Raw genomic sequence first — 57,671 nt, 5'->3', positions numbered from 1 at the left:
GAGCTAAAACCCTCGCGATAGCTGGGAATACAAAATACATCTGCGGCCGCCATATAACCCTCTGGATCGTAAGTGAAACCAACCCGGTGATATCGATCGGTGAAGTCGCTCATGATGACGGTCAGTTCGCTCTCGATCCCCTCTTCATCTTCAGGGCCGATGACAAGCAAATGAGCATCGGGCATCTCGGCAGCTACCCGACAAAAAGCACGGGTCACATCGAGCGCGCCCTTGACTCGGGTTAGTCGAGCCATGAAGAGGAAAACCACCGCGTGATCACTGATACCCAACTCCTTACGGTACTTCTCGCGCACCACGGGATTCGGTCTGAAACGCTGGACATCAACACCACTGATGGATCCCTTGCCGAAAACCGTTATCTTTCCAGGGGTGACGACACCTTCTTCGATTAGAAACTGACGTTGAGAAGGGCTATCAGCCATCACGTGAGTGGCACAGAGTGCAAGGACATTATCAAGTTTTTTTAGTCCCCAGCGTACAAGGCCGCCATTAGTGAACCACACCTGCCCCGTGAACATATGAAACCGGTGGGGAACACGCGCCATAAACCCAGCGACCATCGCCAGCAAGCCCGCTTTGGGCATAATGGAAAATACGCAGTCAAACTTTTCCCTGGCGAAGATTCGATAGAGTAGCCACAAGGTCCTCACATCGCTGAATACTGAAGGTTTTCGCTCGATGGGCAAGCGTATGAAACGAACATACTCATTGAAGAGTCCATCCATCTGATGGTTTTCAGCATTCGCCATCAATGTCACATCATGATCTCGGGAGAGCTCACGAATATGCTCCAGCATGAAGACTCGGAGCGCGTAAGGCACTGTTGCTACAATACAAATCTTCTTCTTGATCGCCATGAAAACTCACCACTAATCGCTTGAGCCTGGGAGAACGTTACCCCTCAGTACATCTGGGACACTCTCGGGAATCGGATACTCAAAACGGAAGCCAAGCACTTCGCGAATATGCCGGTTTGCGTACCCACCCTTCTTCACTAACGCATCAACACGCTGGGGAGTCAGCGGCAACCGTACCGAGGACGGAATAATACGCATGAGGAGTCGCAGCACGGACTCCGGAATCTGCAGCGAGGGCTTTTTTCGACCCGTAAACCGCGCAAAGGCATCGATCACGTCCTTCTGAGCACAATCATTAGCGATGATGAACGTATGACCTGCTGCCCGTGAATCATTACCACAGGCTACCAGGGCGCTGACTACATCGTTGACGTGCACATAGGTCGAAACATTGGACGCAGCCTTGCCAATATAGAAGAACCAACCTTTCCCGACCATCCTCGCCAACTGGAAGAAGGACTGATTGGGCATACTCTGCCCGATTACCACAGTGGGACGAACGATAGTGAAGGTGAAAAGCGGTTCGATAGCGGCCAAGGCAACCACCAACTCATCGGCAATTGTCTTGGTCACTTCATATTCCCCCACCGGCGCAGGATCAAAGGACTCATCAATCTGCGCAAGATCTGCCTGACGGCCATACGCGCCTGTACTGCTCAATTGCACCCAATGAACAGGCTTGCCTGTACGCTTGATGCGTCGGTGCACAGCAGCGAGCAGGCTAGTAGTGCCCTTGACATGCAAGCGATGCATAAGGGCCGTATTAGCGATCTCGCCTGCACAGTGATAGAGCACATCGCAGTTCGCGACGAAACTGTCGAGACTTACTGAAGCCTTAGTCAAATCCCCGACCACGACCGCGACGTCTTGCTCAACCCGCCCTTTCGCGAGAGCAATGTGACGACATCACCCCTGGAGACCAACGCCTTGCAGAGCAGCTTGCCGATAAAACCGCTACCGCCTGTCATAGATACGTTCATTACATCAGTCCATTTTCACTGGATATTTTTCGCCCTGGCGACACATTCCAAAATAGCCATGAGCGCCATCAGCCTGATAGCGCTCTGTCCTGAGCCCAGACACACTCCGCGTATTTTTTTCTCTGGTAGACAATAGCGAAGGCAATCAAGACCCCCAAATAGTTGTACATTCGCAAGCGCGCCGCCGTGCCCAGATTGTCATTACCCAGCAGCCAGATGATCGAATAAACGATAAAGAATACGAAAATGAAGTCGACAAAGCGGTTAGAGAACCGCCTATTTCTGACCAAATAAACCAGCGCAGCAAAGAAAGGAAAGCTTTCGACTAGAAAAATCAATATCGCTGTCAAATTCGGATAAAACAGCCCGAGCATCTGACCAGCAAAACTATGAATAAATTCAGGAACGAATGTGTATATTGATTCGAAGCGAATCCCCAAGTCACTTCCACCTTGAAGCGCATTGAACAACTCGCGGTACTTCATCAGGGGCTGAAGATATCCAAGCGCGAACAGTACGTTCAACGCAACCAGTATCGGCAGGACATAAACGAGCAAAGGTAACTTTCTGAAGCGCACGAATCTGAATGTTATAAATGAAACTGCAAATGCAAACCCAAGGTACCCGCGCAAAAGGAACATCACGTAGCTGAGCATCAGAATCGCGAGGGCAGACATCCAGCGATTGATCTGCTGCGGAGACTCCAATGAGCTTCGGACCAGCGCCAGGCCAACTAGAAACACGAATAGCATAAGGACATCTCTGTAGATATCCATGGTGCAATAAAAAAGAGTAGGATAACAACTGACACCAAGCACCAACAACAAACAGACCTTACGATCAGCGGCAGCACCACGAACCAGTGCAAGTCGCCCCACCAGCAGAGGGATGGCGATAACACCGAGCAACATCATGAAAAAGCTGACTCCTTCCCTGGAATACAGCCCGATACTATTCAGCGAACGAAGCACGTCCGGCCAGATACTGGAAGTAACCAAATCTGCTCCTCGCGCATACGCATCATAGTAATCGCCATCATTCCCACCCGAGAATAATTTTTGCGGACTCACTATAAATATCGTAAACACAATGATCTTAACGAAGACCATAATCGCAAAGAGCAGAACGTAGATCAAGCCAACGTCCTCCAGTAGTTCACATACTGCTGTGCGACAGCGAGAGGCGAGTGGTACTTCACCACAAATTCCCGCGACGCCACTGATCGCTCAGGAATGGTGTGACGCTCTTCAAGAATACGCTCGAGCACAGCCGTTAGCCCCAGCTGTTCAGCTGGCAAGTTATAAATAGGCGGTAAAACTCCCCCATACAGGATGGCCGACTCAGGCTCCGCACCCCCCGCTACAACCTTGCCTTGGGCCATGGAATACAAGGCGTTCATCGCCAAGCTATGAGAGAAAACCTGATCAACTGAAACGTGGGTTTTTGCGAGGACTTCCATATACTTATCGAATGGCAGGTGCCCCTCGATCAAGCACTCCACATCATTCGGGTACTTTCGTTTGAGCTCATCGAAGCTCTTCTCCACCAGAAATGTCCCTTTGAAGCCCCGGCGATTCAACCCATGGAAGAAACACAGCTTGCTTTGGCTGGCGTCATTCTCAACGAATTTGATCTTGCTGGCATCAATCGGAATCGGGATAGGTTGCGAAACCTTATCTGCATAACCGGCGGCACAAAACGTAGAGTAATATTCATACATGATAGGTATCACGCCATCGATACATTTCATGTAGGCGTGCATTGCCGAAAGGTGATTCTTTTCACGCATGTAATACGGACCACCACGATCGTACTTTTCATGCCACGGGATAGGGCTATATCGCATAGCCTCTTCCGAATACCTGACAAAGAACGGATCATCCCCAGAGCCGGACAAAGTTACTATTTTATTGTGTTGCTTCAGGTAACGAACAAAAAACAAATTCAACGCAGGAAAGCGGGGAACAATATAGAAATTTACAATATGAACGACATCATAGCCCTTGAAGGCCGGTAGCTTTAACAGCGGCAGCAATAACTGTCGAGCCTTGTAGCTGTAGATGTTGGAGCCGTAACCAAGATTGATGTCTGACTCGAATTTTTTCCAGAAATCACTCGCCGCTGCCAGCGTCACGTCGTGGCCCAGCCTTACCAATGCGTTCTTCAGCTCCTTGTGCAGTCCGCTGTACTCACCAATGAGCAATATCTTCACGCTTTAATACTCCCTGAAGCAATGGATGAAAGGAAACCGCCTGTCACGTCATTGCTGGACTAAGATTTTTCACCAGCGAATCGATTATCGTCATCCGCCTTCAAAGAAAACACCTTGTGTCGCTTCAGCACTACGAAAACAAAAATAAAGTACAATAGGTAGTTCATTGCATGGGCCATGGTCGCCCCCACCGCACCGTATTGATCAAACACCACGACCCAGCCATAGAACGATGCACCAAACAAGAGTTCACCGATAATATAGGGTTTCCAGAGTGCTCGCGCGGTCATGACGTAGGCTAGTACCCAGCTCAAGACCTTTAGCGTGTCACCTATGATCTGCCAGAAAAAAAGATCTCGCATATCATAGAACTCGGAACTGAACAGGATGACCACCACCCAGTCTCTCAGCGCATACAGGACGACGCCTATCACGATTGTTGCAGGAACAATAAACTTGTAGCCCAGCAGTACTTCCGACGTCAGTTCGCGAGCAGACTTGATCTCTGAAAATCGCGGCAGGAAATACACACTCAACGTCGTAGTCAGCACCATCAGGTAAGCGGTACTCAGACGCCAACTGGCCTCCCAGTATCCTGCCGCCACCCAACCATGATGCTCTCCAAGGTGGTTACGCACGAGAATCTGCGAGAGCGGCACTACAATCGCCGAGACCAGCGCCATCAAAGTGAACTTGCCCAGATTCAGCGCAGTCGTCTTGTCGATCCGGCCAAATAGAGAAGCGATACGGAACCACGGCGCTTTGATGCAGAGGAGCAGGGTCACAAAAAACGCCAGGGACTGATAGATGGCCAACGCTACCAATGCGCCATAAAGTCCGAACATCACGGTCATGACCGCAGTCACGAGCAAGGCGAAAACACTGCCTGAAATGTTCGCCAGCACGTAACGGGGAATGTCCTTCTTGCCGTTCAGAATCGCCAGAAGCATGGCGTTCAGGGTAAACAGCAGCAGCGACGCAGCGAACCAGAGAAACACGCCGCCGTAAGCCTCATCCTTGAGGAACCAACCTGCCAGATTCCGGTTGAACAGCGCGATCAAAAGCCCGACGACGACAGAGCTGGAAAATACGATGGTGCCCGCCGTAGACCAGACCCGATGCTGCTTTTCTTCATCACCATCGTATTCAGCCGTGTACTTCGTCACGCCAGTATTGATCGCCCCGGAACCAAATGTGGTGATCATCTGTACGGCATTCTGAAACTGACCCAATGCCGCGTAACCGGCCGGCCCCACGTAGACCGCCAGGATCTTGTTGATACCCAGCAAGGTGAGCAGTTTGAAAAGAACGGCTATGCCGTTTAACAAACTAGTCTTCAGAAATGTCATTTAACACTGGCCACGCTGAAGCTGTTGCAGGCAGCCACGACCTGCTCGGCCTCCTCGCCGGACAGCGTTGGCCCCATGGGCAAGCTGAGCACTTCTTCATGCAGACGCTCGGTCAACGGGAAAGACAGCGTGTTCCACTCCGCATACGCCTGTTGTTTGTGTGGCGGAATCGGATAATGGATCAGCGTCTGTACACCGTTGTCCGACAGATGCTTCTGCAGCGCCTCACGATGCTCGCTGCGAATCACGAACAAGTGCCAAGCGTGCTGATGGAAATCAAGCACGCTGCCGGCATCGACCACAGGCAGCTTAATCAGAGGATTATCGATGCCTTGCAGATATTGCTGTGCGATCTCCCGGCGACGCTGGGTTTGTTCGTCCAATGACTTCAGCTTGACACTCAACACGGCAGCCTGGAGTTCGTCGAGCCGACTGTTGACACCCTTGAAAAGATTCTTGTATTTCTCATGGGAGCCGTAATTACGCAGTGCCCGCAATGTTTCTGCCAGCTTGGCATCATTGGTGGTGATCGCCCCGCCATCACCCAAGGCACCCAGGTTCTTACCCGGATAGAAACTGAAGCCTGAGGCATCACCCCAGTTGCCCGCGCGACGACCGTCGATGGCGGCGCCGTGGGATTGTGCGGAGTCCTCCAGCAACAGTAGATTTTTGCGCTTTGCCAGACTGCTCAATGCAGGCATGTCTGCCAATTGACCATAGAGATGCACCGCGAGGATAACCCGGGTCCTGTCGGTGATGGCCGCCTCGGCAGCTATTGGGCACAGGTTGAAGCTTCCCTCGTTCGGCTCGACCAGAACCGGCACCAACTGGTTCTGGCTGATTGCCAGAATGCTGGCAATATAGGTATTGGCTGGAACGATCACCTCATCACCTTCAACCAGCAAGCCAAGCTGCTTCCATGCTTGCAGGGTAAGGATCAGTGCGTCGAGCCCGTTGGCGACGCCAATGCAGAACTGCGTACCGCAAAACTCCGCGAATTCGCGCTCAAAGCTTGCGAGTTCCTTGCCGGAGATATACCAGCCTGAATCAATTACACGTGTGCAGGCTTCAATCATGGCCTCGCGATCGAGTTTGTTAATTGATTTCAAATCAAGGAATTCAACCATGGGATACCATCCTGATAACTTTTCCGGTTTTCCTGGGCAAGAATCAATAGCCAGGGAATGCGTCATCAAGTGCCCACATTGGGCACTTGATGAGCGCATGTAGAGTGGACAACGCCAGTCCCTCAGGCACTGGCAACGGCCTGCAGGAACTGCTCGTAATTGCGAATGTAATCGCTCTCATCGTAGTAGTCGTTGGCCAGGACCAGCAGAACGCAGTCCTCAGTAAAATCATGCATCTCGTGCCAGACCATTTTGCCGACATGCAGCACTTTGGCCGGTGAGTCCAGTATGACCTCCTCCGAACGAAGGCCGTCATCCATGATCATGCGGCAGCTCCCGGCGACGCAGACTGCCATTTGCTCCAGTTCCTTGTGGGCATGGAAACCGCGTGCTACGCCTGGCTGGGTGCCAGTGAGGTAGTAGACACGTCGGATATCGAACGGAATGTTTTTATTTGCCTCAAGAACGCTCAGGTGACCACGGTCATCGCCGAGAACCTGAACTTCAACAAGATTAATCAGATTCATTTTTCAGCCCCAGCTTCCATCCTGGCAACCCCTGCTTGATAATAATTTAAATTCCGCAAATTCTTCTTCCCTACTCCTTGGGAGCTAATCCGTCCTGGATGCTTGCTGCGTCCAACGGGATGGCGGGCGCGCCCGAGATACAAGTACAGGCTTCATGGAAGTCGTACCGCAGTGCTTCTGAAATACGGCAAGCCGATAGACATTGATGTCATATGGCCACTTCAGCATATTTGGGCCGGCCAGAAACCAGGCCGCCAACTATACACCGATCGATTTATAGCCGCAGGGATTATACGTATCTAACCCACCGAGCGCATTGTAAAAACACAGCCCACGAGTACTCACTCGATCCTTACCGTTTCCGCAGGACGCAAGAGCGGATCCTGAGCCTCCAACACACGAGGAAGAGCAGACCTGAGGGAGCGGGTTCGCATGCACTGGACCTGATAACGAGCAAACGCGACCAGAAGCCCCAGCCCCAAGCCACTAATAAGACCTGCGAGCACGATTAAAGCACGGCGCGGCTTGACTGGGCTCTCCGATGGCAACGCGCGCTGATCGATCGAAACCAGTTGTACGTGACTAAAATCGGTACTCAAGCTCTGAAGGCGAGCAGCCTCAGCGCGCAGAGGTTGAACGTTGTCGAGGAACAGATCCTCATTAAGGCGCGCCTTCAACCCCTCAACCTCACGGTTGACCTGCAACATCTGCAGTTCCTTAGCAATTTCCGAGGTTCGTGCTGTCACAAAGTCATCGGATTTGCGCGCGCGAAGTGTTGCCAGCTCTGCCTCCAGCGCATCGCTACCCATGAAATAGAGAGGCGCCTGCTGGCTGTTGACCTCAGTCTTGATAACACTACCGGAACCGTTCATCGTCTCCTCCGCCAAGGACGACTGTGTAGCAGGTTTCCTGATACCCAAGCTGCGAGCAATCGAGATGGCTTCATTCAAAACAGCGATGCGATCAGCGCGCAGTAACTTTAGTTGTACTCTTAACGCGCTCAATTCGTCCTGAAGGCGAGCCCTCCTCACGTTATCAGCTTCGATCAGGGCGGCGATCTTGGCTTCTTTGTCCATCTGATAGTTTGCACGGGCTACATCGATCTTGCCCTGGATTTCAGCCAGTCGGTTCTTGATCAACGCACTGACGTCAGCCGAGATATGCTGACGCTCAGCCTCAATAACATAGTCGACGAACTTGTTGAGGATGAAGGCACCATCCACCCCTTTTGGATAATCAAGGGTCAGATTGACAGCCCGGGCGAAGTCGGCAGCGTCCTTGCCCACATCAAGCGCATCCAAAGCAATGACGCTTCTGTTGAACGCATCAAAGCTCTGCTCGATCGATTGATTCGGAATAATATAAGGGGCAAACAGTTGCTGGTTCTCACGGAAGAAGCTCAAACGCATCTCATACGAACCTAGCGAGGAGGCAATCCGCGCCAACGCAGCAGCGGGTGGGAGGGTGTAGACCTCCGATCGATTGAGGGCATCGAGTTCGTTGATCGGTGCGGGCTTCAGGATGCTGTGGGCCTGAAAGATGGGTGTGCTGAGCATGGCATAACCGACGGAGCAAGCTCCGGCCACTAGCACAAACCCTCCAACGATGAGTTTCTGCCTCCAGAGCGACTGGAATAGCGCCCAGAAGTCTAGGTCGTCCCCGGAAGGTCTGTCGGGTACCTCAAAATAGCCGCTCAATGTAATGCCCGCCTTCGAAAAATTGATTATTCAGACGCACGCTCCCAAGCAGTAATTTTTCGAAGAAGATCAGGGCCGTCAGAATTCGTCCTTGAACTGTAATCCATGCTTGGGATCCCGTCGCATCCGAGTTCCTGCGGCAGTGTGACATCAATCCCTTGCATTTCAAGACTTGACAAATCTAGCCAACTATCTATTTCCGGTTCATCTCATACAACCACCGACCCAGCGCAACTATCACGCCCAACACACACCCCAACAACAATCCGATCGCTAGAATCAAACCGACCTTTACCCGCACTGGGGTATCGGGAATTTCGATCGGCCCATCCTGGCGGTAGACAGATACATTCTCCGGCGCAACCTCAAAGCTGTTGAACAGACTGTATTTGACCTGCAGGGCGCGCAAACCAGGAATGAATGGATCATCTGACTGACGCCGCTGCAGATTCTCGATTTCGGCTCGCAGAGCACGGGAGCCGCGCATGTAGGTCAATTGCCCGCCCATATCCGCCGACACCTCTCCACCCAGACCACCCGACAGGATCGGTGGATTCTCGAGACCAATGCTTTGCGCGATCTTCAAAGCCTCTTGCAACTGGATAACGAGATCCTCGCGAGATCTTTGCCCCCGCTCACGTAATGCCACAATTTGCTGATTCAAATTGCGAGCACGCACTTCTGCTTCACGTGAAGCGTTCTTGATAACTTCCTTCCTGGCGGTATCTTCTGCACTCTGGATATAAAGGCGAACCCACTCGGAAATGACGGCAGGATCTTCGCCGCGGAGGGTCAACGAATATCCGTCGGGAGAGGCTTTTGCGTCCCCTGACACGACCAGGCTTTGTGAAAACTCAGAATACAGGCTGTCGAGCGGAGCTTTTCTTTTGGAATCGCTCAATGACGGCAGGTAGTAGCGGGTAAAAAAATCACGCCTGAGGGACTCTGCCTGCAAATTGCGCAGGAAAACGTCATACACATCTTTCACGCTAAAAGGTGTCAACTCGCTCTCGCGCGTCCGCCCATAGTTCAAGTCGGCAATGCCATTCTGCGTGGGGGAAGCACAAATACTCTCGCTTCGTAGAGCGTGCGCTCTGAGAAAATATAACCTGCAGCCGCCAGCACCCCAGGAAGGAACACACCAAAATACTGAGTTTTGAGCGCCACAACACCAAAACAACATCATAAATATTGGGTTCCTGATCTGAAAAAACCTTGCTGACGTCATTTTGCATCTATCAATTGATCCCCATCTCGATTGGCATTTATTTATTATTAGCTAGAAGTTATTTGAAACCAAATACTGATCACAGCCCCTAAAACAACCAACCCCTAGAACAAGTATTAACCGACTGCGACCGATCACGAAATCAGTCAGACCGCTTCCTGCCCTTGCGAAGGCGCAGTCCTTCTAGAAAAACAGCACCACCCAACGCCCCCAAAACAAACGCAAAAAGCACTAATACTGATACAGGCAAGATAGGGGAAGACCAACCTATAATCGCAAGGCTAACCGGCTGCTGGTTTTCCATGGCGAAGATAAAAGCAATAAGACCAACCATCAAAGTCAATATGACAAAGACAAAACGGCTAAAGTTCCGCACAGCTTACACCTCCTGTCGCAACATTAGTCATGACCCTCCTCCTCATTCACCCGATCCCGCAACTCCTTCCCTGGCTTGAAATGCGGAACGAACTTGCCATCGAGCTCGACGGACTGCCCGGTCTTCGGGTTACGCCCCACGCGGGGAGCACGATAATGCAGCGAGAAACTACCAAAACCCCGGATCTCGATGCGATCCCCGGTAGCCAGGCATTGGGACATCTGCTCAAGCATGGTCTTGATTGCCAGCTCCACGTCCTTGGACGAGAGCAACCCCTGGTGGGTGACAATACGTTCGATCAGCTCCGACTTCGTCATGTTTTTCCCTTCTGTATCAAGCAGCTAGGTCATTGCCTCCATTGGTTGTAGCACGGCTTGATGAATTTGAACAGTACGCTTCTTGACTTGTACGAAAATCCAAGGAGCGAGAAATACCGACACACCCCGCAAAGCCAACGCCCATGGGGCTCGCGCTTAACTGACTGAAATTTCAGGCATAAAAAAAGGCGACCGAAGTCGCCTTTTTTTGATCAAGCAGAACTTAGTTCTGTTTGGCCATTTGCTCGCGAATCAGGTCACCCAGGGTCGCCGCAGGAGCCTCGGTGGAGGACTTGGCGATGCTCTGCATGACTTCCTTCTCGTCCTCAACGTCTTTCGACTTGATGGAGAGGCTGATATTGCGGGACTTGCGGTCAACGCTGATGATCTTGGCTTCGATCTCGTCGCCTTCCTTCAGGACGTTGCGCGCGTCTTCAACGCGGTCACGGCTGATTTCGGAAGCTTTCAGAGTGGCTTCGATATCGTCAGCCAAGGTGATGACGGCGCCCTTGGCGTCGACTTCCTTGACGGTACCCTTGACGATGGCGCCTTTGTCATTCACGGAAACGTAGTTGGAGAACGGATCGTCTTCCAGCTGCTTGATACCGAGGGAGATGCGCTCACGCTCAGGGTCAACGGACAGGATGACGGTTTCCAGCTCGTCGCCTTTCTTGAAGCGACGTACGGCTTCTTCGCCCACTTCGTTCCAGGAGATGTCGGACAGGTGAACCAGACCGTCGATGCCGCCGTCCAGACCAATGAAGATACCGAAATCGGTGATCGACTTGATGGTGCCGGAGATCTTGTCGCCCTTGTTGAACTGGCCAGAGAAGTCTTCCCATGGGTTCGACTTGCACTGCTTGATGCCCAGGGAGATGCGACGACGCTCTTCGTCGATGTCCAGAACCATGACTTCCACTTCGTCGCCAACCTGAACGACTTTCGACGGGTGGATGTTCTTGTTGGTCCAGTCCATTTCGGAAACGTGCACCAGACCTTCGACGCCTTCTTCCAGCTCAGCGAAGCAGCCGTAGTCGGTCAGGTTGGTGACGCGCGCCATGACGCGGGTGCCTTCTGGGTAACGAGCCTTGATAGCAACCCATGGGTCTTCGCCCAGTTGCTTCAGGCCCAGCGAAACGCGGTTGCGCTCGCGATCGTACTTCAGGACCTTGACATCGATCTCGTCGCCAACGTTGACGATTTCCGATGGGTGCTTGATACGCTTCCAGGCCATGTCGGTGATGTGCAGCAGGCCGTCTACGCCGCCCAGGTCCACGAATGCGCCGTAGTCGGTGAGGTTCTTGACGATACCCTTGACTTGCTGGCCTTCCTGCAGCGATTCCAGCAGAGCTTCGCGCTCGGCGCTGTTTTCGGCTTCCAGGACGCTGCGACGGGAAACGACAACGTTGTTGCGCTTCTGGTCCAGCTTGATGACCTTGAATTCCAGCTCTTTGCCTTCCAGGTGAGTGGTGTCGCGCACTGGGCGGACATCAACCAGGGAGCCCGGCAGGAACGCACGGATACCGTTAACGTCGACAGTGAAGCCGCCCTTAACCTTACCGTTGATAACGCCCTTGACCACTTCTTCGGCGGCGAAAGCTGCTTCCAGAACAATCCAGCACTCGGCGCGCTTGGCTTTTTCACGGGACAGCTTGGTTTCGCCAAAGCCGTCTTCCACCGCGTCCAGCGCAACGTGAACTTCGTCACCGACCTTGATGGTCAGCTCGCCAGCTTCGTTGTAGAACTGCTCGAGCGGGATGACGCCCTCGGACTTCAGACCAGCGTGGACAGTAACCCAGTCACCATCGATATCGACAACGATACCGGTGATGATCGCACTTGGTTGAAGGTTGAGGGTTTTCAGGCTTTCTTCAAAGAGTTCTGCAAAGCTTTCGCTCATTTTAATTCCTGTAGATTCGGGCGATAAATCCGCCCAACAGCCACACTCCAGACAATGTGGGTTTCGTTCATAGTAAGGGCCGGCTGCAGGACGTTGACTGGTAATCCTGCAGCCTTCCCGGGTCATCCGGTGATATCGCGCAGGGCGACCTCACTCAGAATGCGTTCCAGCACCTGCTCGATGGACAGCTCGGTAGAATCCAGCTGTATCGCGTCGGCTGCCGGCTTGAGCGGGGCTACCGAGCGCTGGGTATCGCGCTCATCGCGCGCACGAATCTCATCCAGCAGACTCGACAGACTAACATCATCGCCCTTGGCCTTCAACTGGAGGTAACGGCGCCGCGCCCGCTCCTCGGCGCTGGCCGTCAGGAAAATCTTCAACGGCGCATCGGGGAATACCACCGTGCCCATGTCCCGGCCATCGGCGATCAGGCCCGGCGCCTCGCGGAACGCGCGCTGACGCTGCAGCAGCGCCTCGCGTACCGCCGGCAGGGCAGCCACCTGGGAAGCACCAGCACCGACATGCTCGTTGCGGATGTCATTGCTGACGTCGTCGCCTTCCAGAATGATGCGCTGCAACTGGCCTTCCTCGGCCGCAAGGAACTGTACGTCCAGATGGGCGGCGAGGGCCTTGAGCAGCTCTTCGTTGGTCAGGTCGACGCCATGGTTGCCCGCAGCGAACGCGAGTAGACGATACAGGGCGCCGGAGTCCAGCAGGTTCCAGCCCAGGCGCCGGGCCAGCAGGCCCGCTACAGTACCCTTGCCCGAACCGCTAGGCCCGTCGATGGTGATGACCGGCGCTTGCAGGTTCACGATTTACCCTCTTCAGCGACGCGAATCCCGACCTCTGCGCACAAGGCCAGGAAGTTCGGGAAGGAAGTAGCGACGTTGGCGCAGTCATGGATGCGGATCGGCGCAGTTGCTCGCAGGGAAGCCACGCTGAAGGCCATGGCGATCCGGTGGTCACCGTGGCCATGGACCTCACCACCACCGATCTCGCCACCATCGATGATGATGCCATCGGCGGTGGGCTCGCACTTGACTCCCAAGGCCTGGAGGCCGTCGGCCATGACCTGGATGCGATCGGACTCCTTGACCCGCAGCTCCTCGGCACCACGCAGGACGGTACGGCCTTCGGCACAGGCCGCAGCAACGAACAGTACCGGGAACTCGTCGATGGCCAGTGGAACCAGATGCTCGGGAATCTCGATCCCCTTGAGCCTGGCACCACGCACACGCAGGTCGGCAACCGGCTCGCCACCGACTTCACGCTGGTTTTCCAGGGTGATGTCACCGCCCATCAAGCGCAGGATGTCGATCACACCAGTACGGGTCGGGTTGATGCCGACGTGCTCCAGGAGCAATTCGGAGCCTTCGGCGATCGACGCGGCCACCAGGAAGAAGGCCGCCGAGGAAATATCCGCAGGTACTTCGATATGGGTCGCCTTCAGCTTGCCGCCGGATACCAGCGAGGCGGTCGGCCCCTCGACGCTCACTTCATAGCCGAAACCACGCAGCATGCGCTCGGTATGGTCGCGGGTCGGTGCTGGCTCGGTGACCGTGGTCTTGCCCTCGGCGTACAAACCGGCAAGCAGCAGGCAGGACTTGACCTGGGCGCTGGCCATCGGCAACGTGTAGGTGAGCGCCTTGAGCTTGTGCCCGCCACGAATGGTGACCGGTGGACGGCCCTGCTCGGCGGTTTCAATGACCGCCCCCATTTCGCGCAGCGGATTGGCGACACGGTTCATCGGACGCTTGGACAGCGAGGCATCGCCGGTCAGCACGGTGTCGAAGGCCTGCGCAGCCAGGAGGCCGGACAGCAGGCGCATCGAAGTACCGGAGTTGCCCAGGTAGATAGGGCCAGGTGGCGGTTTCAGGCCATTGAGGCCGACGCCGTGAATTGTCACGCGACCGTGATGCGGACCTTCGATCACCACACCCATGTCACGAAACGCCTGCAGGGTCGCCAGAGCGTCCTCGCCTTCGAGGAAGCCTTCGACTTCCGTGGTGCCCTCGGCCAGCGAGCCGAGCATGATCGAGCGATGGGAGATCGACTTGTCGCCGGGAACGCGAATGCGCCCGGACAGACGGCCACCAGGTTGTGCCAGGAAAATCAGGTCGTTGGAGTTCATAGCGTCCACATAGGCCCGTCGGGCCAGGATTTTACTGAAATGCTCGCGGGCAACCCGAGCGCGCGTGAACACGCCCAGCAACTGATGCCCGTCCCCTGCATCGACCGCATCGCGCAAGGCGTCGAGGTCGCTGCGAAAAGTGTCCAGTATGCGCAAGACAGCCTCGCGATTGGCGAGAAAAATGTCATGCCACATTACAGGGTCACTGCCCGCGATCCGCGTGAAATCACGGAAGCCGCCGGCAGCGTAACGGAAGATATCGAGGTTTTCATTGCGCTTGGCCAGGGAATCGACCAGGCCGAACGCCAGCAGATGCGGCAGATGACTGGTGGCAGCCAGCACTTCGTCGTGACGCTCCACCTGCATGTGCTCGACATCCGCATCCAGCGCACGCCATAGCCGGTCAACCAGGGCCAAGGCCTCGGCATCGGTCTCGGCCAGCGGGGTCAGGATCACCTTGTGCCGACGAAACAGCCCGGCATTGGAAGCCTCCACCCCGCTCTGCTCGGAACCGGCGATCGGATGCCCGGGCACGAAGCGCCCCAGTCGCTCCGGCATGACCGCACGAGCCGTGCGAACGACATTGCCCTTGGCACTGCCAACATCGGTCAACACCGCCTGCCCCAGGTCCATTCCGGCCAGCCTGGCCAGCACCTTCTCCATCGCCAGGATCGGTACTGCCAGTTGGATCACGTCGGCACCGACGCAGGCCGCTGCAAGGTCTTCCTCACAGCGGTCGACCACACCCAGCTCGACTGCCAGCTTGCGCGATTGCGGGTCCAGATCGACACCGACCACTTCGCGGCACAGGCCGCTTTCACGCACGCCCTTGGCGAAGGAACCACCGATCAGGCCGAGGCCTACTACAACAAGCCGGCCAAGCACGGTTTCGCTCTTTTGCGTTTCGATTTCAATCACTGAGCCAGGACCCTGTTCAAAACATCCCCCATCGTCACGCCTCAAAGCACCGCTTTCGGGTAGGAACCCAGCACTTTCAGGGCAACCGCCTCCTGACTGATCTTCTCCAGCACGGCCTTGATCAGCGGATCCCGGTGATGGCCGACGAAATCGATGAAGAATACGTAGGTCCATTTACCGCTGCGCGAAGGGCGGGTCTCGATGCGCGTGAGGTCGATTCCGTTCTCATGGAACGGCACCAGCAATTCGTGCAAAGCGCCCGGCTTGTTGCTCATGGACACGATGATCGAAGTCTTGTCGTCGCCCGTCGGCGGGACTTCCTGGTTGCCGATCATCAGGAACCGGGTGGAGTTGTCCGGACGGTCCTCGATCTTCTCGGCCAGTCGGGTCAAGCCATACAGGCCGGCAGCCATGTCGCCGGCAATGGCGGCCGAGTTCCACTCGCCCTTGACCCGCTTGGCCGCCTCGGCATTGCTCGCCACCGCGACGCGCTCCACATTCGGGTAGTGGGCATCCAGCCACTTGCGGCACTGGGCCAGGGATTGGGCATGGGAATAGATGCGGGTGATGCTGTCGGTCTTGGTGTTCTCGCCCACCAGCAGATGATGGTGGATACGCAGCTCGACCTCGCCACAGATGACCATGTCGTGCTCGAGGAAGCTGTCGAGGGTGTGGTTGACCGCGCCCTCGGTGGAGTTTTCCACAGGCACAACACCGAAGTTGACCGCACCGGCTGCCACCTCGCGGAATACTTCGTCAATCGCCGCCATCGGCTTGCTGATCACGGCATGGCCGAAGTGCTTCATCGCCGCAGCCTGGGTGAAGGTACCCTCGGGGCCGAGGTAAGCCACTTTCAGCGGCTGCTCCAGCGCCAGGCAGGAGGACATGATTTCGCGGAACAGCCGGGCCATTTCCTCGTTGCCGAGCGGCCCCTGGTTACGCTCCATGACCCGCTTGAGCACCTGCGCCTCGCGCTCGGGCCGGTAGAAAACCGGAACCTCGCCCTCGGCCAGGGAGCCCATCTTGACCCGCGCGACTTCCTGGGCACAGCGGGCGCGATCACTGATCAGTTCGAGGATCTTCTCGTCGAGACTGTCGATGCGTACCCGCAGCGCCTTGAGTTCCTGTTCGGACATCAGGCGTGTTCCTTCTCGAATTCGGCCATGTAGGCCACCAGGGCTTCGACGGCTTCCAGGCCCAGCGCGTTGTAGATCGAGGCACGCATGCCTCCGACCGAACGGTGCCCCTTGAGGTTGAGCAGGCCACGGGCGTCGGCACCGGCGAGGAACGCCTTGTCCAGACGCTCGTCGGCCAGGCGGAACGGCACGTTCATCCACGAACGGGAATTGACGCTGATCGGGTTGGTGTAGAAATCGCTCTTGTCGATGAAGCCGTACAGGCGGTCTTTCTTGGCCCGGTTGCGCTGCTCCATCGCAGCCACGCCGCCCTGCTCCTTCAGCCACTGGAAGACCAGGCCGGAGAGGTACCAGGAATAGGTAGCCGGAGTGTTGTACATCGAGCCGTTATCGGCCGCGATCTTGTAGTCGAGCATGGTCGGGCAGGCGCTGCGGGCGCGACCCAGCAGGTCTTCGCGGACGATCACCACCACCAGGCCGCTCGGGCCGATGTTCTTCTGCGCTCCGGCGTAGATCAGGCCGAACTGCGAGACATCGATCGGACGGGAAAGGATGTCGGAAGACATGTCCACCACCAGCGGAACGTCACCGGCCTGCGGCACCCAGTCGAACTGCAGGCCGCCGATGGTTTCGTTGGAGGCGTAGTGCAGGTAGGCGGCGCCCGGGGTCAGCTTCCACTCGTTCTGGCCGGGAATGGCCAGGAAGTCGTAGGGCTTGGCCGAGGCGGCGACATTGACGTTGCCGAAGCGGCGCGCTTCCTCGATGGCCTTCTTCGACCAGATGCCGGTCTCGATATAGTCGGCGGTAGCGTTCTCGGGCAGCAGGTTCAGCGGGATCTCGGCGAACTGCTGGCTGGCGCCACCCTGGAGGAACAGCACCTTGTAGTTGGAGGGGATGGACAACAGGTCGCGCAGGTCCTGCTCGGCTTGCTGGGCAATGGCCACGTAGTCGTCGCTACGGTGACTCATTTCCATGACGGACAGGCCTTTGCCGTTCCAGTCCAGCATTTCGGCCTGGGCGCGCTGCAGAACAGCGTCCGGAAGCGCAGCAGGGCCTGCGCAGAAGTTAAAGGCTCGTTTGCTCACATCCACTCTCGCTCTGCTCAAGATAACGGCAGAAGCGGGGACGAGCCCCGCTTCCGTATTCCACACATCTACCACTCAATCCTGTACGACGTCTTCCTCGCCGGCAGCATCCGCCTGCGGCGCCTCGATGTTGTCGTCGCCTGCCTCGGCATCCGGCAGTTCGTCGTCCTCGTCGTCCTCGGAAGGCTCCTGGACCCGCTCCAGGCCGACCAGGGTTTCGTCGCTGGCCAGCTTGATCAGGGTAACACCCTGGGTATTGCGACCCAGGCTGGAGACCTCGCCGACACGGGTGCGAACCAGGGTGCCCTGGTCGGAAATCAGCATGATCTCCTCACCTTCCTGCACCTGGACAGCGCCGACCAGACGACCGTTACGCTCGTTGCTGACCATGGCGATAACGCCCTGGCCGCCACGCTTGTACTCGGGGAACTCGCTGATCGCGGTGCGCTTGCCGTAGCCGCGCTCGGAAGCGGTGAGGATCTGGCTGCCCTCCTCCGGAATGATCATCGAGATCAGCTTCTGCCCTTCGGCCAGGCGCATGCCGCGCACGCCACGAGCGGTACGGCCCATGGCGCGGACATCGGATTCCTTGAAGCGTGTCACCTTGCCAGCATCGGAGAACAGCATGACCTCACGCTCGCCATCGGTGATGGCAGCGGAAATCAGGATGTCGCCTTCGTCCAGCTCCAGGGCGATCAGGCCGACGCTGCGCTGACGACTGAACTGCTCCAGCGGGGTCTTCTTCACGGTGCCGTTGGCAGTGGCCATGAAGATGTAGTGACCCTCGGTGTATTCCTCGACCGGCAGCATGGTGGTGATGTGCTCGCCATCGTCCAGCGGCAGCAGGTTGACCAGCGGGCGACCACGGGCCGCACGGGACGCTTCGGGAATCTCGTAGGTCTTCAGCCAGTACACCTTGCCCTTGCTGGAGAACAGCAGCAGGGTGGTATGGCTGTTCGCTACCAGCAGGTGGGAAATGTAGTCTTCGTCTTTTACACCCGTCGCCGACTTGCCTTTGCCACCGCGACGCTGGGCCTGGTAGGCCGCCAGCGGCTGGGTCTTGGCGTAGCCACCATGGGAAATGGTTACCACGCGATCTTCTTCCGGAATCATGTCGCCCAGGGTCAGGTCGAGGCGCGCGTCGATGATCTCGGTGCGGCGCGCATCGCCGTATTCGGCGCGGATCAGTTCCAGCTCTTCGCGGATCACTTCCATCAGGCGCTCGGCACTGCTGAGGATACGGATCAGCTCGCCGATCTGGTTGAGGATCTCCTGGTATTCGGCCAGCAGCTTCTCGTGCTCCAGGCCGGTCAGGCGGTGCAGGCGCAGGTCAAGAATGGCCTGGGCCTGTTCCGGCGACAGGTAGTACTTGCCATCACGCAGGCCGTATTGCTCGTCGAGGTTTTCCGGACGGCAGGAGTCGGCACCGGCACGCTCGACCATCACCTGCACGGCGCTGGATTCCCATGGCGTGCCGATCAGCGCTTCCTTGGCCTCCGAAGGCGTCGGCGAAGCCTTGATCAGGGCAATGACCGGGTCGATGTTGGACAGCGCAACCGCCTGGCCTTCGAGGATATGCCCACGCTCGCGAGCCTTGCGCAGCTCGAACACGGTACGCCGGGTCACCACTTCGCGGCGGTGGCGGACGAAGGCTTCGAGCAGGTCCTTGAGGTTGAGCAGACGCGGACGACCGTCGATCAGGGCGACGATGTTTATGCCGAACACGCTTTGCAGCTGGGTCTGGGCGTAGAGGTTGTTGAGCACTACCTCCGGCACTTCACCACGGCGCAGCTCGATGACCACGCGCATGCCGTCCTTGTCGGACTCGTCGCGCAGCTCGGTGATGCCTTCAAGCTTCTTCTCTTTCACCAGCTCGGCGATCTTTTCGATCAGACGGGCCTTGTTCAACTGGTACGGCAGTTCGGTGATGACGATCTGCTGGCGGCCACCGACCTTGTCGATGTCCTCGACGGTGGAGCGGGCGCGCATATAGATGCGTCCGCGACCGGTGCGATAGGCCTCGATGATGCCCTGACGACCGTTGATCAGGCCGGCGGTGGGGAAGTCCGGGCCCGGGATGAACTGCATCAGTTCATCGACCGTGATCTCGGAGTTGTCGATCAGCGCCAGGCAACCGTCGATGACTTCGCCGAGGTTGTGCGGCGGGATGTTGGTCGCCATGCCCACGGCGATACCGCTGGAGCCGTTGACCAGCAGGTTGGGGATACGGGTCGGCATGACCGCAGGGATCTGTTCGGTGCCGTCGTAGTTGGGCACCCAGTCCACGGTTTCCTTGTGCAGGTCGGCCAGCAGCTCGTGGGCCAGCTTGGCCATGCGCACTTCGGTGTATCGCATCGCCGCAGCATTGTCGCCGTCGACCGAACCGAAGTTGCCCTGGCCGTCGACCAGCAGGTAGCGCAGGGAGAAAGGCTGGGCCATGCGCACGATGGTGTCGTAGACAGCGGTATCACCGTGAGGGTGGTACTTACCGATCACGTCACCGACCACACGGGCGGATTTCTTGTACGGTTTGTTCCAGTCGTTACCCAGTTCGCTCATCGCATACAGAACGCGGCGATGCACGGGCTTCAAGCCATCACGCGCATCGGGCAGTGCACGCCCGACAATGACGCTCATCGCGTAGTCGAGGTAGGACTGTCTCAGTTCGTCTTCGATATTGACCGGGAGGATTTCTTTGGCCAGTTCGCCCATGAGAAGCCTGATTCCTTTTTCTGGTGAAACTTCGTCGCATCCATATGGGACGAACGAAGCTCGCCGCCGCGAAGGGCCTCCTGCGCGACGACTTACGACAAATCAACGAGTTATGCCATGGATCTGCGTAGTGAAGAGCACCCCGCTGGGCGCCCTTGGAAACCGCCGGATGTTATCACAGTCGGCGGGGGCATGGGAGTATGGCAAAGCGCCGCCTGGCGCGGGCGAAAATGGCTCTGCGCCACCTGCGGCATGGAACTCAATGCAAGCGCTTGCGGCACATCAACTGCGCCAGCTTGGCCGTATCCGGCCGCTCTACGATCCCCTTCTCGGTTACGATCACGTCGATCAGGTCCGCCGGGGTCACATCGAACAACGGGTTGCATGCCTCGACGCCAGTTGCAATGCGCTCTCCGGCGATCCCCAGCAACTCGGCACCCTCACCTTCCTCGAGCACGACGTCTTCGCCACTGGCCAGGCCCAGGTCGATGGCCGCACTCGGCGCCACCACCATGAAGCGCACCCCGTGATGCATCGCATTGACCGCCAGCTGGTAGGTACCAATCCTGCTGACCACGTCGCCATTGGCGGCAATGCAGTCGGCACCGACCACCACCCAGGTAATGCCCTTGGTCTTCATCAGGTGGGCTGCGGCCGAATCGACGCTGACGATTGCCGGAACGCCCTCGCTGGCCAATTCCCAGGCCGCCAGGCAGGTGCCCTGCAGGCCAGGGCGGGTCTCATCGACGTAGACATGCTCGATCATGCCGTCCAGCCAGGCCGCGCGGATCACCCCGAGCGCCGTGCCAAAGCCGCCGGTAGCCAGCGCGCCGGTGCTGTTGTGCGTCAACACGGTCTGCTCGCTGCCCTGGTACTTGCGGATCAGTTCCATGCCCAGCTGGGCCATGGTCAGGTTGGCTTCGCGATCGCTTTCGTGGATCGCGCGGGCCTCGGCCTCCAGCGCCTGCGACGGATCGTCGCCCTCGCGTAGCCGCTGCAAGCGCTCGCGCATGCGATTCAGGGCCCAGGAAAAACCCACGCCGTTCGGCCGTGCCTCGCTGAGCACGGTGAAATCGGCTTCCAGCGCATCACGCCAGTTGCCCCCCTCGGCCAGGCGCCAACGCAACCCCAGCAGCACGCCATAAGCGGCGCTGATGCCGATGGCCATGGCCCCGCGCACCACCGTCGAGCGGATCGCTTCAGCCACACCCGCAGCGTCAGCGCAAGCCAGCCACACCTCCTCGAAAGGCAGCGCGCGCTGGTCGAGCAAGTAAAGAGTGCCATCACGCCAATCGATGGCCTTTGCTTTCTCTGCAGCCAGAAGTCGATCGCGCATGCCTCACCCCGTCATTCGGACATCAAAAACCGGCGATTATAACGAGCCCCAAGCGCGGACGCTCGGGTATACTTCGCCATCCGCCCATGCACCAGGGAAATCCGTGCAAATGCCCAAGTCCACTACCCCTCTCGACCTGCTGCTCCTGCCAACCTGGCTGGTGCCTGTCGAACCGGCCGGTGTGGTCCTGGAGGATCACGCCCTGGGCGTGCGCGACGGCCGGATCGTGTTCCTTGGCCCGCGGAGCGAAACCAGCCGCTTCAATGCGACCGAAGTCCGCGAACTGCCCGGCTGCCTGCTGGCACCCGGCCTGATCAACGCCCACGGCCACGCGGCCATGACCCTGTTCCGTGGCCTGGCCGACGATCTGCCACTGATGACCTGGCTCGAAGAACACATCTGGCCCGCCGAGGCCCGCTGGGTCGATGAGGATTTCGTGCGCGACGGCACCAACCTGGCGATCGCCGAGCAACTCAAGGGCGGCATCACCTGTTTCAGCGACATGTACTTCTATCCGAAGATCGCCAGCGAATGCGTGCACGACAGCGGCATGCGCGCGCAGATCTGCGTGCCGCTGCTGGACTTCCCGATCCCAGGCGCTCGCACCTTCGACGAAGCACTGCACCTGGGCATAGAGCTGTTCGGCAGCCTGCGCCATCATCCGCGCATCCGCATTGCCCTGGGCCCTCATGCGCCCTATACGGTCAACGACGAAAACCTGGAAAAGGTCCGGGTCGTGGCCGACGAACTGGACGCGCCGGTGCAGATGCATGTCCACGAAACCGCCAGCGAAGTCCACGATGCCGTGCAGCAGCGCGGCGAGCGGCCCTTGCAGCGCCTGGCCCGCATCGGCCTGCTCGGGCCCAACCTGCAGGCCGTGCACATGACCCAGGTCAGCGATGACGACCTGGCATTGCTGGTAGAAAGCAACACCAGCGTGGTGCATTGCCCCGAATCCAATCTAAAGCTGGCCAGCGGCTTCTGCCCGGTGGAACGCCTGTGGCTGGCCGGAGTGAACGTCGCCGTCGGCACCGATGGCGCAGCCAGCAACAACGATCTCGACCTGCTCGGCGAAACCCGCACCGCCGCCCTGCTGGCCAAGGCCGTGGCCGGCTCGGCCAGCGCCCTGGATGCCCATCGAGCCCTGCGCATGGCCACCCTGAACGGCGCCCGCGCCTTGGGAATCGAAGCCATTACCGGCTCCCTGGAAATCGGCAAGGCAGCCGACCTGGTCGCCTTCGACCTCAGCGGCCTGGCCCAGCAACCGGTCTACGACCCGGTGTCGCAACTGATCTACGCCAGTGGCCGCGACTGCGTGAAGCATGTCTGGGTCGCGGGCAATGCGCTGCTCGACGAGCGCCGCCTGACCCGCCTGGACGAGCAGGCCCTGCATGCCAGCGCAGTGGCCTGGGGCAAACGTATCGCCGGCCTCGCCGAATGACCCGGCAGCCATGCTGCCGCACAGAATTTTCACCGTTTCAGAGGACAGTTCCATGAGCAACGTCGACCACGCCGAAATCGCCAAGTTCGAGGCCCTGGCCCATCGCTGGTGGGACCGCGAAAGCGAGTTCAAACCGCTGCACGACATCAATCCGCTGCGGGTCAACTGGATCGACGAGCGGGCCAGCCTGGCCGGCAAGAAGGTCCTCGACGTCGGTTGCGGCGGTGGCATCCTCAGCGAAGCCATGGCCCTGCGCGGCGCGACCGTCACCGGCATCGACATGGGCGAGGCTCCGCTGGCGGTGGCCCAGTTGCACCAGTTGGAGTCTGGAGTGAAGGTCGAGTACCGGCAGATCACCGCCGAGGCCCTGGCCGAAGAGATGCCCGGGCAGTTCGATGTGGTTACCTGCCTGGAGATGCTCGAGCACGTCCCCGACCCCTCCTCGGTGATCCGTGCCTGCTTCAGGATGGTCAAGCCCGGTGGCCAGGTGTTTTTCTCCACCATCAACCGCAACCCCAAGGCCTATCTGTTCGCCATCATTGGCGCCGAATACATCATGAAGCTGCTGCCCCGCGGCACGCACGACTTCAAGAAATTCATCCGCCCTTCCGAACTCGGCGCCTGGAGTCGCGCGGCGGGCCTGAGCGTCAAGGACATCATCGGCCTGACCTACAACCCGCTGACCAAGCACTACAAGCTGGCCGCCGACGTTGACGTCAACTACATGATCCAGACCCTGCGCGAGGAATGAGCATGCGTTTGCGAGCAGTACTTTTCGACATGGACGGCACCCTGCTCGACACGGCGCCGGACTTCATCGCCATCAGCCAGGCGATGCTCGCCGAGCGCGGGCTGCCGGCAGTACCCGACAAGATCATCCGCGACGTGATCTCGGGCGGCGCCCGGGCGATGGTCGCCGCGACCTTCGGCATGGACCCGGACGCACCTGGCTTCGAGGCCCTGCGCCTGGAATTCCTCGAGCGCTACCAACGTGACTGCGCGGTGCACAGCAAGCTGTTCGACGGCATGCAGGAGCTGCTCGAGGACATCGAGCGCGGCAAATTGCTGTGGGGCGTCGTGACCAACAAGCCGGTACGCTTCGCCGAGCCGATCATGCAGCGCCTGGGCCTGGCCGAGCGCTCCTCGCTGCTGATCTGCCCGGACCACGTGAAGAACAGCAAGCCCGACCCGGAGCCGATGATCCTTGCCTGCAAGACCCTCGGCCTGGATCCGGCCAGCGTCCTGTTCGTCGGCGACGACCTGCGCGACATCGAGTCGGGGCGCGACGCCGGCACCCGCACCGCCGCAGTGCGCTACGGCTACATTCATCCCGAGGACAACCCTAACAACTGGGGCGCGGACGTGGTGGTCGACCACCCGCTGGAACTGCGCAAGGTGCTCGACGGCGCCTTGTGCGGCTGCTGATCACCCGATCCAGGCATAGGTGTATGCGATGCTCGTGCTGGATGCTTTGGGACCGCTGGCGCGGTCCATCGCAGGCAAGCCAGCTCCTACAGTGACAGGCGGCACCTATGTGCCATAGGCCACGCTGCGGCGTGGCCTGAAGACACTCCTTTTCGAGGCAATTCCCATGTTCGACTACACCGCCCGTCCAGAGCTGCTCAAAGGCCGGGTCATCATGGTCACCGGCGCCGGTCGCGGGATCGGTGCGGCAGCGGCCAAGGCGTTCGCCGCCCGTGGCGCCACCGTGCTGCTGCTGGGCAAGACCGAGGCCAACCTGGCCGCGGTCTACGACGAGATCGAGGCTGCGGGCCATCCGCAACCGGTGGTCATCCCGTTCAACCTGGAAACCGCGCTGCCGCACCAGTACGACGAGCTGGCCGTGATGGTGGAGAACGCATTCGGCCGCCTCGACGGCCTGCTGCACAACGCTTCGATCATCGGCCCGCGCACGCCGCTGGAACAGCTGAGCGGCGATAACTTCATGCGCGTCATGCACATCAACGTCAACGCCATGTTCATGCTGACCCAGACGCTGCTGCCGCTGCTCAAGCTGTCGGAAGATGCTTCGGTGGTATTCACCTCCAGCAGCGTCGGGCGCAAGGGCCGGGCCTACTGGGGTGCCTATGGCGTGTCGAAGTTCGCCACCGAGGGCCTGATGCAGACCCTGGCGGACGAACTGGAAGGCGTGGCCCCGGTGCGGGCCAACAGCGTGAACCCGGGCGCGACCCGCACCAGCATGCGGGCCCAGGCTTATCCTGCGGAAAATCCGCAGGACAACCCGCTGCCCGAGGCCATCATGCCGGTCTATCTGTACCTGATGGGCCCGGACAGCACCGGGGTCAACGGTCAGGCGTTCAACGCCCAGTAAGACGCCTCAGGCCAGGGCCCCGCGACGGCGGTCGTCCTGGCCAGACTCACTGTGTTCCAGCTGCATGCAGCGTTCGAGGAACAGGAACATATAGTCGTAGCTCTTGCAGATCGCCCGTTTCAGCTCATTCTGCAAGGCCTTGCCCGGGCTGTTGCCCGCCAGGGTGCAGATGATTTCCAGCGCTTCCCACGGGTGGGCATCATCGTACTGGGCATGCATCTTCAGCCACTTCATCGCGCGCTTGCGGCCTTCCTCGGGGAAGCCCTGTGCATAGGTGTCGGTCGAACAGACCACCGCCGACCACTCGCCCACCGCCCCTCGATCGCATAGTTGGTCGCCGCCATGGCCACCACCAGCGAGTCCGCGGCACAGGTATGCACGCACCAATCACTGAGCGCCTGGAGCTCCGCCGGCACCTCCTGCGCCTGCAGCTCCTCAAGGCTGACGCCGTGGGCTTCGCACCAGTGCACCCAGTAATCGGCGTGGTTGAGTTCGACACGGATATTGCGCATCAGCCAGCGCCGCGCCATGTCCTCGCCGGGATGACGGGCGTAACGGGTCTTGGTCAGGTTCTGCGCCATGTACACCGAGAATTGCTCGACGACGGGCCAGCCGCCCACCAGGTACTGACGCATGGTCCGGCTGGAAACCTGACCGTCGCGCAAGCGCTGGTAGAACTCATGCTCGACCACACGACGCTTGTGCGGTGCGCATTCCTGGATCAGGCGCTGGGCCCAGAGGGGATAACTGGTGGCGTCCATCAATGGACCGGTCCGGGTAAAGGTATCAATCACTGTCAGCTCCTTGTCCTTGTGATCTGGATGGAAGCGTCAGCGTAATGTCCCCGGCGAGCCGAACAGCATGGGCCTGGCCGCATCGCGCTGACGCCTCAGGCTGGCGGCGGAAAAGGCCTGGGGCCGCTCGATCAGGAAGCCCTGGGCGTAGTCGACACCGATTTCCCGCAAAGCCTGTTCGATCAGCGGTGTTTCGACAAACTCGGCGATGGTGCGCTTGCCCATGACATGGCCAATGTGATTGATCACCTGGACCATTGCCCGGTTAACCGGATCGTCGAGCATATCCTTGACGAAACTTCCGTCGATCTTGAGGAAGTCTACAGGCAAATGTTTCAGATACGCGAACGACGACATTCCGGCGCAAAAATCGTCAAGGGAAAATTTGCAGCCCAATCCTTTCAATTCGTTGATAAAACGAATGGCACTGCCGAGATCGGCAATCGCGCTTGTTTCAGTAATTTCGAAACAGATCAATTCAGGAGGGATGGCGTAGTCGCTGAACTGCCGCCGCAGATAGTCGAGGAACTTGTCATCCCCGATGCTGTTGCCTGAAAGGTTGATCGAGCATATGGCCAGCGGCCCTTCGGCACCTTCGTCGAGACACTGGCGGATCACCTTGAACACGCTGCCGACAACCCAACGGTCCAGGGCCGTGATCAAGCCGAAGCGCTCGGCGGCGGGAATGAAGCTGTCGGGCAGGATTATCCGGCCGCTTTCATCATGCAGGCGCAGGAGAATTTCCAGATGTCCGCCGCCATCCTCCGGATGCAAGGCAGCGATTTCCTGGGCGTACAGGCAGAAGCGGTTTTCCTCCAGGGCGATATGCAGGCGCTGGATCCAGGCCATCTCGCCGAAACGCACCGACAGCTCGGTATCGTCGGCCTGGTACAGCTGAACCCGGTTGCGCCCTTTTTCCTTGGCCATGTAACAGGCCATGTCCGCCGCCCGCAGAGCCGCCTCCAGGGTTTCCGGCGCCTGGTTAAGGTGCACCAGGCCGATGCTCACGGTATTCATGAATGGCCGGCCCTTCCATACGAAATGCAGGCTCTGCACCGACTGGCGCAGGTTCTCGGCAATCCGCTCGGCTTGTTCCGGCGGGCAATCATGCAGCAGCACGCCGAACTCGTCGCCGCCCAGCCGCGCCAGTACATCGCCCTCGCGCAGGGCCGATTGCAGCACTGCGCAAATGTGCCGCAACAATTCGTCGCCGGCCGCATGGCCGCTGGTGTCGTTGACCAGCTTGAATTGGTCGAGATCGAGGAACATCAATGAATGCCGGCCGCTATGCCGGGCCAGTTCGGCGAGGGCCTGCTCCAGGCGATATTCGAAATCGCGACGATTGGACAGCCCCGTCAGTGCATCGTGGGTCGCCTGCCAGGACAGATTGGCGATGTACTGGCGCTCCTGGGTCATGTCGTGCAGCACCAGCACAGTGCCACTGATGCGCCCTTCGCTGATGATCGGCGCGCCGACCAGGGCCACCGCCACCGTGCTGCCATCCAGGCGCTGGATCTGCCGGACATGTTCGGAACCGCCGCTCAACGCACCGTTGAGGATGTGCTCGGTAAGGGTCAGCCTGTCTTTTTCGGCATTGTCGTCGAGCAGGCTGAACAGCGCCGCCAGGGGCAGGCCCTGGGCATGCAGCGCATCCCAATGGGTGAGTTGTTCGGCGGCCGGGTTCATATAAAGGATGCACCCGTCCACGTCGGTGGTAATAACCCCGTCGCCAATCGAGGCCAGGGTGATCTGCGCCCGCTCCTTTTCCACCTGCAGGGCACTGGCGAAAGCCTGGCGCTGAGCCAGCAGCTTGCTCGAACGCAGCCAGGCCAGGGCGATCAGGAATGCGGCGGTCGCCAGGTTGGTGAGCAGCAGCAAGCGCAGGAGCATCCGCGAACCTTCGCCAAGGGCGTCGCTGAAGGCCCGGGCGGCAGGCGTGACGTTGTCGTTGATGGCCACGATGCGCTGTTTCCAGTCCACCAGGTCCCGGGCCGTGGCGCGGTTAGCGGAAATGCCGGCGTGGATTTCCCGGGCCAGGGTGTCCAGTTCCTGCAGGAAGCTGTCGCCCACCTGCCAGCGATCGATGGCCTTTTCCAGATAACTGACATGGCGAAAATTCAGGTAGAACCAGATCACGCTGGCTACATCGTCCGGGTGGTTGCCGCCGGCCAGGATGCCCTGGCGCGCGCCCTCCAGGTCCGGCGGATCGCGATCCAGGGCCAGGCGCAGGCGGTGGCTGCCCTCGGGAATGGCAAAGGCCTGCCGATATTTGCGGAAATTCTCTTCGTCGCGGCTATCGACGTAGAGGCTGAGGTAATAGATGGCGTCTTTCTGCCCCTTGGACCACAGGCTCTCCCCTGCCACGTAGGCGCGCATCGCCGAGAGGGCGTACAGGCTCATGCTGCCGAGCAGCGCCTGGAACAGCACCACGGCAATGAATGGCCAGATGAGCCCCAGGAGCCTGGGCGTTTCGAGCGTCCGTTTTCCCTTCATGAAATCCCTTGCGACAGCACACCGGTGAGTGGCCTCACTCTGTTCCGATACAGACTAGGCCATTTGCCTTCATGCAGATAAGTGATTTCGCACAATAAAGGCTCAGCTTTGCTGCAAGTGACCGTACAGCTTGGCGTAAAGGCCGCCCTCGGCGATCAATTGCTGATGGCCGCCATCCTCGGCGACATGACCGCCATCGAAGACCAGCACGCGGTCGGCCTGTTTCACTGCCGACAGGCGGTGGGCAATGATCAGGGTGGTACGCGCGCTGAGGAAGCGGGCCAGGGCGTGGTGCAGGTTGTATTCGGTGGCTGCATCGAGGGCCGAGGTGGCCTCGTCGAGTATCACCACCTTGGGCTTTGCCAGGACCATCCGGGCGATCGCCAGACGCTGGCGCTGGCCGCCGGAAAGTCGCACCCCGGAGCGACCGACCACGCTGTCCAGGCCATGCGGGAGGGCATCGATGGTCTCGTCGAGCTGGGCGATGGCCAGGGCCTGCCAGCACTCCTCGTCGCTGCAGTCGCGGCCCATGGTCAGGTTGGCGCGCACCGTGTCGTTGAACAGCGAGGGATGCTGCAGCACTACCGCAACGTTCTCGCGCAGGGTATCCAGGCCGATGTCCTGCAGGGTCGCCCCGCCAAACCGGATGGTCCCGGCCTGCGCGCTGTACAACCCGAGCAACAGCTGCACCAGGGTGCTCTTGCCGCCGCCGCTGGCACCGACGATGGCGACCTTTTCTCCCGGTGCGATGGCCAGGTTCAACTGGTCCAGCACCGGCTCCTCGCCATAGCCGAAGCGCAGGCCACGAACCTCGATGCCCACCGTGGTCTGCCCGTGGAACGGATCGGTGCCGCCGGCGAACTGCGGCTCGTCACCACGGGCGAGCAGTTCGTTGATCCGGCTCAGGGCGCCACCGGCCGCGTAATAGGCGTATTGCAGGTTCAACAGCTGTTCTACCGGCCCGATCATGAACCACAGGTAGCTGAACACCGCGAGCATCTGGCCGATGCTCAGGTCGGAAAACAGCACGGTCAGCATCGCCGCCGCGCGGAAGATATCGATGCCGAACTGGAACAGCAGGCCACTGGCGCGGCTACTGGCGTCGCTTTTCCACTGCGAGGCCACCGCATGGTTGCGCACTTCCTGGGCGCGCAGGCCCAGGCGCCCGAGGAAATAGCCTTGGCGGTTGCCAGCGCGGATCTCCTGGATGGCGTCCAGGGTTTCGGCCAGGGCCTGGGTGAAGCGCGAAGTGCTGTCGTTCTCCAGCTTCTTCAGGTGCTTGACCCGCTTGCCCAATTGCACCGTGGCGAAGATCACCAGCGGATTGAACAGCAGGATCAGCAGCGCCAGTTGCCAATGCATCCAGATCAGGATCGCAGCGGTGCCGGTCAGGGTCAGCATCGCCACGAGGAACCGGCTGAGGGTTTCGCCGACGAATTTGTCCAGGGTGTCGAGGTCGGTAACCAGGTGCGTGGTAACCGTGCCGCTGCCGAGGCTTTCGTACTCGCTCAGGGAAATGCGCTTGAGCCGCTCGATCAGGCGGATGCGCAGGCGATAGACGATGTCCTTGGCCAGCCCGGCGAACAGCTTGGCCTGGACCACGTTGAAAAGCAGCGCGCTGCAGCGCAACAGCAGGGTTACCAGCAGCATCAGGCCGATATAGCCGGCCGCCACCTGCCAGTTCTCCGGCAGGAAACGGTTCATCCACTTCAAGGCGGCATCGCCATGCCCGAGCAGCACTTCGTCCACCAGCAGCGGCAACAGCAGCGGAATCGGCACGCTGCACAGGGCCGCCAGTACGGCGACCGCGTTGGCCGTCCACAGGGACTTCTTGTGATGCAGCGCCAGGCGGCGGATTTCCGCCCAGCTCAAGCGATCGGCAGACGCCGCCGCAGGCCCGGGAACCGGGTCGGGCGAGCCTGGCAGATCAAGCATGGGCAGCCCGCTCCAGCCAGCGGCCAAGCAAGGGTTCAAGGGACTCAAGCGGCTGGTAGCCGTTGGTCAGCAAGGCCAGTTGGCCGTTGCGCTCGGCCAGCAGCGTGGGGAAGCCGGCAATGCCCAGGTCCTGGGCCCACGTGAAGTCAGCGGCGGTGGCGCTGCGCTGTTCGGGGCTGGTGAAGGCCGCAGCGAAGCTGGCGCGATCCAGACCGGCCTGCTCCGCCAGGTTGACCAGGGTCGGCGCCAGGGTGACATCCTCGGCCCGCTGGTAGAACGCCTGCTGGATCAACGCCAGCAACCCCCAGACCTTGTTACCGTCCAGGCTGCGCGCGGTCACCAGGGCGCGGCAGGCCGGCTCGGTGTCGTAGACGAAGCCGTCGGGCATGGCGCCATCAAGCAGGAACGGCTGCCCCGTCGCCTCGTTGACCGCCTGCCAATGCTCAAGGATATAACGCCGGGTCGAGGCGTCCAGCGCCGAGCTGCCGGTGCGCAGGCCGCCGACCACCAGGCGGGTCTCAACCCCCGCCTCACGCGCCCGGGCAATCAGGGCCGCAGCCACCGGCGCGAACCCCCAGCACCAGGAGCACATCGGGTCCATCACATAGAGCAGGCGGGCGGTCATGCATCACACCTCGGCTTTGCGGTAGTTGAACCCGATCGGGTGCGGCTGGTTGCGGGCCTTGGCCAGTTCGATCTGCTTCTGCCGGTCGATGGCACTGCGGCGGGTCTTTTCGCTCAGGCTGTCCCAGCAATGCGGGCAACTGATGCCTGGCGAATAGTGCTCCGAGGCCCGGTCCTCGACACTGACCGGATGGCGGCACGCATGGCACTGGTCGTAGTCGCCTTCGCTGAGGTCGTGACGCACGGTGACCCGGTTGTCGAAAACGAAGCAGTCGCCTTGCCACTTGCTCTGGTCCTGAGGCACTTCTTCAAGATATTTCAGGATCCCGCCTTTCAGATGATAGACCTCTTCGAAGCCCTCACCGAGCATGTAGCTCGATGCCTTCTCGCAGCGGATGCCGCCGGTGCAGAACATCGCCACCTTCTTGTGCCGCGCCGGGTCGAAGTTGGCCTTGATGTACTCGGGAACTCGCGGAAGGTGGTGGTCTTCGGATCGATGGCACCCTCGAAGGTGCCGATGGCCACTTCGTAGTCGTTGCGGGTATCGATCAACAGGACTTCCGGGTCGCTGATGAGGGCATTCCAGTCCTGCGGCTCGACGTAGGTGCCGACCGCCTTGTTAGGGTCCACGCCCGGTACGCCGAGGGTAACGATCTCTTTCTTCAGCTTGACCTTGGTGCGGTAGAACGGCTGCTCGTCGCAGTACGACTCCTTGTGGTCGACATCTGCCAGGCGCGGGTCGTTGCGCAGCCAGGCGAGCAGGCCGTCGATGCCTTCGCGGGTGGCGGAAACGGTACCGTTGATACCTTCCTCGGCCAGCAGCAGGGTGCCCTTGACACCGTTGGCTTCCATGGCGGCCAGCAGTGGCTCGCGCAGTTCGACGTAGTCTTCGAGGGTGACGAACTTGTACAGCGCCGCCACGACGATGGATTGGGTCATGCTTGCAACTCTCCAGTGGTCACCCTCGCAAAGGGCGGACCGGGTTCGAAAATACAAATAAAAACGCGCCGACAAGCGGCGCGGGTGCGGAGTTTACCAAAACCTGATGGTGAAATCAGTGCTTGCTGCCTCCGGCGCAGGTCGGAGAAGCCGGCGCAACACCGACCTTTTCCCATTCCTGCGGGGTGTAGGTATGCAACGCCAGGGCATGGAACTGACCCATCAGGTCGCCGAGGGTGGCGTACACCTTCTGGTGCCGCTTGACGCTGTTCAGGCCCTCGAACTGCTCGCTGACCAGCACCGCCTTGTAGTGGGTCTCGGTGCCACGGCTATGCATATGGCTCTCGTCCAGCACCTGCAAGTGCCGGGGTTCCAGCACCGACAGGCTCTGTTCGATCTTCTGTTGCATCGACATCGGCGGCTCCGCTTATGGCTTCTTGGCCGGCGCGGCGGCCTTGCCGGCGTTCGGGTCGAGTTCGTTGGTCATGTCCGACAGCAGCTTGTTGACCACCGGTACCGCGCTTTCCAGCTTCTGCTGGGTCAGTTGGGCGGATTGCTGGGTCACCTGCGGCATTTTCTCCAGGACTTTCTTGCCCAGCGGCGACTGGTAGAAGGCCACCAGGTCCTTGAGCTCCTGCTCGGTGAAGGTGCTGGTATAGAGGTTGACCATGTCCGGTTTCAGCTTGTTCCAGCCGATGGCGTTATCCAGCGCGGCGTTGGCCTTGGCCTGGTAGCTGTCGAGCACGGATTTCTTCGCGGCAGGCGCCTTGGTCTGCTCGAAGCGCTGGGCGAACATCTGTTGCACCTGCATGTACACCGGCGTGCCGAGCTTGTCGGCATGGGCCAGGGTCAGAAACTTCTCTGCCGCAGCATTGTGGCTCGGACTGGCAGCGAATACCTGGCCGCTTGCGCAAACCAGGGCGACGGCCGTGCAAAGGGCGCGGAGACGGGTCATCGGAAATCCTTAAAAGAGTAAGTGAGTGTTTCCAGCGTAGAGCATTCTGCGCCGACGGGCGCAGCCGCTCAATAGGACGAGTGGGCTATGGAACCGGCCTGGTGAATCAAGACCTAAACTGTCTGGTCAAACTTGCATCTTGCAAAGGAGTGGGTAACACATGAGCCGCATCGAAACTGACAGCCTCGGACCGGTCGAAGTTCCTGATCAGGTCTACTGGGGTGCGCAAACGCAGCGTTCACTGATCAACTTCGCCATCGGCAAGGAACGCATGCCGCTGGCCGTGCTGCATGCCCTGGCCCTGGTGAAAAAGGCGGCGGCGCGGGTCAACGACCGCAATGGCGACCTGCCCGCCGATATCGCCCGGCTGATCGAGCAGGCCGCCGACGAGGTGCTCGACGGCGAGCATGACGACCAGTTCCCGCTGGTGGTCTGGCAGACCGGCAGCGGCACCCAGAGCAACATGAACGTCAACGAAGTGATTGCCGGGCGTGCCAACGAACTGGCCGGCAAAGGCCGCGGCGGCAAGGACCCGGTACACCCCAACGACCATGTCAACCGCTCGCAGAGTTCCAACGACTGCTTCCCTACGGCGATGCATATCGCCGCGGCGCAAGCCGTGCAGGAAAAGCTCCTGCCGGCCATCGCCGAGCTCTCTGCTGGGCTGGCAGAGTTGTCGGCGCGCCATACCGACCTGGTGAAAACCGGACGCACCCATATGATGGACGCCACGCCCATCACCTTCGGCCAGGAGGTCTCGGCCTGGGTGGCCCAGCTGGATTACGCCCAGCGCGCCATCCGCAGCGCCTTGCCGGCGGTGTGCGAGCTGGCCCAGGGTGGCACGGCGGTGGGCACCGGGCTCAATGCGCCGCACGGTTTTGCAGAAGCCATCGCGGCGGAACTCGCCGCGCTGTCGGGCTTGCCGTTCGTCACCGCACCGAACAAGTTCGCCGCCCTCGCCGGCCATGAACCGCTGACCACCCTGGCCGGCGGCCTGAAAACCCTCGCCGTGGCCTTGATGAAGATCGCCAACGACCTGCGCCTGCTCGGCTCCGGCCCACGGGCCGGACTCGCGGAAGTACGCCTGCCGGCCAACGAGCCGGGCAGTTCGATCATGCCTGGCAAGGTCAACCCGACCCAATGCGAGGCCCTGTCGATGCTGGCCTGCCAGGTATTGGGCAACGACACTGCCATCGGCTTCGCGGCCAGCCAGGGACACTTGCAGTTGAACGTGTTCAAGCCGGTGATCATTCATAACCTGCTGCAATCCATCGAGCTGCTCGCCGATGGCTGCCAGAACTTCCAGCGCCATTGCGTCGCCGGTATCGAGCCGGATTCCCGGCAGATGGCCGCGCACCTGGAGCGTGGGCTGATGCTGGTGACCGCGCTGAACCCGCATATCGGCTACGACAAGGCCGCGGAAATCGCCAAGAAGGCCTATGCCGAAGGCATCACCCTGCGTGAGGCGGCCCTGACCCTGGGCTATCTCACCGATGCCCAGTTCGATGAGTGGGTGCGTCCCGAGCAAATGCTCGAAGCCGGTGGCAAGGGCTGAGTCAGGCGGCCAGCGTCGCTGACCCGCGACGCCTCCCAATGCACCAGCGCCTCGGCGAACGCGCCGTAGGCCACCAGGATGTAAAAGAACCCTGTGGGAGCTGGCTTGCCAGCGATGAGGCAGGCACTGACCAAGATGTTGTCAGATCTGGCCCTATCGCTGGCAAGCCAGCTCCCACAGGTCAGTGCCAGCCCCAAATCCCGCGGCTGGTTCGGGAACCTGTGGGAGCCGGCGTTGCCGGCGATGAGGCAGGCACAGGCAATGAGGGTGTCTGGCCGGGCCAATCACTGGCAAGCCAGCTCCCACAGGGTTTGGTGTCAGCTTCAAGCATCACTTCTTGTGCTTGCGGAACGCCGCCTCCAGCGCTTCGTTGATGGTGCGCAGCACCTTCACCCGCGCCCAGCGCTTGTCGTTGGCCTCGACCAGGGTCCAGGCCGCGATCTCGGTGCTGGTGCGGTCGACCATATCCCCGACCGCCTGGGCATACAGGTCCCATTTGTCGCGGTTGCGCCAGTCTTCCTCGGTGATCTTGAAGCGCTTGAAGGGAATGTTTTCGCGCTCCTGGAAACGCTCAAGCTGGGTCTGCTGGTCGATCGCCAGCCAGAACTTGACCACCACCACCCCGGCGTTGCTGATCTGCTCTTCGAAATCGTTGATCTCGCCGTAGGCACGCATCCAGTCGGCCTGGCTGCAGAAGCCCTCGACCCGCTCCACCAGCACCCGGCCATACCAGGAGCGGTCGAAGATGGTGAACTTGCCGAACGCCGGCAAGTGGCGCCAGAACCGCCACAGGTACGGGTGCGCCCGCTCTTCCTCGGTGGGTGCGGCGATCGGCACGATGTTGTACTGGCGCGGGTCCAGTGCTGCCGCCACCCGGCGGATCGCCCCGCCCTTGCCCGCCGCGTCGTTGCCTTCGAAAACGGCCACCAGCGAGTGATGCTTCATGCGCTTGTCGCGCAGCAAACCGGCCAGGCGCGCCTGTTCGGTCAGCAGCTGTTCCTGGTAGTCGTTCTTGTCGAGGTGGACGCTGAGGTCGAGGCTTTCCAGCAGGCTGCGGTCGTCAATGCTGGCCCCCAGCGGGGCGATCGGCGTCGGCTCCTTGAGGGTCTTGGCCTTCAAGGCATTCTGCAGGCCTTCCAGAAGCAGCTTGCCCACGGCCAGGCTGCGGTAATGCGGATCGAACCCTTCGATGATGTGCCAGGGCGCATACTCGCGGCTGGTGCGGCGGATCACCCGCTCGCCGAAGCGCACGAAGCGGTCGTAGGTTTCCGATTGCTGCCAGTCCAGCGGGCTGATGCGCCAGCGGTGCACCGGGTCATCCTTGAGCGCCTTGAGCCGCGCCTTCATCTGCTTCTTGGACAGGTGGAACCAGAACTTGAAGATCAGCGCGCCTTCGTCGCAGAGCATCTGCTCCAGGCGCTCGGCGCCGCTGATGGCCTGGTCCAGCACGGCGTCCTTGAAATGCCCGTGGACCCGGCCCTGGAGCATCTGGCTGTACCAGTTACCGAAGAACACGCCCATCCGCCCCTTGGCCGGCAACGCCCGCCAATAGCGCCAGGCCGGCGGACGCGCCAGTTCTTCGTCGGTCTGCTGGTCGAAGGTGCGTACTTCGATCAGCCGCGGGTCCATCCATTCGTTCAGCAGCTTGACCGTCTCGCCCTTGCCGGCACCTTCGATGCCGTTGATCAGCACGATCACCGGGAAGCGTGCCTGCTGCTTGAGTTCGAACTGGGCTTCGAGCAAGGCTTCCCGTAGCGCGGGCACTTCGGCGTCGTAGGTTTCTTTGTCGATCGAGTGACCGATTTCAGCGGATTCGAACATACCAGGCTCCCTTCATGGATAAGCAAGACTAGCGGATCGCCACTGGTTTTGTCCGGGATCAAACAGCGTTTCGGCGATCGGCTAGAATGCCGGTTCCGCTGTTGCCGAGCCCTTTCATGACCGACTCACCTGCTCCACGCCACGCCCAGATCGACTGGGATGAACTGGGCCGCCCCATTCGCGGCAGTACGACGACATCTATTTCTCCAAGGACCAGAGCCTGGAGGAAACCAACCACGTGTTCATCGAGCAGAACGACCTGCGCCAGCGCTTCGCCGCGCTGGCTGCCGGCGAGTGCCTGGTGATCGGCGAGACCGGGTTCGGTACCGGAATGAATTTCCTCTGTGCCTGGCAGTTGTTCGACAAGCACGCCCGGACCGGCGCACGCCTGCATTTCATCAGTGCCGAGAAGTTTCCCCTGACCCGCAGCGACCTGGCCCGCGCCCTGGCCCTGTGGCCGCAATTGGCAAGCCAGGGCCAGGCACTGCTGGAGCACTATGTGGCGGTGCACGAGGGCTACCAGCAGTTCCTGTTCGAGGATGGCCGGGTCAGCCTGACGCTGATGATCGGAGACGCCCGGGAGCAGTTCGAAAAGCTCGACGGGCGCATCGACGCCTGGTTCCTCGACGGTTTCGCGCCAGCGAAGAACCCGGACATGTGGACCCCGGAACTGTTCGCCCAACTGGGCCGGCTGTCGGCGCCGGGGACCACCCTCGGCACCTTCACCAGCACCGGCTGGGTACGCCGCGCCCTGATCGCGGTGGGTTTCACCATGAAGCGGATCCCGGGGATCGGCAAGAAATGGGAGATCCTGCGCGGGCGGTACAGCGCTGGCCCGGAACAACAGGCGCTGCCAGCGGCATTGCCGCCCTGGTATCGGCGCCCTGCGCCTCAAGGCGGCCCTCGTCATGCACTGGTGGTCGGTGCCGGGCTGGCCGGTTGTGCCAGCGCCGCCAGCCTCGCTGCCCGCGGTTGGCAGGTCAGCCTGCTGGAGCGCCACGGGCAACCGGCCAGCGAGGCCTCGGGCAACCCCCAGGGCGTGCTTTACCTCAAGCTTTCCGCCCATGGCACGCTGTTGTCGCAATTGATCGTCAGCGGTTTCGGCCATACCCGGCGCCTGCTCGAACGCCTGCAGCGGGGCACCGACTGGGACGCTTGCGGTGTACTGCAACTGGCATTCGATGACCAGGAAGACCAGCGCCAGGCGCAGCTGGCCGGGGCGTTCAGCGATGAATTGCTGCAACGGCTGGATCGCCAGCAGGCCGAAGCCATTGCCGGCGTCGCCCTGCCCGCCGGCGGCTTGTTCTATCCCGAAGGCGGCTGGGTGCATCCTCCGGCGCTGTGTCGCTGGCAGGCGGAACAGGCCAAGGTGAAGCTGCTGCCCCATCACAATGTGCTGCAACTGCGCCGGGTCGATGGCCTGTGGCAGGCGCTGGACGGCGAGCGAGTGCTGGCCGAAGCGCCGGTGGTAGTGCTGGCCGGGGCGGCGGAGATTCGGCAGTTCGAAGCCTGTGCCGGCCTGCCACTCAAGCGCATTCGCGGGCAGATCAGCAAATTGCCGGTGACTGCCGCCAGCCGGGCCTTGCATACGGTGGTATGCGCCGACGGCTATGTGGCGCCGCCGCGCCAGGGGGAACACACCCTGGGCGCCAGCTTCGATTTCCACAGTAGCGATACCGTGCCGACCGTCGAGGAACACCGCAGCAATCTGGAGTTGCTGCGGGAAATCTCGCCGGACCTGGCCGAACGGCTGGAGATCGACCGGCTGGATGCGCAGCACCTGGAAGGCCGGGCGGCGTTTCGCTGTACCAGCCCGGATTACCTGCCACTGGTCGGGCCACTGGCGGATGCCGCGGCCTTTGCCGAAACCTACGCGGCGCTGGCGAAGAATGCGCGGCAGGTGCCCGATGAACCCTGCCCGTGGCTGGAGGGGCTCTATATCAACAGCGGGCATGGCTCGCGGGGCCTGATCACCGCACCGCTGTGCGGTGAACTGCTGGCGGCCTGGGTCAATGGCGACGCCCTGCCGGTGCCGCGGGACATCGCGGAGGCCTGTCACCCGAACCGCTTCATGTTGCGTGAGCTGAAGCGCGGCAAGGCTTGAGGGCCTCATCGCTGGCAAGCCAGCTCCCACAGCCCCTGTGGGAGCTGGCTTGCCAGCGATAGGGCCTTCAGAAACACCATCATCGCCCAAGGCCCAACCCAAGGCCTTATTCCATATCGATCTAAAACTCCCACAACCTCACCCGGTCAGTTTTTGAGTGCCCCCTGTTCGGGCACTTTCCCCAACGGCAAAACCGGTAAGGACTTATGTGCGGATTAGCTGGAGAGTTTCGTTTCACCCCGGTAGCAACCCCCTCGCGCCCGGCAGACCTCGCCGCGGTCGAGCGGATCACCCATCACCTGGCCCCTCGCGGCCCGGATGCCTGGGGCTTCCATAGCCAGGGTCCGATCGCCCTCGGCCACCGTCGCCTGAAGATCATGGACCTGTCCGACGGCTCGGCCCAGCCCATGGTCGACCCGCAACTGGGTCTGTCCCTGGCCTTCAACGGCGCCATCTACAACTTCCCGGAACTGCGCGCCGAGCTGGAAAGCCTCGGCTACAGCTTCTATTCCGGCGGCGACACCGAAGTGCTGCTCAAGGGCTATCACGCCTGGGGCGAGCAATTGCTGCCACGCCTGAACGGCATGTTCGCCCTGGCCATCTGGGAACGCGACAAGCAGCAGTTGTTCCTCGCCCGCGACCGCCTCGGCGTCAAGCCGCTGTACCTGTCGCGTACCAACGAGCGCCTGCGCTTCGCCTCGACCCTCCCGGCCCTGCTCAAGGGCGGTGATATCGATCCAGTGCTGGATCCGGTGGCCCTCAATCACTACCTGAATTTCCATGCCGTGGTCCCCGCGCCACGCACCCTGCTGGCCAACATCGAGAAACTGCCGCCCGCCACCTGGATGCGCATCGACGCCCAGGGCCGCAGCCAGCAGCAGCAATGGTGGAGCCTGCACTACGGACCACACACCGATGAACAGGACCTGACCCTGGAAGACTGGCGCGACCGCGTGCTCGACAGCACCCGCGAAGCCGTGGCCATCCGCCAGCGCGCGGCGGTCGATGTCGGTGTGCTGCTGTCCGGCGGCGTCGATTCCAGTTTGCTGGTCGGCCTGCTGCGCGAGGTCGGCGTGGAAGACCTGTCGACCTTCTCCATCGGTTTCGAAGATGCCGGCGGCGAGCGCGGCGACGAGTTCCAGTACTCCGACCTCATCGCCCGGCACTACGGCACCCGCCACCACCAGTTGCGCATCGACGAACGCGAGATCATCACCCGGTTGCCGGCAGCCTTCCGTGCCATGAGCGAGCCGATGGTCAGCCACGACTGCATCGCCTTCTACCTGCTGTCGCGGGAAGTGGCCAAGCACTGCAAGGTGGTGCAGAGCGGCCAGGGCGCCGACGAGCTGTTCGCCGGCTACCACTGGTACCCGCAGGTGGATGGCGCCGCCGACCCGGTGGCGGCGTATCGCGCGGCATTCTTCGACCGCAGTTTCGAGGAATACCGCGACACCGTGCAGTTGCCATGGCTGGTGGACAGCGACGTGGCCGGCGACTTCGTCCGCCAGCACTTCGCCCAGCCGGGCGCCCGCGAAGCCGTGGACAAGGCGCTGCGCCTGGACAGCACGGTGATGCTGGTGGACGACCCGGTCAAGCGCGTCGACAACATGACCATGGCCTGGGGCCTGGAGGCGCGCACGCCGTTCCTCGATTACCGCCTGGTGGAGCTGTCGGCACGCATTCCGGCGCGCTTCAAGCTGCCGGACGGCGGCAAGCAGGTGTTGAAGGAAGCGGCGCGACTGGTCATTCCCAACGAGGTGATCGATCGCAAGAAGGGCTACTTCCCGGTACCCGGCCTCAAGCACCTGCAAGGCGCGACCCTGGATTGGGTGCGCGAACTGCTGCTGGACCCCAGCCAGGACCGCGGTCTGTTCAACCCGGCAATGCTCGACCGCCTGCTGAGCGACCCGCACGGCCAGCTCACGCCGCTGCGTGGTTCGAAACTGTGGCAACTGGCGGCCCTGAACCTGTGGCTCAGCGAACAAGGAATCTGACCGATGAAAGCCCATCCATCCACCTATGGCCAGCGCCTGCTGCGCGGCCAGGTGCCGTCCTATGAACGCCTGCAGGCGCGCCTGGCCGATGAAGGCAGCGAGCCCCATGAAGAGCCGCGTTCGCTGCACTGCGGCTGGGGACGCCTGCTGATCGGCCATACCTATGCCGAGCCTGGCCAACTGGCCCGGGCGCTGCTGGAGGAACAACCGGGCGAGCGGGATATCGCCTTGTATGTCGCCGCACCACAGCAGGTCCTGGCCCAGGCCCCGCAGCAGTTGTTCCTCGATCCGTCCGACACCCTGCGCCTGTGGTTCAGCGATTACCGCCCGGCCAGCCGGGTGTTTCGCGGCTTCCGCATCCGCCGGGCGCAAAGCGACGAGGACTGGCAGGCGATCAATACGCTGTACCAGACCCGCGGCATGCTGCCGGTCAAGACCGAGCTGCTGACGCCGCGCCATCTGGGCGGTCCGGTGTATTGGCTGGCAGAGGACGAGGATACCGGCGCGGTGATCGGCAGCGTGATGGGCCTGAACCACCTCAAGGCCTTCGAAGACCCCGAGGGTGGCAGCAGCCTCTGGTGCCTGGCGGTGGACCCCAACACCACCCGGCCTGGCGTGGGCGAGGTGCTGGTGCGTCATCTGGTGGAGCATTTCATGAGCCGCGGCCTCAACTACCTCGACCTCTCGGTGCTGCATGACAACCGCCAGGCCAAGCGGCTCTATACCAAGCTCGGCTTCCGTAACCTGCCAACCTTCGCGGTCAAGCGCAAGAACGGCATCAACCAGCCACTGTTCCTCGGCCCGGGGCCGCAGGACGGGCTCAACCCGTATGCGCGGATCATCGTCGAGGAAGCCTACCGGCGCGGAATCGACGTTCAGGTAGACGATGCCGACAGCGGCCTGTTCACCCTCAGCCATGGCGGACGCCGGGTGCGCTGCCGCGAGTCGCTGAGCGACCTGACCACGGCCGTGAGCATGACCCTCTGCCAGGACAAACGCCTGACCCAGCGCACCCTCGCCGCTGCCGGGCTTAACGTACCGGCGCAGCAACTGGCGGGCAACGCCGACGACAACCTGGCCTTTCTGGAGGACCACGGCGCGGTGGTGGTCAAGCCGGTGGATGGCGAACAGGGCCATGGCGTGGCGGTCAACCTCACCACCCTGGACGAGGTCACCCAAGCCATCGAGCAGGCCCGGCGCTTCGACAGCCGGGTGTTGCTGGAGAGTTTCCACGAAGGCCATGACCTGCGCATCCTGGTGATCGGCTTCGAAGTGGTGGCGGCGGCGATCCGTCATCCGGCCCAGGTGATCGGTGATGGCCAGCACAGCATCGGGCGCCTGATCGACGCGCAAAGCCGGCGCCGGCAGGCGGCCACCGGCGGGGAAAGCCGGATTCCCAAGGATGAGGAAACCCTGCGCACGCTCCAGGCCGCCGGCTTCGACTACGACAGCATCCTCCCCGCCGGCCAGCGTCTGGCGGTGCGGCGTACTGCCAACCTGCATACCGGCGGCTGCCTGGAGGACGTTACCGCGCGCCTGCACCCGACCCTGGCCGAGGCCGCGGTCCAGGCCGCTCGCGCCCTGGATATCCCGGTGGTCGGCCTCGACCTGATGGTGCGCGCCGCCGACCAGCCGGAGTATGTATTCATCGAGGCCAACGAACGCGCAGGCCTGGCCAACCACGAACCGCAACCCGTTGCCGAACGTTTCGTCGACCTGCTGTTTCCCCTGAGCCGGACGACGAACTGATCCAAACCGTGCACCAGGAGTATCCATGACTGCCCCGTTACCCGAACCGGACCTGAAGTACCTGCAGAAAGTCCTTCTGGAAATGCTGGCGATCCCGAGTCCCACCGGTTTTACCGACACCATCGTGCGCTATGTCGCCGAACGCCTGGAGGAACTGGGGATTCCCTTCGAACTGACCCGGCGCGGCACCATCCGCGCCACCCTCAAGGGCCGCAAGAATTCACCCGATCGCGCCGTCTCCGCGCACCTCGACACCATTGGTGCCAGCGTGCGCGCCCTGCAGGATAACGGCCGCCTCGGCCTGGCGGCAGTGGGCTGCTGGTCGAGCCGTTTTGCCGAGGGCAGCCGGGTCAGCGTGTTCACCGACAACGGTGTGCTGCGCGGCAGCGTGTTGCCGCTGATGGCCAGCGGTCACGCATTCAATACCGCCATCGACCAGATGCCGGTGAGCTGGGAGCACATCGAAGTGCGCCTGGACGCCTATTGCGCGACCCGGGCCGACTGCGAATCGCTGGGGATCAATATCGGTGACTTCGTCGCGTTCGATCCGTTGCCCGAGTTCACCGAAAGCGGGCATATCAGCGCCCGCCACCTGGACGACAAGGCCGGCGTGGCCGCGCTGCTGTCGGCGCTCAAGGCGGTGGTGGAAAGCGGCCGGACGCCGGAGATCGACTGTCATCCGCTGTTCACCATCACCGAGGAAACCGGCTCCGGCGCGGCGGGTGCCCTGCCCTGGGATGTCAGCGAATTCGTCGGCATCGATATCGCCCCGGTCGCGCCGGGGCAGCATTCCAGCGAGCACGCGGTCAGCGTGGCGATGCAGGACTCGTCCGGGCCCTATGACTACCATCTGTCGCGCCACCTGCTGCATCTGGCCAACGAGCACAACCTGCCGGTGCGGCGCGACCTGTTCCGCTATTACTTCAGCGATGCGCACTCGGCGATCACCGCCGGGCACGATATCCGCACCGCGTTGCTGGCATTCGGCTGCGACGCGACCCACGGCTACGAGCGGACCCATATCGATAGCCTCGCGGCATTGAGTCGCCTGCTCGGCGCCTATCTGCTGAGCCCGCCTGTATTCGCTGCGGATTCACACCCGGCGGGGAGTTCGCTGGAGAGGTTCAGTCATCAGTTGGAGCATGATGCGCAGATGGAAAGCGATACCCGGGTGCCGACGGTGGATGAGGTGCTTGGCAGGAAAGATTGATGTGCTCTTGAGGGCCCTATCGCTGGCAAGCCAGCTCCCACAGGTGCATGCAGTCCCTGTGGGAGCTGGCTTGTCGGACCGCCGCACCGCAGCGATGAGGCCCTCAAGAGCAACAAAGCAGGTAGCATGTGCCATCAATCCAAAGCAGACCCAGCCCCATGCTCATCCCCTACGACCAGCTCGAAGCCGACACCCTGACCCGCCTGATCGAGGACTTCGTCACCCGCGACGGCACCGACAACGGCGACGATACCCCGCTGGAAACCCGCGTCCTGCGGGTACGCCAGGCATTGGCCAAGGGACAGGCGTTCATCCTCTTCGATATGGACAGCCAGCAATGCCAATTGCTGGCCAGGCACGATATCCCCAAGGAGCTGTTCGACTGATCAGCCCGCCTTCTGCTTCTGCGCTTCCTCCGCCAGGCGCCGATAGATTTCGGCACGGTGAATTTCCACGTCGCGCGGTGCACTGATGCCGAAGCGCACCGTACCGCCGTCCACCGAAATCACCTTGAGCTTGATGTCGTTACCGATGTTGATGACCTCGCCAATCTCGCGTCCTATGACCAGCATCGCCAAATCCTCCATATCCGGGTGAATCTGGAGACTGTCTGTCGGCGTAGTCCGCTTCAATGGTCTGGCAGACAAATAGAGCCGCCCTACAACAGCGCAGGAAGTGACCTACTGAAACTTCCTACAAATCAGCCCGCACTCTGCAGCCGCGGGCCCAGCAGGATGACCGTCGCGCCCAGCACGCAGAGCGCTGCACCGAGCCAGTCGCTGGTCAAGGGGCGGCCTTTCTCGACGAAGGCCAGCCACAGCAGCGAGGTGACGATGTAGATCCCGCCGTAGGCGGCATAGGCGCGACCGGCGTAGGCGGCCTCGACCCGGGTCAGCAGCAGGGCGAACAGGGTCAGGCTGAACAATGCCGGGGCGATCCACCAGGCGCTCTTGCCGAGCCGCAGCCACATGTAGAAGGCGTAGCACCCGGCGATCTCGAACACGGCAGCGAGGAAAAACAGCAGGTAATTGATCACAGGTATCCCCGGAGCTGGCAAAACGCCGAGGATACCTGATGGTGCGGCTCAGGATTGGCTCGAACGGCCCTTGGCGCGCATTTTCTCGGCCATGCTGGCCATCTCGTCGTAGAGCGCCTGCGGGTCATGTTGCTTGAGGTGCCAGGCCATGCGCCCCTGTTCGTGGGGCAGGATCATGAACTGGCCAGCGGCGACCTGCCGGAAGATGTAATCGGCGATATCCGCCGCGCTGATCGGCGAGCTTTCCAGCAGTTTGCCGACCTGGGCCTTCATTGCCGGCGTCGGGCCGCGGAAGGAGTCGAGCAGGTTGGTCTGGAAGAACGACGGGCAGACCACATGTACGTCGACTTCGAGCTGGCGCAGTTCCACCAGCAGGCTTTCCGAAAGCGCCACCACCCCGGCCTTGGCCACGTTGTAGTTGCTCATGGCCGGGCCCTGCATCAAGGCGGCCATGGAGGCAATGTTGATGATCCTTCCCTTGCTCCGCTCCAGCAACGGCAGGAAGGCCTTGCAGCCCTTGACCACACCCATCAGGTTGATTGCGATCTGCCAGTCCCAGTCTTCCAGCGACAGCTCGGCAAAGAAGCCGCCGGAAGCGACGCCTGCGTTGTTGACGATCACATCGACGCCGCCCAGGTGTTCCTCGCAGGCCTGGGCCAAGGCGATCAGCTGGCTGTAGTCGCGCACATCGCAGCGTTGGGTGAAGCCGTCGCCGCCGGCTTCACGAACCAGGGCCAGGGTCTGTTTCAGGCCCTCCTCGTTAACGTCGCTCAATGCCAGTTGCCAGCCTTCGCGCGCCCAGCGCAGGGCGATCTCGCGCCCCAGTCCGGAGCCCGCGCCGGTGATCATCATGCGGTTCTGCATAGCGCCTGCCTTGTGTGTTTCGTGATGGTGACGGGCAGTGTAGCGAAGGGTTTGCGGGGGCCCGAGGGGTATCAGGTTGCTGAATGGTGGTGACCTCGCGGGCGCTATCGCTGGCAAGTCGGGGCGCCGAACCGCAGCTCCCACAGGTATCGCGTGCGCCGCTGAACCTGTGGGAGCTGGCTTGCCAGCGATGAGGCCCTCAAAAGCGACCCGATTAAACTTTCTGCCCAGGCCCGCAATCACACTAAGTAAGCGGACCTGTCCAGCAGGTCTGCCCATCCGACCGAAACCAGAGGAATCCGTCATGGGCACAATTCTCATCATCATCCTGATCCTGCTGCTGATCGGCGGCCTGCCGGTCTTCCCGCACTCCAGGAGCTGGGGCTACGGGCCATCCGGCGTCATCGGGACCGTGTTGATCGTGCTGCTGATCCTGCTATTGCTCGGCTACATATGACCCGCGACTGAATCGCAGGCAAAAAAAACGGCCCTTCATCGAAGGGCCGTTTTTCATTGACGCTCAGGACTCAGTGGGAAACCGCACCACTGGCGCCCAGGCCGGTCTGCGAACGCACGAACTGCGGGAAGAACAGCGCACGCTCGTCTTCGGCGGCCTTGGACTTGTCGGTGATCGAGAAGAACCAGATACCGATGAAGGCAATGATCATCGAGAACAGCGCCGGGTATTCGTACGGGTAGATCGGCTTCTCGTGATGCAGGATCTGCACCCAGATGGTCGGGCCGAGGATCATCAGCGCGACCGCACTGATCAGGCCCATCCAGCCGCCGATCATGGCGCCGCGGGTGGTCAGCTTCTTCCAGTACATCGAGAGCAGCAGTACCGGGAAGTTGCAGCTCGCCGCGATGGAGAACGCCAGGCCGACCATGAAGGCGATGTTCTGGCTTTCGAAGAGAATGCCCAGGCCGATGGCCAGCACGGCCAGGGCGATGGTGGTGATCTTCGAAACGCGGATCTCGTCCTTCTCGTTGGCCTTGCCTTTGCGCCAGACGCTGGCGTACAGGTCGTGGGACACCGCCGAGGCACCGGCCAGGGTCAGGCCTGCTACCACCGCGAGGATGGTGGCGAAGGCCACGGCCGAGATGAAGCCGAGGAAGACGCTGCCGCCTACTGCGTCGGCCAGGTGCACCGCCGCCATGTTGTTGCCGCCGATCAGGGCGCCGGCAGCGTCCTTGAAGGCAGGGTTGGTGCTGACCAGCAGGATCGCGCCGAAGCCGATGATGAAGGTCAGGATGTAGAAGTAACCGATGAAGCCAGTGGCGTAGAACACCGACTTGCGTGCTTCCTTGGCGTCGCTCACGGTGAAGAAGCGCATCAGGATGTGCGGCAGGCCGGCGGTACCGAACATCAGCGCCAGGCCCAGGGAGAAGGCCGAGATCGGGTCCTTCACCAGGCCGCCGGGGCTCATGATCGCCTCGCCTTTCGGGTGCACGGCAATGGCCTGGGAGAACAGCTGGCTGAAGTCGAAGTTGACGTGCTTCATCACCATCAGCGCCATGAAGCTGGCACCGGAGAGCAGCAGCACTGCCTTGATGATCTGTACCCAGGTGGTCGCCAGCATGCCGCCGAACAGCACGTACAGGCACATCAGGATACCGACCAGGATCACCGCGATGTGGTAGTCGAGGCCGAACAGCAGCTGGATCAGCTTGCCGGCGCCGACCATCTGGGCGATCAGGTAGAAGGCCACCACCACCAGCGAGCCGGAGGCGGACAGGGTACGGATTTCCTTCTGGCCGAGGCGGTAGGAAGCCACGTCGGCGAAGGTGTATTTACCCAGGTTGCGCAGGCGTTCGGCGATCAGGAAGAGGATGATCGGCCAGCCGACGAGGAAGCCGATCGAGTAGATCAGGCCGTCGTAGCCGGAGGTGAACACCAGGGCGGAAATCCCCAGGAAGGACGCTGCGGACATGTAGTCGCCGGCGATCGCCAGGCCGTTCTGGAAGCCGGTGATCTTGCCGCCGGCGGCGTAGTAGTCGGACGCCGAATTGTTTTTCTTCGAGGCCCAGTAGGTGATGCACAGGGTGGCACCGACGAAGGCGACGAACATCAGGATCGCCGCAACGTTCAGCGGTTGTTTCTGCACCTCGCCGGTGAGGGCGTCGGCGGCCCAGACGGCGGGTGCGAACGCGCCGATGGCCAGGGTTGCCAGTACACGCCGGATCATTGCTGAACCTCCTTGAGGATTGCGTTGTTCAGCTCGTCGAACTCACCGTTGGCACGACGTACGTAGATGCCGGTGAGAATGAAAGCCGACAGGATCAGGCCGACGCCGAGGGGAATACCCCAGGTGATCGACGAGCCGGGACTGATCTTGGCGCCCAGTACTTGCGGGCCATAGGCAATCAGGAGAATGAAAGCAGAGTAGAGACCGAGCATGATCACCGAGAGAATCCAGGCGAATCGTTCCCGTTTTGACACCAGCTCCTTGAACCGCGGGCTGTTTTGTATCGATAGGTAAATGCTGTCGTTCATTGTTTTTGTCCTCGCAGCACAGATTAGGTAGAACCCGTCACCACTTTATGCTGCCCATGAACGCGCTCCAGACGACCTTAGTCTTAGATGTAAAAGGCTTTTGCGAAATGGGTAACAACCCGGAAATGCAAAAGGCCGCCCACCGGAAAAACCGGGGGCGGCCCTGGTGAGGCTCAGGATAGAGGCATCAAGCCATCATTCTGACCTTATTTGCCGGTCCATTCGGCGACGCGCTCGGGGTGCTTGGCAACCCAGTCCTTGGCGGCGGCGTCGGGTTTTGCGCCCTCTTGAATGGCCAACATGACCTCACCGATCTCGTCTTTCGACTGCCAGGAGAATTTCTTCAGGAACTCGGCCACTTCCGGCGCCTTGGTCGCCAGTTCCTTGCTGCCGATGCTGTTGACGGTCTCGGCGGCGCCGTACACGCCTTTCGGGTCTTCGAGGAAGCGCAGTTTCCACTTGGCGAACATCCAGTGCGGCACCCAGCCGGTCACCGCGATGGATTGCTGCTTGGCATAGGCGCGACCCAGTTCGGCGGTCATCGCCGCACCGGAGCTGGCCTGCAGCTTGTAGCCGTCCAGCGCGTAGTCCTTGATCGCCTGGTCGGTCTTGAGCATCACCCCGGAGCCGGCGTCGATACCCACGATCTTTTCCTTGAAGCTGTCATCGGTCTTGAGGTCGGCGACCGATTGCGCCTTCACGTATTCCGGCACGATCAGGCCGATCTTGGCGTCCTTGAAGTTGGGGCCGTAATCGACAACCTCATCCTTATTCTTGGCCCAGTACTCACCGTGGGTGACCGGCAGCCAGGCGGAAAGCATGGCGTCCAGCTTGCCGGTGGCCACGCCCTGCCACATGATCCCGGTCGCCACGGGCATCAGCTTCACGTCATAGCCCAGTTTCTGTTTGATGACCTCGGCCGCCACATGAGTGGTCGCCACACTGTCGGACCAGCCATCGACATAGCCGATGCTCACTTCCTTGGCCATCGCCTGCCCGGCGCTCATCGCCAATACCAGGGCGGCACCCGCCCCCAGGAGTCGTCGCATTTTCATCAAGCTTCCCCTTGTCGCTTAAACAGATAGTCACTTCACGGGACGTCACGTGCCCGACAGAGATCGGGCCATGTCTTGTTCTGGTGCAAGGCGCCCCCTTCACGCCTGGATTCTCTACAGCAGGAACGGGACCGGAATCGCATCAGCGGAGCACTGATGGCTGCCATCATCAACCCCGGACCGCCACGATCCTGTTTCGTCAGCGACCTTGAAACACCGAGAAACGACATCAGCTGGCCAGCAGTGCCCCGGCCCGCCGGGCTTGCGGGAAAACCCGCCCGAACTTTGCATGCCAAGGAAAAATCCCCGGGCGTTTGCAGGTAGTATTGGCGGCTTTGTTTCCTCAGCCGGATCGTTCCATGTCCTCGACTGCCCGCTTTGCGCTGCCGCCCTACCTGTTCGCCTGCCTGCTCGGCCTGCTCGCCCTCGCCGGGCTCTGGTACGGGCTCGGCAAGCCGGTGCTGCTGCCTGACGCCGCCAGCGCCACGCATAAACTGCAATGCGCTTCCTACACGCCGTTCGACAAGGACCAGTCGCCGTTCGACCAGCCCTTCACCCTGCGTCCGGAGCGTATCGATGCCGACCTGGCGCTGCTTTCGAAGCGTTTCGAGTGCATTCGCACCTATTCCATGACCGGGCTTGAAGACATCCCGGCCATTGCTCGCAAATATGGGTTGAAAGTCATGCTCGGGGCCTGGGTCAACGGCAATCCGGTGGATACCGACAAGGAAATCCGCGCCCTGATCGCCTCGGCCAACGCCAACCCGGACGTGGTCCGCGCGGTGATCGTCGGCAACGAGACCCTGCTGCGCAAGGAAGTCACCGGCGACCGCCTGGCTGCGTTGATCGGCCAGGTGAAAAGCCAGGTGCAGGTACCGGTGACCTATGCGGACGTCTGGGAGTTCTGGCTGCAGCATCCGCAGATCGCCCCGGCCGTGGACTTCCTGACCATCCACTTGCTGCCGTACTGGGAAGATGATCCGCGCGGCATCGACGATGCCCTGGCCCATGTCGGCGAGATCCGCCAGGTGTTCGGCAACAAATTCGCCCCCAAGGACATCCTGATCGGCGAGACCGGCTGGCCCAGCGAAGGCCGCCAGCGCGAAACCGCAGTACCGAGCCGGGTCAACGAGGCGCGCTTCATTCGTGGCTTCGTGGCCATGGCCGAGGAGCATGGCTGGCATTACAACCTGATCGAAGCCTTCGACCAGCCGTGGAAGCGTGCCAGCGAAGGGGCGGTTGGCGGTTACTGGGGCCTGTATGACGCCGATCGCCAGGACAAGGGCGTGCTGGAAGGCCCGGTGAGCAACCTGCCGTTCTGGCCGCAGTGGTTGGTCGCCAGTGGTGTGCTGTTCTTCGCCACCTTGTTGGTGGCCGGGCCAGTGCGCAATGCGCGCAATGCCCTGGCGCTGCCGCTGCTGGCGGCGATCGGGGCGGCGAGTATCGGGTTGTGGGGCGAACTGGCGCGGACCAACGCACGTTTCGTCGGCGAGTGGACCTGGGTGGTGTTGCTGACGTGCTTGAACCTGATCGTTCTCGCCCATGGCGCACTGGCCCTGGCGGCACGGGACGGCTGGCGCCAGCGGGCGTTCGCCTGGCTGGAGGCACGCGGCGCCTGGTGGGTGATCGCGGCAGGCTTCGCGGCAGCGGTAAGCATGCTGGCGCTGGTGTTCGATCCGCGCTACCGGAGCTTCCCGAGTGCAGCGTTCGTGGTGCCGGCGCTGGTTTACCTGGTGCGGCCGGTCAGGGTGGCGCGGGCCGAGGTGGCGTTGTTGACCCTGATCGTGGGTGCAGGGATCGCGCCGCAGTTGTATCGCGAAGGGCTGGTCAGTGAGCAGGCGTGGATCTGGGCGGGGGTCAGTGTGGTGATGACTGCTGCCTTGTGGCGCTGCCTGAGAACTCGATAGTTCTTGAGGGCCTCATCGCTGCGGTGCGGCGGTCCGACAAGCCAGCTCCCACAGGTTCAGCGGTGCACGCGATCCCTGTGGGAGCTGGCTTGCCAGCGATGAGGCCCTGAAGTTCACCGCAGAGACCGCCGAACCAGCCGCAACCCCGCCAGCACCACCGTAAACACCGCAATACTCGCGGTGTACAGCACCAAGGCCGGTATCCCCGCCACCAGTGCCAGCACTGCCAGCCACCAGCCGGCCTTGCGTGGTACCACGGTCGCCAGCAGCGCCAGCCCCAGGCCGATCCAGGCCAGGATCCGGAAATGAATGGTCAGCCCCAGCATCGAGCGCACCGAGCACTCCCACACCTGCACCTGCGCCGAGCACACCCCTACCCACTGCGGGTCTTCCATGAAGCCGTAGCGCACGGCATAACTGGCAGCCAGCCACGCCGGAATGAACAGCAGCAGTGCGATCAACGGCAAACGCTGGGACATCAGGAACTCCAAAGTCAGAAAAATCGCCGGCCAGCATAATCCCTCGAACCGTGGGCGCAAGGCGAAAGCGCGGCCCTGGGCTACTTTTATCCTCAGGATAAATGGAACCAATTGTTGCAACGACCAAAGCAGGCGCGGCAACATTCGAAGCAACAAAGACAGTGGCACTTGGCAACTTCTTTCGTCATGCAAGTGTCCTAGGCTGCATCGTGCTTTTGCCTTTTTTCCGGGGACCCGTCATGTTTCGACCTCTGCGCCTTGCTGCCTTGCTGGGTGGCCTTTTGCTGTGTGCGGCCGCGTCGGCGGCGGATATCGATGCCGCCAGCTATGGCTACCCGCTGACCAACCCCTTCGAGGCGACCATCGCCACCACGCCGCCGGACCTGCGTCCCGAGCTGCCCACCGACGATGACATCACCCAGAGCGACTACACCCTGAACATGCGTCCGGAACGGGAGTTCATCCTGCCGGACAATTTCTGGCCGGTGAAGAAGCTCACCTACCGCCTGGCCCGGCAGGACCACGAGGCGCCGTTGATCTTCCTGATCGCCGGTACCGGTGCCCCCTTCAACTCGAGCATCAACGAGTACCTCAAGCGCCTGTACTACAAGGCCGGCTTCCATGTCGTGCAACTGTCCTCGCCGACCAGCTACGACTTCATGAGCGCCGCCTCGCGCTTCGCCACGCCCGGCGTCAGCAGCGAGGACGCCGAGGACCTGTACCGGGTCATGCAGGGTGTGCGCGCCCAGCATCCGCGCCTGGCGGTCAAGGAGTTCTACCTCAGCGGCTACAGCCTCGGCGCCCTCGACGCGGCGTTCGTCGCCCACCTTGACGAGACCCGGCGCAGCTTCAATTTCAAGCGTGTGCTGCTGCTCAACCCGCCGGTGAACCTGTACACCTCGATCACCAACCTCGACCGCCTGGTGCAGACCGAGGTCAAGGGGGTGACCAGCCATACCACCTTCTACGAGTTGATCCTCGCCAAGCTGACCCGCTACTTCCAGCAGAAAGGCTATATCGACCTCAACGACGCCCTGCTCTACGACTTCCAGCAATCGCGCCAGCACCTGAGCAACGAGCAGATGGCCATGCTGATCGGCAGTTCGTTCCGCTTCTCCGCCGCCGATATCGCCTTTACCTCGGACCTGATCAACCGCCGCGGCCTGATAATCCCGCCGAAATTCCCGATCACCGAAAGCAGCAGCCTGACGCCCTTCTTCAAGCGCGCCCTGCAATGCGACTTCGACTGCTACCTCACCGAGCAGGTGATCCCCATGTGGCGCGCCCGTACCGATGGCGGCAGCCTGCTGCAACTGATCGACCAGGTCAGCCTCTACGCCCTGAAGGACTACCTGAGCCAGTCGCCGAAGATCGCCGTGATGCACAACGCCGACGACCTGATACTCGGTCCTGGCGATATCGGTTTCCTGCGCAAGACCTTTGGCGACCGGCTGACCCTGTACCCCCATGGCGGCCATTGCGGCAACATCAATTACCGCGTCAACAGCGACGCCATGCTGGAGTTCTTCCGTGGTTAAACGTCTGCTGATCACCGCCCTGCTGCTGTCCGCCGTCCCGGCCTTCGCCGACGAAACCGCGCCTGCGGCCAGTGCCCTGGATACCGACGGCTTCACCGAGCCGTTGAAGGAACTGAAATTCAACCCGGGGCTGGACCAGCGCGAATTCGAGCGCGCCACCCTCGACGCCCTGGAAGTCTACGACCCGATGGAATCGTGGAACCGTCGCGTCTACCACTTCAACTACCGCTTCGACCAATGGGTGTTCCTGCCGGTGGTCAACGGCTATCGCTATATCACCCCGCAATTCGTGCGCAGCGGGGTCAGCAACTTCTTCAGCAACCTCGGCGACGTGCCGAACCTGCTCAACAGCCTGCTGCAGTTCAAGGGCAAGCGTTCCCTGGACATCACCGCGCGGCTGCTGGTGAACACCACCATCGGCGTCTTCGGCCTGTGGGACCCGGCAACCATGATGGGCGTGCCCAAGCAGAACGAGGATTTCGGCCAGACCTTGGGCGTCTGGGGCGTGCCGAGCGGGCCGTACGTGGTGTTGCCGATCCTCGGCCCCTCGAACCTGCGCGATACCGGCGGGCTGGTGGTGGACTATGGCGCGGAAAACCAGATCAACTTCCTCAATGTCGCGGAAGTCAGCAGCGATCACCCGGAAATCTGGGTACTGCGGGCCGTGGACAAGCGCTATACCACCAACTTCCGTTACGGGCAGATGAACTCGCCGTTCGAGTACGAGAAGGTGCGGTATGTGTATACGGAGTCGCGCAAGCTTCAGATAGCTGAGTGATCTTCAGGGCCTCATCGCTGGCAAGCCAGCTCCCACAGGTTCACCACTGCCCTCAAGAGCGGTGGGGTGCCTGTGGGGGCTTGTCGGACCGCCGCACCGCAGCGATTAGGCCGGATCAGACAACCCCAGGAAACTGCACAACTGCGAGCGTTTGGCCAGTGCATCCCGCCGCCCCAGTTCGATCAGTTCGCTGCAATACCCTGCCTCGAACAGCAAGTAGCTGAGCACCCCTGCCCCACTGGTTTTGGTCGCCCCCGGCCCGCGCAGGAACATGCGCAAGGCCGGCGGCAGTTCGCGGCGATGGCGCGCGGCGATCTCGTCCAGCGGCTGGCTGGGCGCCACCACCAGCACCTCGACCGGCGCCAGGCCGAGGCGCTGGGGATGATCCTGGGGCGGCACCAGGTGGCTGAGGTGGTTGAGTCGCTGGAGCAGCTCCAGGTCGTCTTCCAGGCTGTCGATGAAGGTGCTGTTGAGCAGATGTCCGCCGATCTGCGCCAGGCTGGGCGGCTGGCCGCTGTAGACCCGGGCATGCGGCATGGTGTCCGCCGGCCCGCGCGGATTGCCGCTGACGCCCACCACCAGGATGCGGTTGGCCCCCAGGTGCAGCGCCGGGCTGATCGGCGCCGACTGGCGCACCGCACCGTCACCGTAGTAATCGTGGCCCAGCTTGACCGGCGCGAACAACAGCGGGATCGCCGAACTGGCCAGCAGGTGGTCGATGCTCAGGCGGGTCGGCAAGCCGATACGACGATGGCGCAACCACGGATCGATGGCGCCGCGCCCCTGGTAGAAGGTCACCGCCTGGCCCGACTCATAGCCGAAGGCAGTCACCGCCACCGCACGCAGGTGGCGCTGCTCGATGGCATGGCCGATGCCGCTCAGGTCCAGATGCTCGGAGAGCAGCCCGCGCAAAGGGGAACTATCGAGCAGGGCCACCGGCACCTGGTGCCCCAGGCCAAGCAGGCTGTGGCCGACGAAACGACTGGCCTGGCGCACTACCCCGGGCCAGTCGCTGCGCAACACCTGGTGGCTGCGAAAGCCCTGCCAGAAGCCGGTGAGACGGCGTATCGCCTCGGCGAAATGCAGGGCGCCGCTGGCCAGGGTGACAGCATTGATCGCACCGGCCGAGGTGCCGACGATCACCGGAAAGGGGTTGGCCGCGCCTTGCGGCAGCAGGTCGGCAATGCCCGCCAAAACCCCCACCTGGTAGGCGGCACGGGCGCCGCCGCCGGAAAGGATCAAGCCGGTGACCGGTTCTGCTGCCATGCACGCACTCCCTGGAATGACGGAAAAAGCGGGTTACTTCTTGTACAGCTTGGGTTCGCCCGGCGGCCGCGACTTGAAGCGCCGGTGCGCCCACAGGTACTGCTCGGGACACTCGCGCAGGGCCTGCTCGATCCACTGGTTGATGCGCAGGCAGTCGGCTTCCTCGGTCTCGCCCGGGAAGTCTTCGAGCGGCGGATGGATCACCAGGCGATAGCCACTGCCATCGGCCAGGCGCTCCTGGGTGAACGGAATGACCCGGGCGCGGCCCAGGCGGGCGAACTTGGTGGTGGCGGTAACCGTCGCCGCCGGGATACCGAACAGCGGCACGAACAGGCTCTGCTTGGCACCGTAGTCCTGGTCCGGTGCGTACCAGATGGCGCGGCCGGCGCGCAGCAGCTTGAGCATGCCGCGCACGTCCTCGCGCTCCACCGCCAGGGAATCGAGGTTATGCCGCTCGCGGCCACGGCGCTGGACGAAGTCGAACAGGGCGTTCTTGTGTTCGCGGTACATGCCGTCGATGGTGTGGACCTGGCCGAGCAGCGCGGCGCCGATTTCCAGGGTGGTAAAGTGCAGGGCCATCAGGATGGCACCCTGGCCATCACGCTGCGCCGCCTGCAGATGCTCCAGCCCCTCGATGTGCGCCAAGCGCGCCAAACGGGCCTTTGGCCACCACCAGCTCATGGCCATTTCGAAGAACGCGATACCGGTGGAAGCGAAATTTTCCTTGAGCAGGCGGGTTCGCTCGACGGACGGCAAGTGCGGGAAGCACAGCTCCAGGTTGCGTGCGGCGATCGCCCGGCGCGCTCCGGCCACGCGGTACATCACCGCCCCCAGGGCACGGCCGATCCCCAGCAAAACCGGGTACGGCAGCTGAACGATCAGCCAGAGCAGGCCGAGCCCCAGCCACAGCGGCCAGAAACGCGGATGCAGGAAGTACGGACGAAAACGCGGGCGATCCATTCAAGATTCCGGAAAGAAAAAGGCCGGGCATTCTACAACGGTTCGGCGCGGGTTGCGGCTAACCGGCGTTCTCGTTATAAGTCTGGGCACTTTTCGCAACGAAAGCCGCTTCGACGCAGACCATGAGCCAAAGCCAGACGCCAGACCCAGCCCCCGTGTTCCAGCTCAAGGGCAGCATGCTCGCCATCACCGTGCTCGAGCTTGCCCGCAACGACCTCGATGGTCTCGACCGGCAGTTGGCGGCCAAGGTCGCCCAGGCGCCGAACTTCTTCAGCAACACGCCGCTGGTGCTGGCGCTGGACAAGCTGCCGGCCAACGAAGGCAGCGTCGACCTGCCGGGGATGATGCGCATTTGCCGCCAGCACGGCCTGCGCACCCTGGCGATCCGTGCCAGCCGCATCGAGGACATCGCCGCCGCCATCGCTATCGACCTGCCGGTGCTGCCGCCGTCCGGCGCCCGCGAGCGCCCGGTGGACCCGGTGGAAACCGAGCCGGCGAAAAAAGCCGAACCGGCCCCGGCGCCACCGCCGCCGCCACCGGAGCCGACGGTGCGCCCGACCAGGATCATCACCACGCCTGTACGCGGCGGCCAACAGATCTATGCTCAGGGGGGCGACCTGGTCGTGGTGTCGGCGGTCAGCCCCGGTGCGGAACTTCTCGCCGATGGCAATATCCATGTGTACGGGCCAATGCGCGGTCGCGCCCTTGCCGGTATCAAGGGCAACACCAAGGCACGGATCTTCTGCCAGCAGATGACCGCCGAACTGGTTTCGATCGCCGGGCAGTACAAGGTCTCCGAAGACCTGCGCCGCGATCCGCTGTGGGGGCCGGCGTGCAGGTCAGCCTGTCCGGGGACGTGTTGAACATCACCCGCCTTTAACGGATACTGCCGCCATTTTCCGTGCAACTTTAGTCAGTTAGTTGCCGTTTTTGCATTTAGGGACCGCGCGTCCTTTTTCATCATTTTTAGGGGTGATACACCTTGGCCAAGATTCTCGTGGTGACTTCCGGCAAGGGTGGTGTGGGCAAGACCACCACCAGTGCCGCCATCGGTACCGGCCTCGCGCTGCGCGGGCACAAGACAGTGATCGTCGACTTCGACGTCGGCCTGCGTAACCTCGACCTGATCATGGGCTGCGAGCGCCGCGTGGTGTACGACTTCGTCAACGTCGTCAACAACGAGGCCAACCTGCAGCAGGCCCTGATCAAGGACAAGCGCCTGGAGAACCTCTACGTGCTGGCCGCCAGCCAGACCCGGGACAAGGACGCGCTGACCCAGGAAGGCGTGGAGAAGGTCCTGATGGAGCTGAAGGAAAACTTCGACTACGTGGTCTGCGACTCCCCGGCCGGCATCGAGAAGGGCGCGCACCTGGCGATGTACTTCGCCGACGAAGCCATCGTCGTGACCAACCCTGAAGTGTCCTCGGTACGCGACTCCG

Annotated in this window: 46 protein-coding genes and 6 pseudogenes (2 of these 52 running past the window's edge); 16 read left to right on the top strand and 36 right to left on the bottom strand. The window is 61.5% G+C overall.

All coding sequences use genetic code 11. From position 1 onward, the window contains the following. The 18 genes and pseudogenes from CSV86_RS03440 to mtnA all read right to left on the bottom strand — a co-directional run. Positions 1-878 carry the 5' portion of a glycosyltransferase gene (locus tag CSV86_RS03440; RefSeq protein WP_009407578.1) on the bottom strand. Its footprint begins 268 nt before the window's first position, so the window shows 878 of its 1,146 coding nt (coding positions 1-878); its start codon is at positions 876-878; its stop codon lies off the left edge, out of view. A gap of 12 nt (positions 879-890) precedes the next feature. Next, positions 891-1,846, bottom strand: a pseudogene (locus CSV86_RS03435) (NAD-dependent epimerase/dehydratase family protein). A gap of 80 nt (positions 1,847-1,926) precedes the next feature. Beyond that, positions 1,927-2,994 (bottom strand): hypothetical protein, encoded by a 1,068-nt coding sequence (locus tag CSV86_RS03425; RefSeq protein WP_009407574.1) that lies wholly within the window; start codon positions 2,992-2,994, stop codon positions 1,927-1,929. Next, positions 2,991-4,070: a glycosyltransferase family protein gene (locus tag CSV86_RS03420; RefSeq protein ID WP_009407573.1), complete on the bottom strand. Its 1,080-nt coding sequence runs from the start codon at positions 4,068-4,070 to the stop codon at positions 2,991-2,993. Before CSV86_RS03420 ends, CSV86_RS03425 begins: the two co-directional genes overlap by 4 nt. A gap of 59 nt (positions 4,071-4,129) precedes the next feature. Continuing rightward, positions 4,130-5,419 (bottom strand): O-antigen translocase, encoded by a 1,290-nt coding sequence (locus CSV86_RS03415; protein ID WP_009407571.1) that lies wholly within the window; start codon positions 5,417-5,419, stop codon positions 4,130-4,132. After that, a complete protein-coding gene (locus CSV86_RS03410) occupies positions 5,416-6,546 on the bottom strand; it encodes a DegT/DnrJ/EryC1/StrS family aminotransferase (protein WP_009407568.1) in 1,131 nt (376 codons plus the stop codon). Before CSV86_RS03410 ends, CSV86_RS03415 begins: the two co-directional genes overlap by 4 nt. A gap of 122 nt (positions 6,547-6,668) precedes the next feature. Continuing rightward, entirely contained in the window at positions 6,669-7,073 is a 405-nt protein-coding gene (locus CSV86_RS03405; protein ID WP_037062328.1) for a sugar 3,4-ketoisomerase, read from the bottom strand. Between the two features lie 341 nt (positions 7,074-7,414). After that, entirely contained in the window at positions 7,415-8,770 is a 1,356-nt protein-coding gene (locus tag CSV86_RS03400; protein WP_009407565.1) for a Wzz/FepE/Etk N-terminal domain-containing protein, read from the bottom strand. 193 nt (positions 8,771-8,963) lie between these two features. Next, positions 8,964-9,773, bottom strand: coding sequence for a chain-length determining protein (locus CSV86_RS03395; RefSeq protein ID WP_170394346.1), 810 nt, complete (start codon positions 9,771-9,773; stop codon positions 8,964-8,966). Between the two features lie 367 nt (positions 9,774-10,140). Next, on the bottom strand, positions 10,141-10,374 hold the full coding sequence (locus tag CSV86_RS03390) for a lipopolysaccharide assembly protein LapA domain-containing protein (protein WP_009407563.1): 234 nt from the start codon (positions 10,372-10,374) through the stop codon (positions 10,141-10,143). Between the two features lie 23 nt (positions 10,375-10,397). Continuing rightward, positions 10,398-10,691, bottom strand: coding sequence for an integration host factor subunit beta (ihfB, locus tag CSV86_RS03385; RefSeq protein ID WP_009407562.1), 294 nt, complete (start codon positions 10,689-10,691; stop codon positions 10,398-10,400). Between the two features lie 223 nt (positions 10,692-10,914). Next, complete coding sequence (gene rpsA, locus CSV86_RS03380; RefSeq protein ID WP_009407561.1) at positions 10,915-12,591, bottom strand: 30S ribosomal protein S1; 1,677 nt, start codon at positions 12,589-12,591, stop codon at positions 10,915-10,917. A 122-nt stretch (positions 12,592-12,713) separates the two neighbouring features. After that, a complete protein-coding gene (gene cmk, locus CSV86_RS03375; RefSeq protein ID WP_009407560.1) occupies positions 12,714-13,403 on the bottom strand; it encodes a (d)CMP kinase in 690 nt (229 codons plus the stop codon). Further along, the gene (locus CSV86_RS03370; RefSeq protein WP_009407559.1) at positions 13,400-15,640 is read right to left on the bottom strand and encodes a bifunctional prephenate dehydrogenase/3-phosphoshikimate 1-carboxyvinyltransferase; all 2,241 of its coding nucleotides are present in this window, start codon (positions 15,638-15,640) and stop codon (positions 13,400-13,402) included. The genes cmk and CSV86_RS03370 overlap by 4 nt, the downstream gene beginning before the upstream one ends. 41 nt (positions 15,641-15,681) lie before the next feature. Continuing rightward, the gene (pheA, locus tag CSV86_RS03365; RefSeq protein ID WP_009407557.1) at positions 15,682-16,776 is read right to left on the bottom strand and encodes a prephenate dehydratase; all 1,095 of its coding nucleotides are present in this window, start codon (positions 16,774-16,776) and stop codon (positions 15,682-15,684) included. Then, a complete protein-coding gene (gene serC / locus CSV86_RS03360; protein WP_009407555.1) occupies positions 16,776-17,861 on the bottom strand; it encodes a 3-phosphoserine/phosphohydroxythreonine transaminase in 1,086 nt (361 codons plus the stop codon). The genes pheA and serC overlap by 1 nt, the downstream gene beginning before the upstream one ends. A 75-nt stretch (positions 17,862-17,936) precedes the next feature. Then, on the bottom strand, positions 17,937-20,573 hold the full coding sequence (gene gyrA / locus CSV86_RS03355; RefSeq protein WP_009407553.1) for a DNA gyrase subunit A: 2,637 nt from the start codon (positions 20,571-20,573) through the stop codon (positions 17,937-17,939). A gap of 259 nt (positions 20,574-20,832) precedes the next feature. Further along, positions 20,833-21,909 carry an S-methyl-5-thioribose-1-phosphate isomerase gene (gene mtnA / locus CSV86_RS03350; protein ID WP_009407552.1) on the bottom strand — a complete coding sequence of 359 codons (1,077 nt, stop codon included), beginning with the start codon at positions 21,907-21,909 and terminating at the stop codon, positions 20,833-20,835. A 109-nt stretch (positions 21,910-22,018) separates the two neighbouring features. Between mtnA and CSV86_RS03345 the strand changes: the two genes are divergently transcribed. The 4 genes from CSV86_RS03345 to CSV86_RS03330 all read left to right on the top strand — a co-directional run bounded on the left by CSV86_RS03345 (position 22,019) and on the right by CSV86_RS03330 (position 25,682). Continuing rightward, positions 22,019-23,350, top strand: coding sequence for a TRZ/ATZ family hydrolase (locus CSV86_RS03345; RefSeq protein ID WP_009407551.1), 1,332 nt, complete (start codon positions 22,019-22,021; stop codon positions 23,348-23,350). 52 nt (positions 23,351-23,402) lie between these two features. After that, positions 23,403-24,101, top strand: a complete 699-nt coding sequence (gene ubiG, locus CSV86_RS03340) for a bifunctional 2-polyprenyl-6-hydroxyphenol methylase/3-demethylubiquinol 3-O-methyltransferase UbiG (protein WP_009407549.1) — start codon at positions 23,403-23,405, stop codon at positions 24,099-24,101. Between the two features lie 2 nt (positions 24,102-24,103). After that, the gene (gene mupP, locus CSV86_RS03335) at positions 24,104-24,775 is read left to right on the top strand and encodes an N-acetylmuramic acid 6-phosphate phosphatase MupP (protein ID WP_009407548.1); all 672 of its coding nucleotides are present in this window, start codon (positions 24,104-24,106) and stop codon (positions 24,773-24,775) included. 166 nt (positions 24,776-24,941) lie between these two features. Continuing rightward, complete coding sequence (locus CSV86_RS03330) at positions 24,942-25,682, top strand: YciK family oxidoreductase (RefSeq protein ID WP_009407547.1); 741 nt, start codon at positions 24,942-24,944, stop codon at positions 25,680-25,682. Positions 25,683-25,688: 6 nt separating this feature from the next. On the opposite strand, the pseudogene CSV86_RS03325 reads toward CSV86_RS03330, so the two are convergent. The 7 genes and pseudogenes from CSV86_RS03325 to CSV86_RS03295 form a co-directional block, all read right to left on the bottom strand. Next, positions 25,689-26,476: pseudogene (locus tag CSV86_RS03325) on the bottom strand (iron-containing redox enzyme family protein). A gap of 36 nt (positions 26,477-26,512) precedes the next feature. Beyond that, the gene (locus CSV86_RS03320; RefSeq protein WP_009407545.1) at positions 26,513-28,969 is read right to left on the bottom strand and encodes an EAL domain-containing protein; all 2,457 of its coding nucleotides are present in this window, start codon (positions 28,967-28,969) and stop codon (positions 26,513-26,515) included. 102 nt (positions 28,970-29,071) lie between these two features. Further along, the gene (locus tag CSV86_RS03315; protein ID WP_009407544.1) at positions 29,072-30,904 is read right to left on the bottom strand and encodes an ABC transporter ATP-binding protein; all 1,833 of its coding nucleotides are present in this window, start codon (positions 30,902-30,904) and stop codon (positions 29,072-29,074) included. Continuing rightward, positions 30,897-31,529, bottom strand: coding sequence for a DsbA family protein (locus tag CSV86_RS03310; RefSeq protein ID WP_009407543.1), 633 nt, complete (start codon positions 31,527-31,529; stop codon positions 30,897-30,899). The genes CSV86_RS03315 and CSV86_RS03310 overlap by 8 nt, the downstream gene beginning before the upstream one ends. 3 nt (positions 31,530-31,532) lie before the next feature. Further along, a pseudogene (trhO, locus tag CSV86_RS03305) lies at positions 31,533-32,467 on the bottom strand (oxygen-dependent tRNA uridine(34) hydroxylase TrhO). Between the two features lie 115 nt (positions 32,468-32,582). After that, a complete protein-coding gene (locus tag CSV86_RS03300; protein WP_009407535.1) occupies positions 32,583-32,882 on the bottom strand; it encodes a BolA family protein in 300 nt (99 codons plus the stop codon). Positions 32,883-32,894: 12 nt separating this feature from the next. Further along, on the bottom strand, positions 32,895-33,422 hold the full coding sequence (locus tag CSV86_RS03295; protein ID WP_009407533.1) for a DUF2059 domain-containing protein: 528 nt from the start codon (positions 33,420-33,422) through the stop codon (positions 32,895-32,897). Between the two features lie 160 nt (positions 33,423-33,582). Between CSV86_RS03295 and CSV86_RS03290 the strand changes: the two genes are divergently transcribed. Then, positions 33,583-34,977, top strand: a complete 1,395-nt coding sequence (locus CSV86_RS03290; RefSeq protein WP_009407531.1) for a class II fumarate hydratase — start codon at positions 33,583-33,585, stop codon at positions 34,975-34,977. Here CSV86_RS03290 and CSV86_RS33220 read toward each other — a convergent pair. Both CSV86_RS33220 and pap read right to left on the bottom strand, forming a co-directional pair. Further along, positions 34,944-35,054 (bottom strand): annotated as a pseudogene (locus CSV86_RS33220) (EamA family transporter); the annotation flags it as partial. The gene CSV86_RS03290 and the pseudogene CSV86_RS33220 sit on opposite strands and share 34 nt — an antisense overlap. A gap of 253 nt (positions 35,055-35,307) precedes the next feature. After that, positions 35,308-36,798 carry a polyphosphate:AMP phosphotransferase gene (gene pap / locus CSV86_RS03285; protein ID WP_009407529.1) on the bottom strand — a complete coding sequence of 497 codons (1,491 nt, stop codon included), beginning with the start codon at positions 36,796-36,798 and terminating at the stop codon, positions 35,308-35,310. Between the two features lie 86 nt (positions 36,799-36,884). Between pap and mnmC the strand changes: the two are divergent. The 5 genes and pseudogenes from mnmC to CSV86_RS03260 all read left to right on the top strand — a co-directional run bounded on the left by mnmC (position 36,885) and on the right by CSV86_RS03260 (position 44,241). After that, positions 36,885-38,902, top strand: a pseudogene (mnmC, locus tag CSV86_RS03280) (bifunctional tRNA (5-methylaminomethyl-2-thiouridine)(34)-methyltransferase MnmC2/FAD-dependent 5-carboxymethylaminomethyl-2-thiouridine(34) oxidoreductase MnmC1). A 206-nt stretch (positions 38,903-39,108) separates the two neighbouring features. Beyond that, positions 39,109-40,896, top strand: coding sequence for an N-acetylglutaminylglutamine amidotransferase (locus CSV86_RS03275; RefSeq protein WP_009407525.1), 1,788 nt, complete (start codon positions 39,109-39,111; stop codon positions 40,894-40,896). 3 nt (positions 40,897-40,899) lie between these two features. Next, positions 40,900-42,645, top strand: a complete 1,746-nt coding sequence (gene ngg / locus CSV86_RS03270; RefSeq protein ID WP_009407523.1) for an N-acetylglutaminylglutamine synthetase — start codon at positions 40,900-40,902, stop codon at positions 42,643-42,645. Positions 42,646-42,670: 25 nt separating this feature from the next. Continuing rightward, the gene (locus CSV86_RS03265; protein WP_009407521.1) at positions 42,671-43,855 is read left to right on the top strand and encodes an osmoprotectant NAGGN system M42 family peptidase; all 1,185 of its coding nucleotides are present in this window, start codon (positions 42,671-42,673) and stop codon (positions 43,853-43,855) included. Positions 43,856-44,013: 158 nt separating this feature from the next. After that, a complete protein-coding gene (locus CSV86_RS03260; protein ID WP_009407519.1) occupies positions 44,014-44,241 on the top strand; it encodes a YheU family protein in 228 nt (75 codons plus the stop codon). Here CSV86_RS03260 and csrA read toward each other — a convergent pair whose 3' ends face one another. The 3 genes from csrA to CSV86_RS03245 all read right to left on the bottom strand — a co-directional run bounded on the left by csrA (position 44,242) and on the right by CSV86_RS03245 (position 45,755). Then, positions 44,242-44,427, bottom strand: a complete 186-nt coding sequence (csrA, locus tag CSV86_RS03255) for a carbon storage regulator CsrA (protein WP_009407517.1) — start codon at positions 44,425-44,427, stop codon at positions 44,242-44,244. A gap of 128 nt (positions 44,428-44,555) precedes the next feature. Further along, on the bottom strand, positions 44,556-44,891 hold the full coding sequence (locus tag CSV86_RS03250) for a YnfA family protein (RefSeq protein WP_009407514.1): 336 nt from the start codon (positions 44,889-44,891) through the stop codon (positions 44,556-44,558). A gap of 48 nt (positions 44,892-44,939) precedes the next feature. After that, the gene (locus CSV86_RS03245; protein WP_009407512.1) at positions 44,940-45,755 is read right to left on the bottom strand and encodes an SDR family oxidoreductase; all 816 of its coding nucleotides are present in this window, start codon (positions 45,753-45,755) and stop codon (positions 44,940-44,942) included. Positions 45,756-46,059: 304 nt separating this feature from the next. Between CSV86_RS03245 and CSV86_RS03240 the strand changes: the two genes are divergently transcribed. Continuing rightward, positions 46,060-46,212 carry a DUF3309 family protein gene (locus CSV86_RS03240; protein WP_009407510.1) on the top strand — a complete coding sequence of 51 codons (153 nt, stop codon included), beginning with the start codon at positions 46,060-46,062 and terminating at the stop codon, positions 46,210-46,212. A gap of 70 nt (positions 46,213-46,282) precedes the next feature. On the opposite strand, the gene CSV86_RS03235 is transcribed toward CSV86_RS03240, so the two are convergent. The 3 genes from CSV86_RS03235 to CSV86_RS03225 form a co-directional block, all read right to left on the bottom strand. Then, on the bottom strand, positions 46,283-47,941 hold the full coding sequence (locus CSV86_RS03235; RefSeq protein WP_009407507.1) for a cation acetate symporter: 1,659 nt from the start codon (positions 47,939-47,941) through the stop codon (positions 46,283-46,285). Beyond that, positions 47,938-48,249 (bottom strand): DUF485 domain-containing protein, encoded by a 312-nt coding sequence (locus CSV86_RS03230; RefSeq protein ID WP_009407505.1) that lies wholly within the window; start codon positions 48,247-48,249, stop codon positions 47,938-47,940. The genes CSV86_RS03235 and CSV86_RS03230 overlap by 4 nt, the downstream gene beginning before the upstream one ends. Positions 48,250-48,455: 206 nt before the next feature. Further along, complete coding sequence (locus CSV86_RS03225; RefSeq protein WP_009407503.1) at positions 48,456-49,304, bottom strand: glycine betaine ABC transporter substrate-binding protein; 849 nt, start codon at positions 49,302-49,304, stop codon at positions 48,456-48,458. Between the two features lie 359 nt (positions 49,305-49,663). Here CSV86_RS03225 and CSV86_RS03220 point away from each other — a divergent pair, with 359 nt between their 5' ends. Further along, a complete protein-coding gene (locus CSV86_RS03220; protein ID WP_009407501.1) occupies positions 49,664-51,211 on the top strand; it encodes a glycoside hydrolase family 17 protein in 1,548 nt (515 codons plus the stop codon). A 113-nt stretch (positions 51,212-51,324) separates the two neighbouring features. Here CSV86_RS03220 and CSV86_RS03215 read toward each other — a convergent pair whose 3' ends face one another. Continuing rightward, on the bottom strand, positions 51,325-51,690 hold the full coding sequence (locus CSV86_RS03215; RefSeq protein WP_009407499.1) for a hypothetical protein: 366 nt from the start codon (positions 51,688-51,690) through the stop codon (positions 51,325-51,327). A 239-nt stretch (positions 51,691-51,929) separates the two neighbouring features. On the opposite strand from CSV86_RS03215, the gene mlaY reads away from it, so the two are divergent. After that, positions 51,930-53,228 (top strand): lipid asymmetry maintenance lipase MlaY, encoded by a 1,299-nt coding sequence (gene mlaY / locus CSV86_RS03210; RefSeq protein WP_009407497.1) that lies wholly within the window; start codon positions 51,930-51,932, stop codon positions 53,226-53,228. Beyond that, a complete protein-coding gene (locus CSV86_RS03205; RefSeq protein ID WP_009407495.1) occupies positions 53,221-54,006 on the top strand; it encodes an MlaA family lipoprotein in 786 nt (261 codons plus the stop codon). Before mlaY ends, CSV86_RS03205 begins: the two co-directional genes overlap by 8 nt. 105 nt (positions 54,007-54,111) lie before the next feature. On the opposite strand, the gene CSV86_RS03200 is transcribed toward CSV86_RS03205, so the two are convergent. After that, the gene (locus tag CSV86_RS03200; protein WP_009407493.1) at positions 54,112-55,272 is read right to left on the bottom strand and encodes a patatin-like phospholipase family protein; all 1,161 of its coding nucleotides are present in this window, start codon (positions 55,270-55,272) and stop codon (positions 54,112-54,114) included. A gap of 33 nt (positions 55,273-55,305) precedes the next feature. Beyond that, on the bottom strand, positions 55,306-56,232 hold the full coding sequence (locus CSV86_RS03195) for a lipid A biosynthesis lauroyl acyltransferase (protein ID WP_009407491.1): 927 nt from the start codon (positions 56,230-56,232) through the stop codon (positions 55,306-55,308). Positions 56,233-56,354: 122 nt separating this feature from the next. Between CSV86_RS03195 and minC the strand changes: the two are divergent. Then, positions 56,355-57,112: pseudogene (minC, locus tag CSV86_RS03190) on the top strand (septum site-determining protein MinC). Between the two features lie 102 nt (positions 57,113-57,214). Beyond that, positions 57,215-57,671, top strand: partial view of a septum site-determining protein MinD gene (gene minD / locus CSV86_RS03185; RefSeq protein ID WP_009407487.1) — the 5' portion only. It continues 356 nt past the right edge of the window; the window shows 457 of its 813 coding nt (coding positions 1-457); its start codon is at positions 57,215-57,217; its stop codon lies beyond the right edge, outside the window.

Source organism: Pseudomonas bharatica CSV86, assembly GCF_000319305.2.
Lineage (GTDB): Bacteria > Pseudomonadota > Gammaproteobacteria > Pseudomonadales > Pseudomonadaceae > Aquipseudomonas > Aquipseudomonas bharatica.
Note: the sequence above shows the minus strand (reverse complement) of the source record. Positions and strands in the feature narration are given on the sequence as shown.

What these genes read in the sequence shown, in the direction of transcription:
- CSV86_RS03300 (WP_009407535.1), bottom strand. Translation starts at nt 32,882, where the DNA reads ATGTCGATGCAACAGAAGATCGAACAGAGCCTGTCGGTGCTGGAACCC.
- CSV86_RS03245 (WP_009407512.1), bottom strand. Translation starts at nt 45,755, where the DNA reads ATGCAGAACCGCATGATGATCACCGGCGCGGGCTCCGGACTGGGGCGC.
- CSV86_RS03265 (WP_009407521.1), top strand. Translation starts at nt 42,671, where the DNA reads ATGACTGCCCCGTTACCCGAACCGGACCTGAAGTACCTGCAGAAAGTC.
- csrA (WP_009407517.1), bottom strand. Translation starts at nt 44,427, where the DNA reads ATGCTGGTCATAGGACGCGAGATTGGCGAGGTCATCAACATCGGTAAC.
- mtnA (WP_009407552.1), bottom strand. Translation starts at nt 21,909, where the DNA reads ATGCGCGATCGACTTCTGGCTGCAGAGAAAGCAAAGGCCATCGATTGG.
- CSV86_RS03220 (WP_009407501.1), top strand. Translation starts at nt 49,664, where the DNA reads ATGTCCTCGACTGCCCGCTTTGCGCTGCCGCCCTACCTGTTCGCCTGC.
- CSV86_RS03295 (WP_009407533.1), bottom strand. Translation starts at nt 33,422, where the DNA reads ATGACCCGTCTCCGCGCCCTTTGCACGGCCGTCGCCCTGGTTTGCGCA.
- CSV86_RS03320 (WP_009407545.1), bottom strand. Translation starts at nt 28,969, where the DNA reads ATGAAGGGAAAACGGACGCTCGAAACGCCCAGGCTCCTGGGGCTCATC.
- CSV86_RS03405 (WP_037062328.1), bottom strand. Translation starts at nt 7,073, where the DNA reads ATGAATCTGATTAATCTTGTTGAAGTTCAGGTTCTCGGCGATGACCGT.
- CSV86_RS03200 (WP_009407493.1), bottom strand. Translation starts at nt 55,272, where the DNA reads ATGGCAGCAGAACCGGTCACCGGCTTGATCCTTTCCGGCGGCGGCGCC.
- CSV86_RS03260 (WP_009407519.1), top strand. Translation starts at nt 44,014, where the DNA reads ATGCTCATCCCCTACGACCAGCTCGAAGCCGACACCCTGACCCGCCTG.
- CSV86_RS03330 (WP_009407547.1), top strand. Translation starts at nt 24,942, where the DNA reads ATGTTCGACTACACCGCCCGTCCAGAGCTGCTCAAAGGCCGGGTCATC.
- CSV86_RS03215 (WP_009407499.1), bottom strand. Translation starts at nt 51,690, where the DNA reads ATGTCCCAGCGTTTGCCGTTGATCGCACTGCTGCTGTTCATTCCGGCG.
- ubiG (WP_009407549.1), top strand. Translation starts at nt 23,403, where the DNA reads ATGAGCAACGTCGACCACGCCGAAATCGCCAAGTTCGAGGCCCTGGCC.
- CSV86_RS03410 (WP_009407568.1), bottom strand. Translation starts at nt 6,546, where the DNA reads ATGGTTGAATTCCTTGATTTGAAATCAATTAACAAACTCGATCGCGAG.
- CSV86_RS03345 (WP_009407551.1), top strand. Translation starts at nt 22,019, where the DNA reads ATGCCCAAGTCCACTACCCCTCTCGACCTGCTGCTCCTGCCAACCTGG.
- CSV86_RS03235 (WP_009407507.1), bottom strand. Translation starts at nt 47,941, where the DNA reads ATGATCCGGCGTGTACTGGCAACCCTGGCCATCGGCGCGTTCGCACCC.
- CSV86_RS03290 (WP_009407531.1), top strand. Translation starts at nt 33,583, where the DNA reads ATGAGCCGCATCGAAACTGACAGCCTCGGACCGGTCGAAGTTCCTGAT.
- CSV86_RS03240 (WP_009407510.1), top strand. Translation starts at nt 46,060, where the DNA reads ATGGGCACAATTCTCATCATCATCCTGATCCTGCTGCTGATCGGCGGC.
- mlaY (WP_009407497.1), top strand. Translation starts at nt 51,930, where the DNA reads ATGTTTCGACCTCTGCGCCTTGCTGCCTTGCTGGGTGGCCTTTTGCTG.
- CSV86_RS03225 (WP_009407503.1), bottom strand. Translation starts at nt 49,304, where the DNA reads ATGAAAATGCGACGACTCCTGGGGGCGGGTGCCGCCCTGGTATTGGCG.
- CSV86_RS03230 (WP_009407505.1), bottom strand. Translation starts at nt 48,249, where the DNA reads ATGAACGACAGCATTTACCTATCGATACAAAACAGCCCGCGGTTCAAG.
- gyrA (WP_009407553.1), bottom strand. Translation starts at nt 20,573, where the DNA reads ATGGGCGAACTGGCCAAAGAAATCCTCCCGGTCAATATCGAAGACGAA.
- CSV86_RS03415 (WP_009407571.1), bottom strand. Translation starts at nt 5,419, where the DNA reads ATGACATTTCTGAAGACTAGTTTGTTAAACGGCATAGCCGTTCTTTTC.
- ihfB (WP_009407562.1), bottom strand. Translation starts at nt 10,691, where the DNA reads ATGACGAAGTCGGAGCTGATCGAACGTATTGTCACCCACCAGGGGTTG.
- CSV86_RS03275 (WP_009407525.1), top strand. Translation starts at nt 39,109, where the DNA reads ATGTGCGGATTAGCTGGAGAGTTTCGTTTCACCCCGGTAGCAACCCCC.
- CSV86_RS03195 (WP_009407491.1), bottom strand. Translation starts at nt 56,232, where the DNA reads ATGGATCGCCCGCGTTTTCGTCCGTACTTCCTGCATCCGCGTTTCTGG.
- CSV86_RS03315 (WP_009407544.1), bottom strand. Translation starts at nt 30,904, where the DNA reads ATGCTTGATCTGCCAGGCTCGCCCGACCCGGTTCCCGGGCCTGCGGCG.
- ngg (WP_009407523.1), top strand. Translation starts at nt 40,900, where the DNA reads ATGAAAGCCCATCCATCCACCTATGGCCAGCGCCTGCTGCGCGGCCAG.
- pap (WP_009407529.1), bottom strand. Translation starts at nt 36,798, where the DNA reads ATGTTCGAATCCGCTGAAATCGGTCACTCGATCGACAAAGAAACCTAC.
- rpsA (WP_009407561.1), bottom strand. Translation starts at nt 12,591, where the DNA reads ATGAGCGAAAGCTTTGCAGAACTCTTTGAAGAAAGCCTGAAAACCCTC.
- mupP (WP_009407548.1), top strand. Translation starts at nt 24,104, where the DNA reads ATGCGTTTGCGAGCAGTACTTTTCGACATGGACGGCACCCTGCTCGAC.
- pheA (WP_009407557.1), bottom strand. Translation starts at nt 16,776, where the DNA reads ATGTCCGAACAGGAACTCAAGGCGCTGCGGGTACGCATCGACAGTCTC.
- CSV86_RS03310 (WP_009407543.1), bottom strand. Translation starts at nt 31,529, where the DNA reads ATGACCGCCCGCCTGCTCTATGTGATGGACCCGATGTGCTCCTGGTGC.